Annotated in this window: 54 protein-coding genes and 1 rRNA gene (1 of these 55 cut by a window edge); 23 read left to right on the top strand and 32 right to left on the bottom strand. The window is 63.1% G+C overall.

Features of this window, described 5'->3' with window-relative positions; all coding sequences use genetic code 11:
* The 4 genes from VE092_RS06190 to VE092_RS06175 form a co-directional block, all read right to left on the bottom strand.
* On the bottom strand, positions 1–79 hold the 5' end (the start) of the coding sequence (locus tag VE092_RS06190) for a DUF2339 domain-containing protein (protein WP_324874891.1). Its footprint begins 3,326 nt before the window's first position; 79 of the gene's 3,405 nt are visible here — the first part of the coding sequence; it begins with the start codon at positions 77–79; its stop codon lies beyond the left edge, outside the window.
* Between the two features lie 413 nt (positions 80–492).
* A complete protein-coding gene (gene dxs, locus VE092_RS06185; RefSeq protein ID WP_324874888.1) occupies positions 493–2,358 on the bottom strand; it encodes a 1-deoxy-D-xylulose-5-phosphate synthase in 1,866 nt (621 codons plus the stop codon).
* Between the two features lie 81 nt (positions 2,359–2,439).
* A complete protein-coding gene (locus VE092_RS06180) occupies positions 2,440–3,387 on the bottom strand; it encodes a farnesyl diphosphate synthase (RefSeq protein ID WP_324874886.1) in 948 nt (315 codons plus the stop codon).
* Positions 3,387–3,659 (bottom strand): exodeoxyribonuclease VII small subunit, encoded by a 273-nt coding sequence (locus VE092_RS06175; protein ID WP_324874884.1) that lies wholly within the window; start codon positions 3,657–3,659, stop codon positions 3,387–3,389. Before VE092_RS06175 ends, VE092_RS06180 begins: the two co-directional genes overlap by 1 nt.
* Before the next feature lie 267 nt (positions 3,660–3,926).
* Between VE092_RS06175 and VE092_RS06170 the strand changes: the two genes are divergently transcribed.
* From VE092_RS06170 to VE092_RS06160, 3 genes are all read left to right on the top strand, one after another.
* On the top strand, positions 3,927–5,048 hold the full coding sequence (locus VE092_RS06170) for an aromatic ring-hydroxylating dioxygenase subunit alpha (RefSeq protein WP_324874882.1): 1,122 nt from the start codon (positions 3,927–3,929) through the stop codon (positions 5,046–5,048).
* A 248-nt stretch (positions 5,049–5,296) separates the two neighbouring features.
* Positions 5,297–6,214, top strand: a complete 918-nt coding sequence (locus VE092_RS06165) for a DMT family transporter (protein ID WP_324874880.1) — start codon at positions 5,297–5,299, stop codon at positions 6,212–6,214.
* Positions 6,215–6,257: 43 nt separating this feature from the next.
* Complete coding sequence (locus tag VE092_RS06160) at positions 6,258–7,115, top strand: sulfurtransferase (RefSeq protein ID WP_324874878.1); 858 nt, start codon at positions 6,258–6,260, stop codon at positions 7,113–7,115.
* Between the two features lie 13 nt (positions 7,116–7,128).
* On the opposite strand, the gene VE092_RS06155 is transcribed toward VE092_RS06160, so the two are convergent.
* From VE092_RS06155 to VE092_RS06130, 6 genes are all read right to left on the bottom strand, one after another.
* Complete coding sequence (locus tag VE092_RS06155; RefSeq protein WP_324874876.1) at positions 7,129–8,052, bottom strand: LysR family transcriptional regulator; 924 nt, start codon at positions 8,050–8,052, stop codon at positions 7,129–7,131.
* Positions 8,053–8,318: 266 nt separating this feature from the next.
* The gene (locus VE092_RS06150) at positions 8,319–9,077 is read right to left on the bottom strand and encodes a ZIP family metal transporter (protein WP_324874940.1); all 759 of its coding nucleotides are present in this window, start codon (positions 9,075–9,077) and stop codon (positions 8,319–8,321) included.
* Positions 9,078–9,153: 76 nt separating this feature from the next.
* Positions 9,154–11,370, bottom strand: a complete 2,217-nt coding sequence (locus tag VE092_RS06145) for a chemotaxis protein CheA (RefSeq protein WP_324874874.1) — start codon at positions 11,368–11,370, stop codon at positions 9,154–9,156.
* A gap of 18 nt (positions 11,371–11,388) precedes the next feature.
* On the bottom strand, positions 11,389–13,596 hold the full coding sequence (locus VE092_RS06140) for a methyl-accepting chemotaxis protein (RefSeq protein WP_324874872.1): 2,208 nt from the start codon (positions 13,594–13,596) through the stop codon (positions 11,389–11,391).
* 102 nt (positions 13,597–13,698) lie between these two features.
* Complete coding sequence (locus VE092_RS06135) at positions 13,699–14,277, bottom strand: chemotaxis protein CheW (RefSeq protein ID WP_324874870.1); 579 nt, start codon at positions 14,275–14,277, stop codon at positions 13,699–13,701.
* 461 nt (positions 14,278–14,738) lie between these two features.
* Positions 14,739–14,891, bottom strand: a complete 153-nt coding sequence (locus tag VE092_RS06130; protein ID WP_324874938.1) for a rubredoxin — start codon at positions 14,889–14,891, stop codon at positions 14,739–14,741.
* 98 nt (positions 14,892–14,989) lie between these two features.
* On the opposite strand from VE092_RS06130, the gene VE092_RS06125 reads away from it, so the two are divergent.
* Positions 14,990–15,829: a hydroxymethylpyrimidine/phosphomethylpyrimidine kinase gene (locus VE092_RS06125; protein WP_324874868.1), complete on the top strand. Its 840-nt coding sequence runs from the start codon at positions 14,990–14,992 to the stop codon at positions 15,827–15,829.
* 31 nt (positions 15,830–15,860) lie between these two features.
* Positions 15,861–17,144, top strand: a complete 1,284-nt coding sequence (hemL, locus tag VE092_RS06120) for a glutamate-1-semialdehyde 2,1-aminomutase (RefSeq protein ID WP_324874866.1) — start codon at positions 15,861–15,863, stop codon at positions 17,142–17,144.
* A gap of 133 nt (positions 17,145–17,277) precedes the next feature.
* On the opposite strand, the gene erpA is transcribed toward hemL, so the two are convergent.
* From erpA to rplM, 6 genes are all read right to left on the bottom strand, one after another.
* A complete protein-coding gene (erpA, locus tag VE092_RS06115) occupies positions 17,278–17,643 on the bottom strand; it encodes an iron-sulfur cluster insertion protein ErpA (RefSeq protein WP_077234788.1) in 366 nt (121 codons plus the stop codon).
* Between the two features lie 73 nt (positions 17,644–17,716).
* The gene (locus VE092_RS06110) at positions 17,717–18,112 is read right to left on the bottom strand and encodes a polymer-forming cytoskeletal protein (protein WP_324874863.1); all 396 of its coding nucleotides are present in this window, start codon (positions 18,110–18,112) and stop codon (positions 17,717–17,719) included.
* A 9-nt stretch (positions 18,113–18,121) separates the two neighbouring features.
* A complete protein-coding gene (locus VE092_RS06105) occupies positions 18,122–18,826 on the bottom strand; it encodes a DUF6776 family protein (protein WP_324874861.1) in 705 nt (234 codons plus the stop codon).
* A 23-nt stretch (positions 18,827–18,849) separates the two neighbouring features.
* Positions 18,850–19,887 (bottom strand): N-acetyl-gamma-glutamyl-phosphate reductase, encoded by a 1,038-nt coding sequence (gene argC / locus VE092_RS06100; RefSeq protein ID WP_324874859.1) that lies wholly within the window; start codon positions 19,885–19,887, stop codon positions 18,850–18,852.
* 271 nt (positions 19,888–20,158) lie between these two features.
* Complete coding sequence (gene rpsI / locus VE092_RS06095) at positions 20,159–20,551, bottom strand: 30S ribosomal protein S9 (protein WP_006461968.1); 393 nt, start codon at positions 20,549–20,551, stop codon at positions 20,159–20,161.
* A 9-nt stretch (positions 20,552–20,560) separates the two neighbouring features.
* On the bottom strand, positions 20,561–20,989 hold the full coding sequence (gene rplM, locus VE092_RS06090; protein WP_006461967.1) for a 50S ribosomal protein L13: 429 nt from the start codon (positions 20,987–20,989) through the stop codon (positions 20,561–20,563).
* A 629-nt stretch (positions 20,990–21,618) separates the two neighbouring features.
* Between rplM and VE092_RS06085 the strand changes: the two genes are divergently transcribed.
* Complete coding sequence (locus tag VE092_RS06085) at positions 21,619–22,077, top strand: OsmC family protein (RefSeq protein ID WP_324874855.1); 459 nt, start codon at positions 21,619–21,621, stop codon at positions 22,075–22,077.
* A gap of 66 nt (positions 22,078–22,143) precedes the next feature.
* Here the strand turns inward: VE092_RS06085 and coq7 are convergent, their stop codons facing one another.
* The 9 genes from coq7 to VE092_RS06040 all read right to left on the bottom strand — a co-directional run bounded on the left by coq7 (position 22,144) and on the right by VE092_RS06040 (position 32,986).
* Positions 22,144–22,770, bottom strand: a complete 627-nt coding sequence (gene coq7, locus VE092_RS06080; RefSeq protein ID WP_324874853.1) for a 2-polyprenyl-3-methyl-6-methoxy-1,4-benzoquinone monooxygenase — start codon at positions 22,768–22,770, stop codon at positions 22,144–22,146.
* Between the two features lie 105 nt (positions 22,771–22,875).
* The gene (gene pyrC / locus VE092_RS06075; protein WP_102662135.1) at positions 22,876–23,910 is read right to left on the bottom strand and encodes a dihydroorotase; all 1,035 of its coding nucleotides are present in this window, start codon (positions 23,908–23,910) and stop codon (positions 22,876–22,878) included.
* Between the two features lie 214 nt (positions 23,911–24,124).
* The gene (locus VE092_RS06070) at positions 24,125–24,853 is read right to left on the bottom strand and encodes an amino acid ABC transporter ATP-binding protein (RefSeq protein ID WP_006461963.1); all 729 of its coding nucleotides are present in this window, start codon (positions 24,851–24,853) and stop codon (positions 24,125–24,127) included.
* 66 nt (positions 24,854–24,919) lie between these two features.
* Positions 24,920–25,615, bottom strand: a complete 696-nt coding sequence (locus VE092_RS06065; RefSeq protein ID WP_006461962.1) for an amino acid ABC transporter permease — start codon at positions 25,613–25,615, stop codon at positions 24,920–24,922.
* 3 nt (positions 25,616–25,618) lie between these two features.
* Positions 25,619–26,368, bottom strand: a complete 750-nt coding sequence (locus VE092_RS06060; protein WP_324874848.1) for an amino acid ABC transporter permease — start codon at positions 26,366–26,368, stop codon at positions 25,619–25,621.
* A 206-nt stretch (positions 26,369–26,574) separates the two neighbouring features.
* Complete coding sequence (locus VE092_RS06055) at positions 26,575–27,522, bottom strand: amino acid ABC transporter substrate-binding protein (RefSeq protein WP_324874846.1); 948 nt, start codon at positions 27,520–27,522, stop codon at positions 26,575–26,577.
* A gap of 866 nt (positions 27,523–28,388) precedes the next feature.
* Positions 28,389–29,681, bottom strand: coding sequence for a Glu/Leu/Phe/Val dehydrogenase (locus tag VE092_RS06050; RefSeq protein ID WP_324874844.1), 1,293 nt, complete (start codon positions 29,679–29,681; stop codon positions 28,389–28,391).
* 341 nt (positions 29,682–30,022) lie between these two features.
* Positions 30,023–31,003 carry a LysR family transcriptional regulator gene (locus VE092_RS06045; RefSeq protein WP_324874842.1) on the bottom strand — a complete coding sequence of 327 codons (981 nt, stop codon included), beginning with the start codon at positions 31,001–31,003 and terminating at the stop codon, positions 30,023–30,025.
* Between the two features lie 78 nt (positions 31,004–31,081).
* Positions 31,082–32,986: an ABC transporter ATP-binding protein/permease gene (locus VE092_RS06040; RefSeq protein WP_324874840.1), complete on the bottom strand. Its 1,905-nt coding sequence runs from the start codon at positions 32,984–32,986 to the stop codon at positions 31,082–31,084.
* Between the two features lie 174 nt (positions 32,987–33,160).
* On the opposite strand from VE092_RS06040, the gene VE092_RS06035 reads away from it, so the two are divergent.
* The gene (locus VE092_RS06035; RefSeq protein WP_006461956.1) at positions 33,161–33,595 is read left to right on the top strand and encodes an acyl-CoA thioesterase; all 435 of its coding nucleotides are present in this window, start codon (positions 33,161–33,163) and stop codon (positions 33,593–33,595) included.
* 95 nt (positions 33,596–33,690) lie between these two features.
* Positions 33,691–34,641 carry a 2-hydroxyacid dehydrogenase gene (locus VE092_RS06030; protein WP_324874837.1) on the top strand — a complete coding sequence of 317 codons (951 nt, stop codon included), beginning with the start codon at positions 33,691–33,693 and terminating at the stop codon, positions 34,639–34,641.
* Between the two features lie 79 nt (positions 34,642–34,720).
* Here the strand turns inward: VE092_RS06030 and VE092_RS06025 are convergent, their stop codons facing one another.
* The 3 genes from VE092_RS06025 to VE092_RS06015 form a co-directional block, all read right to left on the bottom strand.
* On the bottom strand, positions 34,721–36,421 hold the full coding sequence (locus VE092_RS06025) for a long-chain-fatty-acid--CoA ligase (protein ID WP_324874835.1): 1,701 nt from the start codon (positions 36,419–36,421) through the stop codon (positions 34,721–34,723).
* A 243-nt stretch (positions 36,422–36,664) separates the two neighbouring features.
* Complete coding sequence (locus VE092_RS06020) at positions 36,665–37,798, bottom strand: aminopeptidase (protein ID WP_324874833.1); 1,134 nt, start codon at positions 37,796–37,798, stop codon at positions 36,665–36,667.
* Positions 37,799–37,809: 11 nt separating this feature from the next.
* Complete coding sequence (locus VE092_RS06015; RefSeq protein WP_324874831.1) at positions 37,810–39,912, bottom strand: molybdopterin oxidoreductase family protein; 2,103 nt, start codon at positions 39,910–39,912, stop codon at positions 37,810–37,812.
* A gap of 167 nt (positions 39,913–40,079) precedes the next feature.
* Between VE092_RS06015 and VE092_RS06010 the strand changes: the two genes are divergently transcribed.
* Entirely contained in the window at positions 40,080–40,919 is an 840-nt protein-coding gene (locus tag VE092_RS06010) for an AraC family transcriptional regulator (protein WP_324874829.1), read from the top strand.
* Positions 40,920–40,924: 5 nt separating this feature from the next.
* Here VE092_RS06010 and VE092_RS06005 read toward each other — a convergent pair whose 3' ends face one another.
* Positions 40,925–41,557, bottom strand: a complete 633-nt coding sequence (locus VE092_RS06005; protein ID WP_324874827.1) for a LysE family translocator — start codon at positions 41,555–41,557, stop codon at positions 40,925–40,927.
* Positions 41,558–41,724: 167 nt separating this feature from the next.
* On the opposite strand from VE092_RS06005, the gene VE092_RS06000 reads away from it, so the two are divergent.
* The 4 genes from VE092_RS06000 (at position 41,725) to VE092_RS05985 (ending at position 44,805) form a co-directional block, all read left to right on the top strand.
* A complete protein-coding gene (locus tag VE092_RS06000) occupies positions 41,725–42,918 on the top strand; it encodes a M20 aminoacylase family protein (RefSeq protein WP_102662124.1) in 1,194 nt (397 codons plus the stop codon).
* 101 nt (positions 42,919–43,019) lie between these two features.
* Positions 43,020–43,370, top strand: coding sequence for a DUF1304 domain-containing protein (locus VE092_RS05995; protein ID WP_006461944.1), 351 nt, complete (start codon positions 43,020–43,022; stop codon positions 43,368–43,370).
* Positions 43,370–43,906 (top strand): DUF695 domain-containing protein, encoded by a 537-nt coding sequence (locus VE092_RS05990; RefSeq protein ID WP_324874823.1) that lies wholly within the window; start codon positions 43,370–43,372, stop codon positions 43,904–43,906. Before VE092_RS05995 ends, VE092_RS05990 begins: the two co-directional genes overlap by 1 nt.
* A gap of 179 nt (positions 43,907–44,085) precedes the next feature.
* Positions 44,086–44,805 (top strand): DUF4088 family protein, encoded by a 720-nt coding sequence (locus VE092_RS05985; RefSeq protein ID WP_324874821.1) that lies wholly within the window; start codon positions 44,086–44,088, stop codon positions 44,803–44,805.
* A 32-nt stretch (positions 44,806–44,837) separates the two neighbouring features.
* On the opposite strand, the gene VE092_RS05980 is transcribed toward VE092_RS05985, so the two are convergent.
* On the bottom strand, positions 44,838–45,617 hold the full coding sequence (locus tag VE092_RS05980) for a DUF3047 domain-containing protein (RefSeq protein WP_324874936.1): 780 nt from the start codon (positions 45,615–45,617) through the stop codon (positions 44,838–44,840).
* A 246-nt stretch (positions 45,618–45,863) separates the two neighbouring features.
* On the bottom strand, positions 45,864–46,838 hold the full coding sequence (locus VE092_RS05975) for a LysR family transcriptional regulator (protein WP_006461940.1): 975 nt from the start codon (positions 46,836–46,838) through the stop codon (positions 45,864–45,866).
* Positions 46,839–47,054: 216 nt separating this feature from the next.
* Here VE092_RS05975 and araD1 point away from each other — a divergent pair, with 216 nt between their 5' ends.
* The 10 genes from araD1 (at position 47,055) to VE092_RS05925 (ending at position 56,815) form a co-directional block, all read left to right on the top strand.
* A complete protein-coding gene (araD1, locus tag VE092_RS05970) occupies positions 47,055–48,050 on the top strand; it encodes an AraD1 family protein (protein ID WP_324874818.1) in 996 nt (331 codons plus the stop codon).
* A gap of 174 nt (positions 48,051–48,224) precedes the next feature.
* A complete protein-coding gene (locus VE092_RS05965; protein ID WP_324874816.1) occupies positions 48,225–48,908 on the top strand; it encodes an amino acid ABC transporter permease in 684 nt (227 codons plus the stop codon).
* A 9-nt stretch (positions 48,909–48,917) separates the two neighbouring features.
* Entirely contained in the window at positions 48,918–49,568 is a 651-nt protein-coding gene (locus tag VE092_RS05960; protein ID WP_006461937.1) for an amino acid ABC transporter permease, read from the top strand.
* Positions 49,552–50,286 (top strand): amino acid ABC transporter ATP-binding protein, encoded by a 735-nt coding sequence (locus tag VE092_RS05955; RefSeq protein ID WP_324874814.1) that lies wholly within the window; start codon positions 49,552–49,554, stop codon positions 50,284–50,286. Before VE092_RS05960 ends, VE092_RS05955 begins: the two co-directional genes overlap by 17 nt.
* Before the next feature lie 65 nt (positions 50,287–50,351).
* Positions 50,352–51,158, top strand: a complete 807-nt coding sequence (locus VE092_RS05950) for a transporter substrate-binding domain-containing protein (protein ID WP_006461935.1) — start codon at positions 50,352–50,354, stop codon at positions 51,156–51,158.
* A 96-nt stretch (positions 51,159–51,254) separates the two neighbouring features.
* Positions 51,255–52,790, top strand: coding sequence for a UxaA family hydrolase (locus VE092_RS05945; RefSeq protein WP_039874401.1), 1,536 nt, complete (start codon positions 51,255–51,257; stop codon positions 52,788–52,790).
* A 225-nt stretch (positions 52,791–53,015) separates the two neighbouring features.
* Positions 53,016–54,191 (top strand): fumarylacetoacetate hydrolase family protein, encoded by a 1,176-nt coding sequence (locus tag VE092_RS05940; protein WP_324874810.1) that lies wholly within the window; start codon positions 53,016–53,018, stop codon positions 54,189–54,191.
* Between the two features lie 16 nt (positions 54,192–54,207).
* Positions 54,208–54,972, top strand: a complete 765-nt coding sequence (locus VE092_RS05935) for an SDR family oxidoreductase (protein ID WP_324874808.1) — start codon at positions 54,208–54,210, stop codon at positions 54,970–54,972.
* Between the two features lie 217 nt (positions 54,973–55,189).
* The gene (locus VE092_RS05930) at positions 55,190–56,104 is read left to right on the top strand and encodes an SMP-30/gluconolactonase/LRE family protein (protein ID WP_324874806.1); all 915 of its coding nucleotides are present in this window, start codon (positions 55,190–55,192) and stop codon (positions 56,102–56,104) included.
* 156 nt (positions 56,105–56,260) lie between these two features.
* Positions 56,261–56,815: an acyloxyacyl hydrolase gene (locus VE092_RS05925; RefSeq protein ID WP_324874804.1), complete on the top strand. Its 555-nt coding sequence runs from the start codon at positions 56,261–56,263 to the stop codon at positions 56,813–56,815.
* Positions 56,816–57,308: 493 nt separating this feature from the next.
* On the opposite strand, the gene rrf is transcribed toward VE092_RS05925, so the two are convergent.
* A 5S ribosomal RNA gene (rrf, locus tag VE092_RS23185) occupies positions 57,309–57,397 on the bottom strand; the annotation flags it as partial.

The raw sequence follows: 57,397 nt of genomic DNA, 5'->3' as shown, positions 1-57,397 counted from the left end.
AGGGGCCCAGCGACCAATTACTGAAAAAGGCCAGCACGACACCCAATACACCACCGCATATCCCGATTACCCACGTCATCGGCGTCTCCTCATCTCGATTCCTCTGGGAAGGTCTCAGGAACGCCGGGACATCCCCGGCCAACCGGCCCCTCCATTTTCAAAAAGGAAAAGATCCTAGTAGATGCGCTGTTCGTCCGGCAATGAAGGACGCGATCTTTGCACGCAATTATCGTCAAGGAGCAAGGGCCGATACTTCTCCAGACGTGCAAAGTTTGCATCGAGCGCGATCAGAGTGAACGGTCGACGTCCTGGCGTTTGTCGTGGATATGCGGCTGAAGTCCTCAGCGCAGGGTGCGCGCGGACATGCCGCCCATCACATCAGTGACAGGCGTATGCCGACGCAAAGGATTGGGAAATGCCGGGCGCGAACGCAATGACTACGTCCGGGTCCACGCCATCGGCGCATCCCGGTGACAAGAAAGGCTCTTGAGGTCAGCCGTTATTGACCACCAACTTAGGCTGGTCCTTGCCGAAACGTTGCACGATGGACTGGGCGATGCCGTCCGCATCCAGCCCGCATTGCGCCAGCAATTGGCCCGCATCGCCGTGGTCGATGAAGCGGTCCGGCAGGCCCAGGTGCAGGATGGGCTTGCTGATGCCGGCTGCGGCCAGCGCTTCGGAGACGGCGGCACCGGCGCCGCCCATGATGCAGCCCTCTTCCACCGTGACCAGGGCGTCATGACTCTCGGCCAGCTGCTTGACCAGTTCCAAGTCCAGCGGCTTGATGAAGCGCATGTTGGCGACCGTGGCATTAAGCTTGTCGCCGGCACCGAGGGCCGGGGCCAGCAGGCTGCCGAAGGCGAGGATGGCGATGTCCTTGCCCTGGCGACGGATCTCACCCTTGCCCAGCGGCAGGGTCTCCAGCGTCTTCTGAACCGCAGCCCCCACGCCCGCACCACGCGGATAGCGCACTGCCGCCGGGCCAGGATACTGGTAGGCGGTGGAGAGCATCTTGCGACATTCATCCTCATCGGAGGCGGCCATCACCACCATGTTGGGAATACAGCGCAGGAAGGCCAGGTCGTAGTTGCCCGCGTGGGTCGCGCCGTCGGCACCGACCAGGCCGGCACGGTCCAGCGCGAAGGTGACGTCCAGGTTCTGCAGGGCGACGTCGTGGATCAACTGGTCATAGGCACGCTGCAGGAAGGTCGAGTAGATCGCCACCACCGGCTTCATCCCTTCGCAAGCCATGCCGGCGGCAAAGGTGACGGCGTGCTGCTCGGCGATGCCGACGTCGTAGTAGCGTTCCGGGAATTTCTTTTCGAAGGCGACCATGCCCGAGCCTTCACGCATGGCCGGGGTGATGCCGACCAGCTTGTCGTCGGCCGCGCCCATGTCGCACAGCCATTCGCCGAACACCTGGGTATAGGTCAGCTTGCCGCCGGCACTGGGCTTGATGCCTTCGCTGGGGTTGAACTTGCCGGGGCCGTGGTAGAGCACCGGGTCGGCCTCGGCCAGCTTGTAGCCCTGGCCCTTCCTGGTGACCACGTGCAGGAATTGCGGCCCCTTCAGGTGCTTCAGGTTCTGCAGGGTGGGGATCAGCGAATCGAGGTCGTGACCATCGATGGGGCCGATGTAGTTGAAACCGAATTCCTCGAACATGGTGGCCGGGACCACCATGCCCTTGGCATGCTCTTCCAGGCGCTTGGCCAGTTCCAGCACCGGGCCGGGCAGCATGGACTTGCCCACGTCGCGCGCCTTGGCGTAGAACTTGCCGGACATCAGGCGAGCCAGATAGCGGTTCAGGGCGCCCACCGGCGGCGAGATCGACATGTCGTTGTCGTTGAGGATCACCAGCAGGTTGATGTCCTCATGCACGCCCGCATTGTTGAGCGCTTCGAAGGCCATGCCGGCGGTCATGGCGCCGTCGCCGATGACGGCGATGGCGTGCCGGTCCGAGCCCTGGGTCTTGGCCGCCAGGGCCATGCCCAGTGCGGCTGAAATGGAGGTCGAGGAATGCGCGGTGCCGAAGGTGTCGTATTCGCTTTCGATGCGGCGCGGGAAGCCGGAGATGCCTTCCTGCTGGCGCAGGCTGCCCATGCGGTCGCGGCGGCCGGTGAGGATCTTGTGCGGATAGGTCTGGTGCCCGACGTCCCAGACGATGCGGTCCTGCGGGGTGTTGAAGACGTAGTGCAGCGCGATGGTCAGCTCGACCGTGCCCAGATTGGACGACAGGTGGCCACCGGTCTTGGACACCGAATCCAGCAGGAAGCCGCGCAGCTCTTCAGCCAGGGGCTTGAGCTGGTGGCGGGACAAGCGGCGCAGGTCGGCCGGATCGTTGATGGTAGTGAGGAGCATCTGTTGTTACCGTGTTGGGGTCTGAAGGCCGCGTCTGGCAGATTGCCGCACGGTCCGTCTTCATGCCTTGGATTACGTCGCTTAGGTCTTTCTCTGTACGATCAGGTCCGCCAGCTCGCGCAGGCGGCGCGCCTTCTCGCCGAACGCGGCGAGGGCGCGATGGGCATCGCCGCGCAACCGTTCGGCCAGCGCCTGCGACTCGGCCAGGCCCAGGATGGACACATAGGTCGGCTTGTTGTCGGCGGCATCCTTGCCGGCGGTCTTGCCCAGCGTGGCCGAATCGGCAGTCGCGTCGAGGATGTCGTCGACCACCTGGAAGGCCAGGCCGATGGCGCGCGCATACTCATCCAGCGCCGCGCTTTCTTCGCGGTCAAGCGCCTTGCCGCCCAGTGCGCCCAGCAATACCGCAGCGCGCAGCAGGGCGCCGGTCTTGAGGCGATGCATCTGCTCCAGTTCGGCCAGCGACAGGGTCATCCCCACGCTGGCCAGATCGATCGCCTGTCCACCGCACATGCCCACCGAACCCGCGGCCTGCGCCAGCAACTGGAGCATGCGCAACTGGCGCAGCGGCAAGCTGCTGTCGCCATGGCCGGGTTCGGCCTCCAGCGGCGCCGACAGGGTCTCGAAGGCCTGTGCCTGCAGGGCATCGCCGACCAGCAGCGCAGTGGCTTCGTCGTACTGCACATGCACGGTGGGCTTACCACGGCGCAGGGCATCGTCATCCATGCAAGGCATGTCGTCATGCACCAGCGAATAGACGTGGATCATCTCCACCGCCGCCGCAGCCCGTTCCAGCAGTGCGCGCGGCGTGTCGAACACCTCGCCGGCGGCAAACACCAGCAGCGGCCGTACGCGCTTGCCACCGTCCATGGCGGTGTAGCGCATGGCTTCATGCAGACGCGCAGGCACCACCGAGGTTGGGGCCAGGAAGCGGTCCAGCACGCCTTCCATGCCCGACTGGATCTGACCCATCCAGTCAGCAAAGGTCAGCGATGGCAGCGCGCCGGTGGCAGCAATGTGTGCATTCATCAATCGTCCCCGGCACCGGCATCGCTGGCCTGGAAGGGCTTGAGCATGTCGCCTTCGAGCAGCCGGACCTGGCTGTCCACCTTCTCCAGTTGGGCCGCGCAGAACTTGACCAGTTCCGAGCCGCGCTTATAGGCGGCCACCGACGCTTCCAGCGGCAATTCGCCGGCTTCCATCCGCGCCACCAGCTGCTCCAGCTCTTCCATGGCTTGTTCGAAGGAGGCCGGCAGGGCGGCGGTCGCGGCGGTGCCGGCGGCGGCAGAGGTTCTAGGCATATCGACCCATTCAAAAAACTAACCCGGTATTTTAGAACAAACCGGTGATTGCCAAGTCAATCGAGGGCGTGGAATTGTCGAAGCATTTTTAGCCGAGCACGTAAGTTCAGCCAAAATGCTGGCATTTTGGCCACAAAACCCGGCCCCTTATGGGGGTTTTGTGGCATAATCCACGGTTCTGTCCAAAATTTCCTCTTCATATTATTTGAACATAGGTTTTTGCGGATTTTCTTCCTTAGGTTGGTGCAAATTAATTTGGGGGCGGAAATGTCCGATCTTGCTACTTTTGCCAAATTGGCGCGTTCAAACGCGCAACTTCCAGTCCACGTCTACTTCGACGAACCGCTCCATCAGCGGGAACTGAAACAACTCTTCCAGCAGGGACCCCGTTACGTCGGCCATGAGCTGATGGTGCCCAATGCCGGTGACTATTCCACGCTGCCCTGGGAAAACGAAGGCCGCATGCTGGTGCGCAATGCGCAAGGGATCGAACTGGTCTCCAATGTCTGCCGCCATCGCCAGGCTAAGATGCTCGATGGCCGTGGTCATGCCAACAACATCGTCTGCCCGCTGCATCGCTGGACCTATGATCTGAAGGGTGAACTGATCGGCGCGCCGCATTTCGGCGAGACGCCGTGCATGAACCTGTCCAAGACGCCGCTGCAGAGCTGGAATGGCCTGCTGTTCGAGGCCAACGGCGTGGACATCGCCGACAAGCTGAAAAACCTGGGCGTGACCCGCGACCTGGATTTCTCCGGCTACCTGTACGACCACACCGAAGTCCACGAGTGCGATTACAACTGGAAGACCTTCATCGAGGTCTATCTGGAGGACTACCACGTCGAACCCTTCCATCCCGGCCTGGGCAACTTCGTGAGCTGCTCGGACCTGAAGTGGGAATTCGGCCGTGACTACAGCGTCCAGACCGTGGGCGTGAACCACGGCCTGATCAAGTCCGGCTCGCCGACCTACGCCAAGTGGCAGGAAAAGCTGCTGCAATTCTCCAACGGCAAGCCGCCCAAGTTCGGCGCCATCTGGCTCACGCTCTATCCCAACATCATGGTGGAGTGGTATCCGCACGTGCTGGTGGTATCCACGCTCTGGCCGACCGGCTCGCAGAAGACCACCAATGTGGTGGAGTTCTACTATCCGGAAGAGATCGCGCTGTTCGAGCGCGAGCTGGTGGAAGCCGAACGGGCCGCCTACATGGAGACCTGCGTCGAGGATGACGAGATCGCCCAGCGCATGGACGCCGGTCGTCGTATACTCATGGACCGCGGCACCAGCGAAGTTGGTCCGTACCAGTCGCCCATGGAAGATGGCATGCAGCACTTCCATGAGTGGTATCGGCAGCAGCTGGACGTCCCGCAAGGTACCAGCACACCATAACACCGGCCACAGGCCGCGCAGGGGGAAAGCAGATGCAAGGGAAGCGGCAAGCACACGATGGACGCAGTCTGCGTCGTCATTGTCGCCTGCCCTCCCGCATCTACGGCGTCCCCCTCCCCCGCATGACTGCGGTCATCGGCACCACGGCAGCCCCGGTTCATTCCGGGGCTGCCGTTTTCATTGCGGCCTGCGTGGCCGGACCGGCCATTCCCTCTCGTCCTTCTTCCTCTCACTGATCCGCCATCGCCATGCAATCGCTCTGGATGCTCGTCGCTTCATTCCTCTTTGCCATCATGGGCGTGTGCGTCAAGCTCGCCAGCAACTACTACTCGACCTCCGAGATCGTGCTCTGTCGCGGACTGATCGGGGTAATCTTCATCTTTGGCCTGATCCGTGTGCGTGGTGGCACCTTGCGCACGCCCTTCCCGCGCGACCACCTGATCCGTGGCGGAGTCGGCGTCATCTCGCTGTGGATGTGGTTCTATTCCTTCAGTCTGTTGCCGATTGCCACAGCCACCACGCTGAACTACATGTCCTCGATCTGGATCGCGGTGATGCTGTTCGTGGCCGGCTGGTGGCAGGGCAACAAGAAGTTCGAGTGGGGTCTGGCCGGCACGGTGGCACTGAGCTTCATCGGCGTGGCGCTGCTGATGCGTCCCTCCCTCAATGCCGAACAGTTGCTGGGCGGTGCCATCTCGCTGGCCTCTGGGGTGCTTTCGGCGCTGGTCTACCTGCAGGTGCGCAAGCTCGGACTGCTGGGGGAACCGGAATACCGCGTGGTGTTCTACTTCTCTGCCACGGGCGTGCTGGCCGGTCTGGTCGGCAGTGTCATCGCCGGCCGGGTGCCGCTGTGGCACAGCCATTCCGCGACCGGCATACTGCTGGTGGTCATGATAGGCTTGACAGCCACGCTGGCGCAGATCGCCATGACGCGCGCCTACCGGCTCGGCAATACGCTGGTGACGGCCAACCTGCAGTACACCGGCATCGTGTTTTCCAGCCTGTTCGGTGTGCTGATCTGGGACGATGCGCCGGGCTGGATGGGCTGGGTCGGCATGGTCATCATCCTGGCCAGCGGCATGCTGGCGACCTATCGCAACCAGCGCAAGAGCCAGAGCGCCGCCAAGAACGTGCCCAAGGTGGACCCGATCGCGACCGAGGTGTGAGCATCAGCGCCGCATCCGCCGCCCACGATTAAAGGAGAGAGCCATGACCTACCAAACCCTCATCAGCGCCAGCGACCTCAAGGCGCGTGTGCAATACCTGAACCTAGTGCTCATCGATTGCCGCCATGACCTGACCAATCCGGATTTCGGGCGCCAGGCCTACGCCGCCGGTCATCTGCCGGAGGCCCGCTTCGTCCATCTGGATGAACTGCTGTCCGGTCCCAAGACCGATGCCGCCGGCCGCTTCCATGGGCGCCATCCGCTGCCGGATCGCCAGCAGTTCGTGCAAGCCATGCGCGCGCTGGGCATCAACAACGATACGCAAGTGGTGGCCTATGACGCCCAGGGCGGCATGTATGCCGCACGCCTGTGGTGGCTGCTGCGCTGGATCGGTCACAGCGACGTGGCGGTACTCGACGGTGGCATGGCGGCCTGGCAGGCGCTGGGGGAAAGCCTCAGTACCGAGGCTCCACCGCCGGCTGCGGCTGGCAATATTCAGGACCTGTCCTCGCTGGTGCCGACCGTGGATGCACAGGCGCTGCTGGAGAACCTGCGCAACCCCGCGCTGCAGGTGGTCGATGCGCGCGCGCCGGATCGCTTCCGGGGCGAAAACGAGACGCTGGACGCAGTCGGTGGCCACATCCCCGGCGCCAGGAATCGCTTCTTCAGGGATAACCTGCAAGCCGATGGCCGCTTCAAGAACGCAGCACAGTTGCGCGAAGAATGGCTGGCGGTGATCGGCGACCCGCAGGCGGCCGTCATGCAGTGCGGCTCCGGCGTGACCGCCTGTCACAATCTGCTGGCACTGGAAGTGGCAGGCCTGTCCGGGGCCAGCCTGTATCCGGGTTCGTGGAGTGAGTGGAGTTCCGATCCGCAGCGCCCGGTGGCGACCGGTCACTGATACTGCCGGTCGCTCAGGCCGGGTCCGGTGCCGCCAGTCCCGCCTGCCGCAGGCGGGACATGAAGGTCTCCACGAACTGCTGCACCATGACCGGCGCATCGCGCCGGCGCAGCAAGGCCACTTCCGAGTGGAAGTCGGCATCCTTGAGGGCCGGAAAGCTGACCCCGGCCGAGAGAGAAATACTGGCCATGCTCTGCGGTACGACGGCAATGCCGAAGCCGGCATTGACCAGGCTGAGCAGGGAATTCTTGCGCGAGGTAGCGCGCGCCACGCGCGGATAGAAGCCATGCGCAATGCAGCGCTCGGCCACCAGATAGCTCAGTCCGCCGCGATCCCGATGCGGGACTGTGACGAAGAACTCCTCCCGCAACTCCGCAATCTCCACCTCGGCCCGCTGCGCCAGACGATGCCCTGCCGGTACCGCCGCCACCAGCCGCTCGCGGTACAGCACGGTACTTTCCAGCTCGGGATTGGCGCGCAGGATGGGTAGCCGCGCCAGTCCGATATCGGCGCTGCCCTCGACGATCTCGCGGGCCTGGTGTTCGGACGGGGCCTGGGAGATTTCCAGCGAGATGCCGCTGAAATCCTTGAGCACATCATTGAGCGTCGGCCCTAGCGGTGCGTTCAACGGCACCGAACTGGAATGCAGCAGACGCAGCGCGCCATGCTCGCCCTTGCCGATGGTGCGGGCCTGGGCCACGGCGCGGTCCAGGTCCAACAGTATCCTGCGGCTACGCGCATAGAAGTCCTGGCCGGCCTGGGTCAGTTCGAAGGCCTTGGCTTCGCGCCTGAGCAAGACCACGTCGAGGTCGGCTTCCAGTTCCTTGATCTGCCGGCTCAGCGCCGACTGCGCGATGAACAGGCGCTCCGAGGCCCGGGTATAACCTCTGGCCTCGACGATTTCGACGAAGTAGCGCAACTGCCGGATGGAAATCATCTCCGCTCTCCTCCCTGCCCGGTCGACCATATCAAATTGAGATGGCGCGCCGGCTGATTTGATATTGGCGCTGAGTGCGCCGTCCACCTACATTGAAGCCATCTGCCAGCTTCCTGGCCCCGCCCGGATTTACGCGAAAGGATGGATCGTGCTCCAAGACCTGCTGTTGTTCATCGGCCTGCTCGGAATGGTCTGCAGCGTCGGCCTGCACTGGATGCTGCGCGGTCGCCGCAGCCGTCGCCAGGACCGCCAGACGACGGAGCAGCTCAATGACCGTGCGCGTGTCGGGTCAGGGCCAGCACGATCAACACGCCAGCGGCAATCAGGATCACCTGCGGAATGGTCTCGCGCAACGTCGCGCGGCGCTGCATCTGCGGCATCAGGTCGGAAACGGCGATGTAGATGAAGCCCGAGGAGGCGAACACCAATACGAAGGGGATCCATTCCATGCCACGTTCCAGCATGAAGTAGCCCAGCGTACCACCGGCAACCGCCATCAGACTGCAGATGAGGTTGTAGACATAGGCGCGGGTGCGCGAAAAACCGGCATTGAGCAGCACGATGAAGTCACCGATCTCCTGCGGGATTTCGTGGGCGATGATGGCCAGGCCGGTCACCAGCCCCAGGTGCGGGTCGGCCAGGAAGGCGGCGGCGATGAGAATACCGTCGGTGAAATTGTGCAGGCCATCACCCACCAGGATCATCCAGCCGGCCTTGCCGGCTTCCTTCCTGTCATGGCCGTGGTGGTGGCCGTGGCCGTCATCTTCGTGGTGGTGCGAATGGCGCAGGATGGCGGTTTTTTCCAGCAGGAAGAAGGCCAGCAGCCCGCCCAGCAGCACCGCGAACAGGGTGTGCGGCTCGGCCTGGGATTCGAAAGCCTCAGGCAGCGCGTGCAGCAGCGAGGTCGAGAGCATGATGCCCACCGACAGGCTGACCAGCCGCTCCACCATCTTCGACAGCAGGGCGAACGAGAACACCGCCGCAGCGGTGATGCTGACCACGCCGGCCAAGGTAGTGGCCAGCAGGATGGAAACGAGTGTGGAGTCGATGACGGGCCTCGGGGGAAGTGCAGGGGCGCCGGCAGGCCGCGCCCAAAGCCCGCTATTGTACGCCCGGTGCTACCACGCTGCCATCGGCGCGGCGCGAACCGGCCAGCAGCAGCGGGTTGATGATCAGCACGATCTGACCGTCGCCCAGCACGGTGGCGCCCACTACCCCGGCCAGCGTCGCCAGCTGCGGACCGACAGGTTTGACTACCACCTCGCGATTACCGCTCACATGGTCGACCAGGATCGCCATCAATTCATCGCCGCTCTTGATCAGCAGGGCGAAGGCCGAATCCGGGGCGGCCAGCCCGGGCGTATCCGAGGCATGCGGTTCACCCAGCAGGCTATGCAGGGGAAACAGGGCCAGGCGCCGGCCATCGAATTCCAGCGCACGCTGCGCCAGGGCCTGGCGCGCCTGCTCGCTGCGCAGTTGCAGCACGCTGTCGATCAGGGTCGAAGGAATCGCGTACTGCTGCCCGCCGTGCTGCAGCAGACAAACCTGCTGCACCGCCAGCGAGAGCGGCAGGTAGAGCGTCAACAACACCCCTTGCCCGGGTTGCGAATGCACCGTCATCCGCCCGCCCAGGGCGGCTACTTCGGCGCGCACCACATCCATGCCGATACCGCGCCCGGCCAGGGCCGATACCTGGGCCGACGTGCTGAAGCCGGGCTCGAAGATCAGCTCGGCCAGCCCCGTCTCGCTGGCCAGCAGGGCAGCCGGCAAGCCGCGCTGGCGGGCCTTGCTGCGAATGGCCACCAGATCCAGGCCGCGGCCGTCGTCTGCCACGCGGATGACCGCCTCGTTGCCCTCATGACCGGCCTGCACGCGCAACTGCCCGTCGGCCGGCTTGCCGGCAGCACGCCGGGTCGCGGCGTCTTCGATGCCATGCACGGCGGCATTGCGCAGCAGATGTTCCAGCGGGCCCATCAGGCGCTCCAGGATGGCGCGGTCGATCTGCAGACGGCAGTCGGACAGATCCAGCGCCAGCGGCTTGCCGGTCTCCGCGGCGACCTGGCGCACCAGATGCTGCAGGCGCGACTGCAGGCTGTTGAACCTGATCATGCGCGCATGCATCAGGTCTTGCTGCAGCTCGCGTGTGTAGCGTCCCTGCTGACGCAGGCCTTCGCAGGTACGCCCCACGCCCTCGTGCAGCCGCTTCTGCTGCCGGCTGGCCTGCGCGAGGATCGTCTCCATCTCGGTGGCGAGCGCCTGGACGCCGCAAGGCTCGGCACTGACGGCCTGTCGCTGCAGTTGCCGCAACTGCTCGGCCAGGCTGCGCAGCTGATCGCCGATCACGCGGACCTCGTCCCGCAAGGCAGCAGCCTCAGTGTCCAGCCGGGCGCGCATGATCGAGACCTCGCCTACCTGGTTGAGCAGCCGGTCCAGTACGGTGGTACGGATACGCAGCACCGGCGCGGACTGGGCGTCACGTCCCGGCAGGGCGGTGGCCGCGCTGCCTGCGGTGGGCAGGGGTTGCGAGACCGCCGCCTGTTCCAGCGCGCTGAAGTGCTCCATGGTCTGGTCATATAGCGCCAGCAGCGCGGCCGGCCCATCTCCCGACTGCGGCTGCACGGCCGACGACAGGCGCTGCAGTACGCTCTCCATCTCATGCAGGCAATGGCTCAGGCGCATCGCGCCGACCATGCGGGCACTGCCCTTGAGGGTATGCAGCGGCCGCGCCAGGTCGGCCAGCAGACCTGCCCCGGGGGCCGCGCAGGAGGGGCCGGCAGGCCAGGCCAGCAAGGTCTCGCCGATACCGGCCAGCAGCTCCTGCGCTTCCTCCAGGAACACCGGCAGCAAATCAGGATCGATCGCCTCCAGCGGTAGCGCCGCATCGCCGACAGCGGGTGCAGCGGGCTTGTCCTCCGGCGCCAGTGCGACTGACTGTGCCGGGGCTTCCAGCAGCCGGGCCAGTTCCTCCACGCCTTGCGCCACGAGGGCCGGAACAGAGGCCGAAACAGAGGCCGGCGCAGGCGGGCCGCTGTGGGCGGCCGGCTGCTCCAGCAGCGTGACGATACGGGCGGCGATCCCGGCCGCCCGCGGTGCACCGGCACTCTGCGCACAATCATGCAAGGCCAGCAGTGCACGCCGGTACAGCGGCGGTACGGGCACCGCTGTCATGCCGTCAAGGCCGGCGCGCCAGGCGCTGTCCTGCTGGCGCACGATGGCCAGCAACGGCAGCAGGGTCTGGCGCAGCGAGGCATCGAGCGCGTGGCCGGCGGTACCCTGCGGAGCGGTCGGAGTGGCGGCGGAGGCGAAAGCGGAATGCATGACGTGGCCGCGCAGCGTTCAGGCCACCGTCACGCGGAAACGCGAGACCGAGTTTTCCAGCTTGCGGGCGGCATCCCACAATTCCTCGTAGAGCGCGGACACCTGTTCGCGGCTCTGTTCGATGATATCGTTCTCGCTCAGGATGCCCTGGATCTGCTGCGCCACGCCATTGGCCGAAACCGCCTGCTCGCGGGTGGCGGCCGCCATCCCCTGGATCAGGTCGGCCAGTTTCTTGGAGACGCTGCGGATGTCGGCCAGGGCGCTGCCAGCGGCATCGGACAGCACGGCCCCTTCGGTGACACCGCTGGTGGACCTTTCCATGGCCACCACCACCTCCCGGGTATCGGCCTGGATCATGCGCACCAGGGCGCCGATCTCGCGGGTGGCGGCGCTGGAGCGTTCGGCCAGGTGCTGCACCTCCTCGGCCACCACCGAGAAGCCGCGCCCGGCCTCGCCGGCCGAGGCGGCCTGGATGGCCGCATTCAGGGCCAGCACGTTGGTCCTTTCGGTGATGTCGGAAATCAGTTCGGTGATCTCTCCGATCATCTGCGAGGACGCTCCAAGACGCGTGATGCGGTCGGAAGTCTCGCTGATCTGCTCGCGGATGCCGTCCATGGCCTTGACCGCATCCTCCACAGCGCGCGCGCCGCGTTCGGCAACCACCACCGCATGCCGGGCGACGTCGGCCGATTCGTCGGCCGACAGCGAAATGCCGGTGATCTGGCCGGACATCTCCAGCATCGCATGGGCGATGCGCTGGATGCGACGCGCCTGCACCCGCGCCGCCTCGCCCAGCTCGGTGGTGGTGCCGCGCACCTGTTCGGAACTGAGCGCCACCCTGCTGGCCATCTGGGTGACCTGTTCGACCAGGCCGCGCAGCGCCTCCACGGTGTAGTTGACGGAGTCGGCGATGGCGCCGGTGACATCGTCGGAGACCGTGGTATGCACCGTGAGGTCGCCGTCGGCCACCTTTTGCAGCTCGGTCATGAGGCGCAGGACGGCGGCCTGGGTCAGGTGGTTGGCGCGCATGGCCTTCTCTTCCTCCTGCTGGGCCAACTGGCGCTGCAGCTCGGCCTCCTGGCGCCGCAGCTCGGCGGCGGCGGCGTTGTTGCGGCTGCTCTGCAGCTGGACCAGGGCGATGCCGACGGCGCTGAGCAGGGCCGCGACCATCGCCGCCAGGATCGCCCAGAAGGTCCAGGAGCGCGCCTTGAGCGCGATGCGGTAGGCATCCTGCAGTTCGGTGAGATGGCGCTTCAGGGTTTCGTTCTCGACGAACACCAGTTGCTCGGAACGCTTGGCGGCGATGAAATTCTGCAGGTTGCCGAGAATGCCGGCGATCTCCGGCTGGTAATCGCCGAACACCCGGGTAAGTTCCTGCAGCTTCTCGCGCAGGTCGGGATCGCCGGCCGGGCGCAGGCGCAGCATTTCGTTGCCTTCCAGCAGGCTCTTGAGGAGGTCGCCGAAAGCGGTGATGTCCTTGCCCAGCATGAAGGCGGTTTCCGGATTGACGCCGTCGGAGGTGAGGAATTCATTGGAACTGCGCCCCAGGCGCAGGGTGAGCATCACCAGCTGGCTGGCGGCATTCATCTCGCGGGTGGTCGGCCGGCCCTGGGATTGCAGCATGGCGATCTGTTCGCTCAGTTCCAGCATCACGGGCAGCAACTGGTTCAGATGCTTGAGGGTGGTGCCGAATCCGGTCAGTTCCTTTTCCATGGCGAGGATGGTCTCGGCCGCCTGGTCGGTGCGGCGCCACATGCGCGCCACGTTTTCCAGGACCGGCTTCATGCGGGCGTCGGGCAGGCCGATGGTCTGGCCCTGGTAGCTGCCGCCGCTGCTCAGCAGCAGCAGGCCGCGATTGAATTCGCCGCGGCTCTGCGCCAGCTGGACGAAGGCCTGCGGATTGCCCTGGATGGCATTGGGCACGGCCTTGCCGATGCGCTGCGAGTGCATCACCAGATCGGAAGCGAGATTGGTCTGCAGGGTGGCCAGTACGTACAGCCGGGCACCCAGCCACATGAACAGGAACAACGCGGCCAGCGACAGGGCCAGGATGCCCAGCAAGATGCGGGTCTGGGTCCGCAGAGAATAACGATGCAGACAGGGCAGACGCAGTCCGGGCACGGGCGCCACCATGACGGCGGTGCTCAGGTCGGCACGGGTCCCGGGTTCGGGAGGGAGCGCGACCGGCGCGGTGTTGTTCGACAGATACGGCAAGGTCGGTTCCATGGCCGGTGTTCCTATCCCCTATTGTTGGTCTTGTAGTGCTGCTGTGCTGCGGCTCGGCGCCGCGCCCTGCGGGGCGACAGCTGCGACGGGCCGCATCGCGATTCAACGTCCCACCTGCAGGAAGCTGCTGTCCCGGCTCACTTGCGCCAGGTCCAGCTCATCCCACTGCTGGCCGCTGCCATCTTTATAACGTCGGTTGACACCGAGGATGCGAATTCCATCCTCGACATTTTTCGAGATTCTGACCATTTCTGATATGTCCCTCAGCCCCAGGACGGCCGACACCAGCAGGCCGCATTGCGGGGCCACGCCCGGGGCCAGCAGCAGGGCGTGGCTACCGGCGACGACCGGCTGCGCCGGCGCACCGGCCAGACCAATCAGGTCGGCCAGGCCGATCAGGTTGCCACGGATGTTGAGCAGGCCGCGAAACCAGGACCGGGTCGCCGGCACGGGGGTGATGGTGCGACCGGCCAGGGGCACGATTTCGCCGGCCTGGGACAGTGGTACCAGGCAGCGCCGGCTGCCCATGGCCACGGCCAGCCGGCGCGACTGCATGCTTTCGTGGGCGCTGGCGGCCATGCGCGCCAGCAACGAGGCCTGGAACTGCTCCAGCCCTTCACGGGGCCGTTCCGGGACGGGCGCGTGTTGTGCGTCAATGACGAAATCCTTCGTATGCGGCATACCAGCCTCTCGGAATGATGAAAGAAATGCACCGCATGTCGGCACAGGCGCAGCGGCACACCGACCTGTCGGCACATCGGCATCACGCCGACGCGCCGCATGGCCGGGTCGCCCGCCAGTTGCCTGGTGCGGCTCAGGGTGCAGACCGGTCTGGGGAAGTGCCCGATGCGTGCCGGAGGACGTGTGGGCGTCCTGGGAATCCGGTCAATCGGGCAGTGCTGGTACAGGGCTAGATTTTACCCAGAAAATCCTGAAGATTTTCCATGCGGCAAATTTATTCAGCCATGCACCACAAGAAACTGACGGGAAAACGCCACGAGCAGAGAATTTGATATGGATCAAATCCCGTAGCGCGAGAAAAAATGAGCTTGAAAGGCGGCGCGTCATCCCGGATGACTACGCCGCCGCGAGACTGGCGATCGGGGCCTGGGATCAGGTCCGACCGAGGTCGAGGGAGGCGATCAGATCGCCACCATCTCGAAATCTTCCTTGCGGGCGCCACATTCAGGGCAGGTCCAGTTCATGGGGACGTCGTCCCAGCGGGTGCCGGGGGCGATGCCCTCTTCCGGCAGGCCGGCCTCTTCGTCGTAGATCCAACCACAGATCAGGCACATCCAGGTTTTGAATTCGGTTTGGCTGCTATTCGTCACGGCTGACTATCCCTAAAATCAATCAAGTAAAATGCTAAGTCAGCTATCTTAATCTACTCGACGTGCAAAACCAAACTCCCCCCCTCATCCTGAGCTTCGGCGCCGCCGATCCGGTCGGCGCCACCGGCGTCCAGGCGGATCTCGCCACCTATGCCGCCATGGGTTGCCACGGTTTGTCCGTCGTGACGGCCCTGTTGATCGGCGACACCGCCCGCGTCGAAGACGTACAGGTGGTCGATGTCGACTGGGTCGCCGACCAGGCCCGCGTGATTCTGGAAGACATGGCGGTCTCGGCCTTCAAGGTCGCGGCCCTGGGCAGCATCGAGAATATCTCGGTGATCGCCGAAATCGTGTCCGACTACCCGGACGTCCCGCTGATCCTGGACCCCTTCATCAGCGCCATGGCCAACCAGGAGGACGAAGACGACCGCCTGATCGCCATCCGTGAGTTGCTGATCCCGCAGGCCACGGTGATGGTGGCCTCGGCCGGCGAACTGACACGCCTGGCGGAGACCTGGCGGGAGCCGGTGACGGGCGATGCGCTGATGCTGGATGCCATGCGCATCATCGAGATGGGCTGCGAATACCTGCTGGTCACCAATACCCAGACCGACCTGCAGGAAGTGGCCAATTCACTCTTCGACGAATCCGGCCTGGTGCGCCAGGATGCCTGGCCGCGCCTGCCCGGTTCCTTCGTAGGGGCCGGCACCACCCTGTCGGCAGCGCTCACGGCAATGCTGGCCAATGGCCTGGAAGTGCCGCTGGCCGCCTCCGAGGCTCAGGAGTTCACCCTGGCCGCGCTGGCCAATGCGCAGCGCATCGGCATGGGCAAACTGATGCCGGACCGCTATTTCTGGGCGCGCGAATCCGAAGACCCGGATGCGCCCCCTGCTCTGAACTGATCCGTTTCCCGATTTCTCATTTCGTACGCTCATGACCAAGACCAATGCCTCGCTCTTCGCCCGCGCCCAACAAAGCACGCCGGGCGGCGTCAATTCCCCGGTACGCGCCTTCCGTTCGGTAGGCGGCACCCCGCGCTTCATCGAACGGGCCGAAGGGCCGTGGTTCTGGGATGCCGAAGGCAAGCGCTACATCGACTACATCGGCTCCTGGGGGCCGGCCATCGTCGGCCACGCCCATCCGGAAGTGGTCAAGGCGGTACAGCAGGCGGCCGCACGTGGACTGTCCTTCGGTGCGCCCACCGAGGCCGAGATCGAGATGGCCGAGGAAATCATCAAGCTGGTCCCCTCCATCGAACAGATCCGTCTGGTGTCCTCCGGCACGGAAGCCACCATGAGCGCGCTGCGCCTGGCCCGCGGTGCCACCGGCCGCGACAAGATCATCAAGTTCGAAGGCTGTTACCACGGGCATGCCGATTCGCTGCTGGTGAAGGCTGGCAGCGGCCTGCTGACCTTCGGCAACCCGACTTCGGCCGGGGTGCCGGAAGATTTCGCCAAGCACACGCTGGTGCTGGACTACAACAACGCGGCCCAGTTGGAAGAAGCCTTCAAGGCGTCCGGCAACGACATCGCCTGCGTGATCGTGGAACCGGTGGCCGGCAACATGAACCTGGTGCGCGCCAGCGATGAATTCCTGCAGACCATGCGCCGCCTGTGCACCGAGTACGGTGCCATCCTGATCTTCGACGAGGTGATGTCGGGCTTCCGCGTGGCCCGTGGCGGGGCCCAGGAACTCAACGGCATCCAGCCCGACCTGACCGCGCTGGGCAAGGTGATCGGCGGTGGCCTGCCGGTGGCGGCCTTTGGCGGCCGTGCCGAGGTGATGAAGCACCTCGCGCCGCTGGGCGGGGTCTACCAGGCCGGCACCCTGTCGGGCAATCCGGTGACGGTGGCAGCCGGGATGGCGACGCTGAAGATCATCCAGCAGCCGGACTTCTACGAACACCTCTCGCGCCAGACCCGCAAGTTGGCCGATGGCCTGTCGGCGGCGGCCCGCAAAGCAGGGGTCAACTTCGTGGCGGATGCGGTGGGTGGCATGTTCGGCCTGTATTTCGACAGCAAGGTGCCGACCAGTTATGCCGAGGTGATGCAGGGGGACAAGGAGCGCTTCAACCGTTTCTTCCACAAGATGCTGGACGCCGGCGTCTACTTCGCTCCTTCGGCATTCGAGGCGGGCTTCGTCTCGGCCCAGCACAGCGATGCCATCATCGAGGAAACCATTGCAGCGGCAGCTACGGCCTTCGCAACGCTGGGTTGAAGCTTGAGAGTTGGCTCAAGGAGTGCCGGATCGCTCCTGCGGTCCGCCCCAGAGGGAATGAAAAAAGGACGCTGTAGCGTCCTTTTTTTCTGCCTCCGACATGAATCAGGAGGTCAGGGCAAACTGGCTGCGCTTACACCGAGAACGAGGAACCGCAACCGCAAGTGGTCGTGGCATTCGGGTTCTTGATGACAAATTGCGCGCCTTCCAGGTCGTCCTTATAGTCGATCTCGGCGCCTACCAGGTACTGGTAGCTCATCGAGTCGATCAACAACTGGACGCCGTTCTTGCTCATCGTGGTGTCGTCTTCGTTGACGATTTCATCGAAGGTGAAACCATACTGGAAGCCAGAGCAACCACCACCTTGCACGAACACGCGCAGTTTCAGGTCGGGATTGCCTTCCTCTTCGATCAGCTGGGCCACCTTGGCGGCGGCGCTGTCGCTGAAGTTGATCGGGGCGGGGATGTCGGTTTGTTGCAGTTCGGCTACGGCATTCATTTCGGGCTCCTGCTGGGCTTGAGGCGGATCAATACACTAGATCGATAAAGCCATTATAAGCGCTTGCGGATTTTCATGCTTCCGACGATGCAGCCAGCTTCAGCACCGGCGTATCCACGGCCTGGTCATGGCTGAGCTTGCCGGAAACCAGCGCGCCGCCATGCATCTCCAGCGCCTTGTAAAAGACATTACCGGTAATGCGAGCCTTGGGCTGCAGCTCCAGCAGCTCGGTGGAATGGACGTCGCCGACGATCTCGCCATTGACGATCAGATGCGCCGCGCGCACCTCGCCGACCACCTTGGCGTGCTCGGAGATCACCAGCACACTGGGCTCACCGCTCTCGGCATTGATATTGCCGTTGATGTTGCCGTCGATGCGCAGGCCACCCTTGAAGCCGACGTCGCCCTTGATGGTGGTGGTCATGCCGATCAGGCTGTCGATGGTGCTTTTGGTCTTGCGTGTAAACATGGAATCACCTCACAGATCTACCGACTGCTGGGCACGAACCTGGCCGCGGTCGAGAACACGGACGGCCACCGACTTGACGGTCGCCCCCTCGGGGATGTTCAGCAGGCCTTCGACCCGCTGGTAATACTTGAATGCGAGCCGATAGCGCGCCTGGTCGGCGGCATTGCCTTCAGGAAAATTGAGTGTAGCACTTTTGCCGCCCTGCACAATATTGACACTAAGCTGTAGGTTTCCTGCAAACTGTTGCGTTCCCCCACCACCCTGCATCACCAGCACCCGGTAACGCAGTTGGGTCGGCGCGGCCTGCTCGGCCTTGAAGCGTTGGATTGTAATGCCGGGGGCGCCCAGATTGGTCGGCAGCAGACTGTCGAAGAACGCCAGGTCTTCCTTCTGGCGGTTGTTTTCCGCTTCCAGGTTCTTCACCTGGCTGGCCAGCGTGGCCTGGGCGGTCTGAGCGATCTTCAGTTCATTCTGCGACGCATTGGAGGCCGATTGCAAGCGCTCGTTCTCAGCGGTCAGCTTCCTGACCTGTTCGCTCAGCTGCTCGATCTGTTCACCGGCATCGCCCTGCAGGCCGGGCAGGTTGTTGCGGCCGAGCTGGTAGGTCCAGACCGCCGCCAGCGAGCCGACCGCCACCACCGCCGCCCACAGCAAGACCATCAAGGGCCAGGGCAGATGCCGCTTGATGGTCATCTTCGGCGCAGAAATCGTCATGCGCCGACGCCACAGGCGGTACTTCACGGCAGGACCGGGACCTGCTGCAGGCCGGTGGTCTCATCCAGCCCGAACATCAGGTTCATGCACTGCACCGCCTGGCCGGAAGCCCCCTTGACCAGATTGTCCTGCACCACCAGCACCACCACGGTGTCGCCACCGTCAGGACGGTGCACCGCCAGACGCAGCATGTTGGAAGCGCGCGTGGTGCGGGTTTCCGGATGCGAACCGAAGGGCAGCACGTCGACGAAGGGCTCGTCCTTGTAGGCAGCCTCGAACAGCGCCTGCAGGGCGGCGTTGTCGATGTCCTTGGTCAGGCGCGCATACAGGGTGGAATGCATGCCACGGATCATCGGTACCAGATGCGGCGTGAACAGCAGGCCGACCTTGTCGCTGGTCAGGTGCGACAGGCGCTCGATGGTTTCCGGGGAGTGACGGTGACCGGACACGCCGTAGGCCTTGAAGTTGTCGGAGGCTTCCGAGAACAGCAGGCTCAGCTCGGCCTTGCGACCGGCGCCGGAGACGCCCGACTTGCAGTCGGCGATCAGGTGCGAGGCATCGATCACTCCGGCCTTGAGCAACGGCGCGAAGCCCAGTTGCATGGTGGTCGGGTAGCAGCCCGGATTGCCCACCACACGCGCCTTGCGGATGGCGTCGCGATTCAGTTCGGGCAGGCCGTAGGCGGCTTCCTTCAGCAGGTCGGTGCAGGTATGTGGCAGCTTGTACCATTTCTCGAAGGCAGCCACGTCCTGCATGCGGAAATCAGCGGCCAGGTCGATCACCTTGACACCAGCGGCCACCAGTTCAGGCGCCTGGGCCATCGCCACGCCGTGCGGGGTGGCGAAGAAGACCACGTCGCACTCGGTCAGCAGGGCCTTGTCCGGCGAAGAAAACGCCACATCCACCCGACCTCGCAAGGACGGATACATCTCGGCCACGGGCATCCCGTCTTCCTTGCGCGAGGTCACGGCCTGCACCTTGGCCTGCGGGTGGGTGGCGAAAATACGCAGCAATTCGACGCCGGTGTAACCGGTTCCGCCAACGATACCTACCTTGATCATGTCTGGTCCTTGCGAAAAGAGGCGCAGCAAATGCGCCATGGCGAGCGAGCGCCGGACGCGCGTGCACACACGCGATGGAAAGCTTTTCATTCTAGCAGGAGAATATTTCCCGCTGATTTCCCGTCAGGAAGTTATTTCGTAAAACGATAGCTTTTCGTGCCGCCCGCAGCCGGTGAAACCGCCCCCAGGAGCGGCTCTGCAATCGACGACAGAAAAAAAGCAAAAAGCCGCCGGCACGCATGCCGACGGCTTTCTGTGATGCAAGAAACGATTAACGCTTCGAGAATTGCTTTGCGCGACGTGCCTTGCGCAGACCAACCTTCTTACGTTCGACTTCACGCGCGTCACGGGTGACGAAGCCTGCGTTCGACAGAGCCGACTTCAGGCCGGCGTCGTAGTCGATCAGGGCGCGGGTGATGCCGTGGCGCACAGCGCCGGCCTGGCCGGATTCGCCGCCACCGTGGACGTTCACCTTGATGTCGAAACGTTCGACGTTGCCGGTCAGTTCCAGCGGCTGACGGATCACCATCAGGCCGGTTTCACGGGAGAAGTACTCGGCTGCGGGCTTGCCGTTGACGATGATGTTGCCCGAACCTGCCTTGATGAAAACACGCGCCACTGCACTCTTGCGACGGCCGGTTCCGTAATTGTAGTTACCGATCATGTCTGTTCCTTAGAGGGCGAGGGGTTTCGGTTGCTGCGCGGAGTGCGGATGGTTGCCATCTGCATACACCTTCAGCTTCTTGATCATGGCGTAGCCCAGCGGACCCTTGGGCAGCATGCCCTTGACGGCCTTCTCCAGCGCACGGCCGGGGAAACGCTGTTGCATCTTCAGGAAGTTGGTTTCGTAGATGCCGCCCGGATAACCGCTGTGGCGGAAATAGGTCTTTTCAGTGGCCTTGGTGCCGGTCACGCGCAGCTTGCCTGCGTTGACGACGACGATGAAGTCACCGGTATCGACGTGCGGAGTGAATTCGGGTTTGTGCTTGCCGCGCAGTCGGAGTGCCACTTCGCTGGCAACACGTCCGAGGACCAAGTCCGTCGCGTCAATCACGAACCACTCGCGCTGAACCTCATGGGCTTTAGCGGAAAAGGTCTTCATGTTTGACTTTCTCTATCAATGTATAAACGCTCAAAGTGGCGGTTCCGGTCATGCGGGTCAGCCAATGATGCCGGCTGTCCTTGGTGTTTCGCTTCGCGGACTCATCCTTTTATCTTCCCGAGCGCATGGGAAAGCCGGCAAGTATAGCCTTTTCAAGGACTTAGCGTCAAAAGGTTTCGGGAATTTGTGGCGTGAAGATCAGGCGGCGGCGCGATCCAGCAGGATTTAATTGCCCACAAGACAACTTTTGCCGCAACCCGCAGAAAAAAGGACAAAAAAAACCCGGACACTGTGGTTCCGGGTTTAATCCACACCAATGAGGAGGGTGGAGGAGACATCGTTACGTGCTGCAAAACTTCTGTTGAACTCAATATAGCAAAGCGGTTTGTGCATTGCAATAATGACCGCGAAATTTATTTGTAACCGTCTGAAACCAGCATCACTGCTGACTCCAAGGATCATCCACAACCACCTGCTGGATGATAACTGAATAATATTTCAACAATTTTCTGCATCGCAATAATCATAAACCTTCACCGCAGCAAGCTCTGCTCCACCCGCCCTGGCTGCGGCCGGGGCCAGCAAAAGCTACAATAGCCAGCCTCACACAACCGATTTGGACGATACAGATGGAATGCACAGTGCGCTGGACCGGCTTGTCCGGCATGACCTTTACGGCCGAGACGGGCTCGGGCCACCTGTTGACGATGGACGGCGCACCCGACGGCGGCGGCCGCAACCTGGCGCCGCGTCCGATGGAAGTGGTGCTGGCCGGCACCGGTGGCTGCACCGCCTATGATGTGGTGGTGATCCTGCGCAAGAGCGGCCAGGATGTGCGCGGCTGTGACGTGACCCTGAAGTCCGAGCGCGCTGAGAGCGATCCCAAGGTCTTCACCAAGATCCATTTCCACTTCACCGTGCGCGGCCGCAATCTGAAGACAAATGTTGTCGAACGCGCCATCAAGCTGTCCCACGACAAGTATTGCTCTGCCTCGATCATGCTGGAGAAGACCGCAGAGATGACGCACTCCTTCGAGATCATCGACGACTTGACCGATGTCTCCACGGCGGCTGCCCAGCAGCAGTAATTCGGGCAACATCAACGAAAAAAGCGGCCAAGGCCGCTTTTTTCTTTCCTGCTCGTTCGGGATCGATCAGATCCGGTAGGCCACCGTGGTCATCACCTTGGCCATGGCCTTCATCAAGCCCCTGACCGGCGCCGGCATTTCGGCCGCCCCCAGGTCGCGCGCCGCCTGACCGTGTTCGATCTCATCGATGCGCATCTGGTCGACGATGGCGCGGGAACGGTTGTCCTGCAACGGCAGTTTTTCCAGGTGGCCCATCAGGTGGTGCTCCACCTGGCGCTCGGTCTCGGAGACGAAGCCCAGGTTGCGGGCGTCCCCCAGCCGGGCGGCGATGCTGCCCAGCACATAGGCGCCGCCGTACCACAAGGGATTGAGCAGGCTGGTGTGCGAGCCCAGTTCGCGCAGGCGCTCGGCGGTCCAGGCCAGGTGATCCTCTTCCTCGATGCCGGCGCGGACGAAGGCATTCTTGATCTCTGGCTTCTGAGCAAAGCGGCCCTGGGCATCGTACAGCGCCTGGGCGCACACCTCACCCACATTGTTGACCCGCATCAGGCCGGCCGCGTGACGCTTCTCGGCCTCGTTCATGACCCCGTCCGGCAGGCCGCGCCCCGGGTTGGGACGGCTCTCGAACACCACGCCATTGATCACGCGCAGCGCCTTGTCGAAATCGGTAATCAGTTCATCGACGAATTGCATACAGCTCGCCTTTCTCTCGTTGTTGAGGACATCCCGGCGATGGCCTCGATCATCTGACGCGACCATGGCCGGGGACGAAGGAACAGGGCTGCCTCCCTGTGGGGGTCAGACCATTTTCCAGTTGATCTGTTCGCCGGCCGACAGCGGCACTACCGTGGCCTCGCCCATCGGCAGCTCGGCCGGGATGGACCAGCTTTCGCGCTTGAGCGTGACGGTGCCGGTATTGCGCGGCAGATTGTAGAAGTCCGGGCCGTTGAAGCTGGCGAAGGCCTCGAACTTGTCCAGCGCACCGGCGGCATCGAAGGCTTGCGCATACAGTTCCAGCGCATGCAGCGCGGTGTAGCAGCCGGCACAGCCGCAGGCATGTTCCTTGGCGCCCTTGGCATGCGGAGCCGAGTCGGTACCGAGGAAGAACTTGTCATTGCCGGAGGTGGCGGCGGCCACCAGGGCCTGGCGATGGGTCTCGCGCTTCAATACCGGCAGGCAGTAGTAATGCGGACGAATGCCGCCCTTGAACATCTCGTTGCGGTTGAACAGCAGGTGGTGCGCGGTGATGGTGGCGGCGGTCGGGCCTTCGCCGGCCAGTACGTAGTCCGCCGCATCCTTGGTGGTGATGTGTTCGAAGACCACCTTCAGCTCCGGCATGGCCTGGCGCAGCGGCTTCATGATGCGGTCGATGAACACTGCTTCGCGGTCGAACAGGTCGATCTCGGGATTGGTCACCTCACCGTGGACCAGGAAGGGCATGCCCACTTCCTGCAGCACTTCCAGGGTCTTGTAGCACTTGGAAAGATCGGTCACGCCGGCATCCGAATTGGTGGTGGCACCGGCCGGATAGAGCTTGACGGCCTTGACGAAACCACTCTCCTTGGCGCGGCGGATTTCCTCCGGCGGGGTATTGTCGGTCAGGTACAGGACCATCAACGGCTCGAAGGCCATGCCTTGCGGCAGCGCCGCCAGGATGCGGTCACGATAGGCGCCAGCCTGGGCGGTGGTGGTCACCGGCGGCTTCAGGTTGGGCATGACGATGGCGCGCGCGAACTGGCGCGCGGTGTGCGGCAGCACGTCGCGCATGGTGGCGCCGTCGCGCAGGTGCAAGTGCCAGTCGTCTGGGCGGGTGATGGTCAGTACGTTGCTCATGGCAATGATCTTTCGGTCTGGAGTGGGAGTAAGGCGAGGCATCCCGGCCATGCGGGCTGTGGAGAGCCAGCCGCGATGTCTTCAAGGGCGACATTCTACCGTAGCCGTCAAGCGCTCCGGGCGCCCTGCCGCCACCCGCTTTTGATGTAGCCCAAACGACAAGGGCCGCCCCGTTGCCGGAGCGGCCCTTGACCTGATGCTGAGGGGCTGACGATCAGTGCGTGATGATCTTGGCCAGGAAGTCACGCGCGCGCTCGGAACGCGGTTGCGCGAAGAACTCGTCCTTGGCGCAATCTTCCACGACCAGGCCCTTGTCCATGAAGACCACTCGGTTGGCGACCTTGCGGGCGAAGCCCATTTCGTGGGTCACGACCATCATGGTCATGCCTTCCTGGGCCAGGCCGACCATGACGTCCAGCACTTCATTGATCATTTCCGGATCCAGCGCCGAGGTCGGTTCGTCGAACAGCATGGCGATCGGGTCCATCGACAGCGCGCGGGCAATCGCCACGCGCTGCTGCTGGCCACCGGAAAGCTGTCCGGGGAACTTGTCCTTGTGCGCCAGCAGGCCCACGCGGTCCAGGTACTTCAGGCCCTTCTCGGTCGCCTCTTCCTTGGAACGACCCAGCACCTTGATCTGGCCGATGGTCAGGTTCTCACGGATCGAGAGATGCGGGAACAGTTCGAAGTTCTGGAACACCATGCCGATGCGCGCACGCAGCTTGGACAGGTTGGTCTTGGGGTCACCCACTGAAACGCCATCGACGGTGATGGTGCCTTTCTGGAACGGCTCCAGGCCGTTGACTGTCTTGATCAGCGTGGACTTGCCGGAACCGGACGGGCCGCACACCACCACCACGTCGCCCTTCTTGACGGAAGTCGAGCAGTCGGTCAGGACCTGGAAGCTGCCATACCACTTGCTGACATTGTTGAGTTCGATCATTTGATTCTCCTGGATTTCTGAATTCACAGGGCCGCCAGCCTCCCTGGGCGGCGGCCGTCATAGGCTTTAGCGGATGATGGCGATCTTCTTCTGGAAGCGCTTGACCAGGGTCGACAGACCGAAGCTGAGCACGAAGTAGACCACGGCCACGAACAGGTACATTTCCACCAGACGACCGTCACGCTGGGCGATCTTGGAAGCGCTGGTGACGAAGTCCGGCACCGAACCCAGCACGTACACCAGCGACACGTCCTGGAACAACACGATGGTCTGCGTCAGGAGGATCGGGGTCATGTTGCGGAAGGCCTGCGGCAGCACCACGTTGCCCATCATCTGCCAGTAGTTCATGCCGATGGCATACCCGGCGAACACCTGACCACGCGGAATGGACTGGATGCCCGAACGCATGATCTCGCAGTAGTAGGCCGCTTCGAACAGGATGAAGGTGATCAGGGCCGACTGGAACGCACCGACCTGGATAGGCTCGGAGGCACCAATGATCCAGGCACCGATGAAGGGCACCAGGAAGTAGAACCAGAAGATCACCAGCACCAGCGGAATGGAGCGGATCAGGTTGACGTAGGTGGTCGCGATGAACGACAGCGGCTTGTTGGACGACAGGCGCATCATCGCCAGCAGCGTACCCAGGATGATGCCGCCCAGCATGGCCGAGAAGGTCAGGATCAGGGTGAACTTCAGGCCGGTCGTGAAGAGATAGACCCAGGAGCGCTGGATGACGTCGAAATCGAAATTGCTGAACATGGATCAATGCCCTCCTGCGCTGGTGCTGCCGCCGGTGATGTAGCCCGGGACGGCGGTGACCTTTTCCAGCAGACGCGCAAGGAACAGTGCGATGACGGAGATGATCACGTAGATGATGGTGGCGCCGGTGAGGGCCTCGAAGGTCTGGAAGGTGAACTCACGCATGGAGTAGGTCGCTGCAGTCAGCTCCACCAGGCCGATGGTCAACGCTACCGAACTGTTCTTGATGATGGCGGCGAATTCGTTGGTCAGCGCCGGGATGATGATGCGGAAGGCCATCGGCAGCAGCACGTAGCGATAGGTCTGCACCGGGGTCAGGCCCAGTGCGGCACCGGCCATGCGCTGGCCGCGCGGCAAGGCCTGGATGCCGGTGGTGACCTGCACCGCCACGCGGGAGGACGTGAAGAAGCCCAGGGCCAGGGTCGCGGTCACGAAGGACGCATCCGGCAGGCTCTTGATCCAGTCACCGATGGCGCCCGGCAGCAGCTCGGGCATCACGAAGTACCACAGGAACATCTGCACCAGCAGCGGAATGTTGCGGAACAGTTCCACGTAGCCGTTGGCGATGCGCACGACCCAGGGTTTGGTGGTGGTACGCAGGGTACCGAAGATGGTGCCCAGGACCAGTGCCATGATCCAGGCGCAGGCGGCGGTGGCCAGGGTCCATTTCAGGCCTGCCAGCAGCGTATCGATGTAGGGGATGCCATCGGGAGACATCTCCCAGAAGATTCCCCAATTCCAGTTGTAGTGCATAAATGGCCTCGTCTGTGGTTCGAGTCTGTGTCGAGTCGTCTATCTATCGGGCGCGTTCACCAGGCAAATGCCGCGCCGCTTCTTGTACGGTCAGGTCCGGTGACGTGGAAAAAAGTCTCTTGCCCGAAGGCAAGCGCTTTGACACCGGCTAAACAAAACGGGGGACAGGCCCCCGTTTCGTCAAATTGCACCAGGCAACAGGCCGATTACTTCTTCTTGCCCATGTTCTTCTGGGCTTCCGGCACGACAGCGTAGGCAGCCGGGTCGTAGGAGTCGGTCGGCTTGGCCATCACGGCCTGCAGTTGCGGGCTCATCGGCACGTTCAGGTTGACACCCTTGGGCGGGATCGGCGACTGGAACCACTTCGCATAGATCTTCTTGATGTCGTCGCCCTTGTAGACCACGGTCAGTGCGTCGTCGACAACCTTCTTGAACTCGGTGTCACCCTTCGGCAGGATCAGGCCATACGGCTCGACCGACAGGGCTTCCGAAGAAACCTGGTAGTCGGCGGGGGACTTGGAGTTGGCAGCCAGCGAGGACAGCAGGATGTCGTCCATCACGAAGGCGGCGGCACGGCCGGTTTCCACCATCAGGAAGGCTTCGGCGTGGTCCTTGGCAGCCAGGATGTTCATGCCCAGGTTGCGTTCGGCGTTCAGCGCGGTGATCTGCTTCAGGTTGGAGGTACCGGAGGTCGAGACCACGGTCTTGCCCTTCAGATCATCCAGGGTCTTCAGATTGGCCGACTTCTTGGACAGGAACTTGTTGGCGGTCACGAACTCGGTCACCGAGAAGGCCACCTGGTTCCAGCGTTCCTGGTTGTTGGTCGCGGAGTCGCAGGAGATGTCGGTGGTGCCGTTGGCGATCAGCGGAATACGGGTGGCCGAAGTCACCGGTACCATCTTGATGTTCAACGAGGTCAGGCCCAGCTTCTTCTGGATCGCGGTCGCGGCCTTCAGGCACAGGTCGATCGAGTAGCCTTGATAGGACTGCTTGTCATCCAGATACGAGAAAGGAATCGACGAATCGCGCACGCCCAGCGTCAGCGTGCCGGAGTCCTTGATCTTCTTCAGACGGCCAGTGAATTCCTCGGCATGCACCGAGCTCATCAGCACGCTTGCCCCAACCAAAACCCCTGCTAGCTTCAATAACTTCATTGTGTGACCTCCTGGAAAAATTTTTTACGTAGTGTATCAAAAGCCCCATTCCGGAACCGCTTGCGCGGCGCCCGGAACCGGGCTGGCCGGCCGTATTGACGAGCCTGTTATTGTTCTCTGCCGTGCTGCCTATTCTGTGTGCTAACGGCCTTCTTTGCCAGCATTGTTTGATCCACGCTCGGCGACTTCTCGCGAAGACCACCCCCACGGTGGATCTGCTGCAGATGAATTACCCTTGCGCAACAGGCGGCGGGCGCATTGTACGACATATGCCACCCGGTCAGGCAATACGCAACAACCCTGATGGACTGACCCAGCCCCCCGCCCCGTCCCGCAGACACCCCGACGAAGCCGGAAGCGACGATGCGAAGCGGTTCGCCGCACGGCAGCAACGGCGTTCCTGTCAGCAATATCCATGCCAGAAACGGGTGTGCTCGACGCCTCTGCACGGTGCGCCACGGCGATGGCCGCGCGGCTGCAACGCCGGGCGCCAGGGACTGACGCGAGCGACATCACGCCAGTGGCGAAGTGGCTTGCGGTGAGACGAAGGAAAGCAGGGAGGAAAGACGGGAGGGAAAACGGAGCAGCGGGAGGAAGAGGCAATGCAAACGGACGCTGCGACAGCGGCACCGGCAAGGTCGCTGTCGCAGCGCAGGCCGACCGCTGGAGCGCGCATGCGGCAGCGCCCGGCATGCAAATGCCGGGTTGCTCAATGATGATCCTGCGCCGCAAGGCTGGCTGGCCTGCGGTGCGCGTACGCACTGCCACCACGTCTCCTCCTAGAGCTGAGCTCATGCAGCCGACGATCTTGTGTGCAGTCGTCTTGGGCCGCCCAGGTCCGGTTGCCCGGACTGTTCTTTATCGCATTACGGGTACAGGCCGCGCATTTCACGCGCCTGCAGAACGCGAGTACATGCCACGATGAAGGCCGCAGTGCGCAGCGACACCTTCTTTTCATCGGCCAGTTGCCAGACCGCGGCAAAGGCTTCGCGCATGATGCGGGTCAGGCGCAGGTTGATCTCGTCTTCGGTCCAGAAGAAGCTGGAGAAGTCCTGCACCCACTCGAAGTAACTCACCGTCACGCCACCGGCGTTGGCAATCACGTCCGGCACGATCAGCACGCCCTTGTCGCGCAGGATGTCGTCAGCGGCCGGGGTGGTCGGGCCATTGGCGCCTTCCAGGATGATCTTGGCCTTGATGTGATTGGCGTTGGCTTCGGTGATCTGCTGTTCCAGTGCGGCAGGCACCAGAATGTCGCAATCGACCGACCAGAATTGGGCGCGGTCGGTGATCTCGTCGGCGCCGGTGAAGCCCTTCACGCTGCCGTTCTGGGCCACATAGGCCTGCAGCGCCGGCACATCCAGGCCACCGGCATTGAATACCGTGGTCACGTGATCCTGCACTGCCACCACCTTGGAGCCGGCCTCGGCGAACAGACGTGCAGCGATGCCGCCGACGTTACCGAAACCTTGCACCGCGACCTTGGCATCCTTGATGTCCATGCCGCGCTTGGCAGCCGCTTCGCAACCCACCACGAACACACCGCGACCGGTCGCTTCATGGCGACCCAGGCTGCCGCCCAGCGAGATCGGCTTGCCGGTGACCACGCCCGAGGAGGTGCTGCCCTGGTTCATGGAATAGGTATCCATCATCCAGGCCATGATCTGCGAATCGGTGTTGACGTCCGGCGCCGGAATGTCCTTGTTGGGGCCGATGATGATGCCGATCTCGCTGGTGTAGCGACGCGTGACGCGCTGCAGTTCACCACGGGAAAGGGTCTTGGGATCGACGCGGATACCGCCCTTGGCACCGCCATAGGGCACGTTCACGGCGGCGTTCTTGATGGTCATCCAGGCCGACAGCGCCATCACTTCGGAGAGCGTCACGTCCTGGTGGAAGCGCACGCCACCCTTGCCGGGGCCGCGCGAGGTGTTGTGCTGCACGCGATAACCTTCGAAGTGGGCGATGGTGCCGTCGTCACGCTCGATGGGCACATCCACCACCAGGATGCGCTTGGGGCGCTTCAGGGTTTCCACCCAGCGTGCCAGCGAGCCCAGGTAGGGCGTGACGCGGTCGATCTGCTCGAGGTAGACACCCCACGGACCGATGCCGTGCGGGACGAGATAGGAAGGCACTTCGTGATTAGGTACGTTCGACATGATGCAATCGCTCCTTTGGGTTCCGTGCGGGTCAGGACAAAAGGCTTCCGAATTCCGAAGTTCGCCAGGGCATGTTACTCCGTCGGCGCCGGCCTGCAAGCAGCGCCACGCGGGCTTCTGCAGCAGCCGGGACAAAGCGCCCTGCCAGCGCGACGCCTTTTGCGCCTGCTGGAAATCCGTGCCGGTCCGATTCAGCGCCGCCATCGTAGCCAGCCGGCCAAAACAAGGCTAATGCTTTGTGAGCATGCAATTATGCAAGACATGCATAACCTTCCAAAACCCTTTACGCACCTGGATTTGCGTCCGGTGAGGCGGGCTTTTTCGGGTGATCGCGCCCCGGTTCAGGGACGCCGCGGGGTGGACCGGGGACGCTCCTGGCGCTCGGCCTTTTCGCGGCGCTGCGCATCCAGTTCGACCAGGTATTCCCACAGACGCGCCACCAGCGCCTTGCCGGTGCGCTGCGGAGTCGGGCGTTCGCGATAGAGACGGATTTCCATTTCCACCTCCCAATCGCCGGTCGGCCCATCGGTGCGAGCCAGCTGGCGATTGCGCACTTCCCTCACCACCGAGGATTCCGGCAGGAAGGCCACCCCATGGCCTTCCAGTGCCATCATCTTGAGGCTTTCCGACATGTCCGTCTCGTAATGCTTGGCCAGGTGCAAGGGCCGCTTGGTATCGGCCATCATCAGTTCCACCATGCGTCCCAGATAGGCGTTGCTGGTGTAGGACAGGAAAGGCAGGGGTGCCTTGGCGCTGCCGGGGAACACGTAATCGGGCTTGCCCTGCCGGTCGCAACGCGAGTAGGGTCGCATGGTTTCGGTACCCATGGTCAGCATGTCGTAGCGGCTGGCATCGAGCTGCACCGGCTGGCGCGGATGGTGATAGCAGAGCAGCAGGTCACAGCCGCCTTCGACGATGGTCATCACGGCATCGTGCACGTTCAGCGCGATCAACCGGGTATTGATGGAGCCGAAGCCCGATTCCAGGGAGCTGAGCCACTTGGGCATGTAGGTCAGCGACAGGGTATGGGGCACCGCGAAGTCGATGGTGGTCTGCGCGGTCGGACGCTTGCCGCGCAGCAGGGCGCGAGTATTGTTGATCTGGCCCAGCATGGCCACGGCCTGCTCGTAGAACACCTCGCCGGCGGCGGTAAGGCGGGTGGGATAGGAGGTGCGGTCGATCAGGTCGGTACCCAGCCAGGCTTCCAGCGACTGGATACGCCGCGAAAAGGCCGGCTGCGTGACGTGCCGCAACTCGGCGGAACGACTGAAACTGCGTGTTTCCGCCAGGGAGACGAAATCCTCAAGCCATTTGCTTTCCATTGCCGCCTACTTCCTGTTCTAGGTCGAATGGCGAATTGTGCCGCTGCGCCGGAGCCGGCGCAAGCGGCCCCGGCGCGCCTAGCGGCGTTCGGCCGGCATCAGCACACTGGGTTCGCCGCCGGGCTCTGGCAACACGGTCCCGCCCTGCGCGGACAACGCGGCCGAGGCGCTCTCATCATCGGCCCCGGCCTGCTGGCGCAGCCACATCTGGGCATAGAGACCATCGGCCATCAGCAAGCCGGCGTGGGTGCCGCGTTCGACGATACGGCCATGGTCCATTACCAGGATCTGCTGCGCATTGACGATGGTGGACAGACGATGCGCGATGACCAACGTAGTACGTTCGCGCGCGATCTCTTCCAGCTGTTGCTGGATCGCCTGTTCGGCGCGCGAGTCCAGGGCCGAGGTGGCTTCGTCGAAGATCAGGATGGCCGGGTCCTTGAGCAGGGTGCGGGCAATGGCCACGCGCTGCTTTTCGCCACCGGACAACTTCAGTCCGCGCTCACCCACCATGCTGGCGTAACCCTCGGGCAGCGACTCGATGAAGTCGTGGATATAGGCCGCCTTGGCAGCGGCCACGATCTGCTCGCGGGTGGCGCCGGGCTTGCCGTAGGCGATGTTGTACTCAATGGTGTCGTTGAACAGCACCGTGTCCTGCGGCACGATGCCGATAGCCTGGCGCAGCGAGGCCTGGGTGACGTTGCGCAAGTCCTGGCCATCGATGCGAATGGCACCGCTGTCGACGTCATAGAACCGGTACAGCAGGCGCGACAGGGTGGACTTGCCGGAGCCGCTGTGACCGACCACGGCAGTGGTGGTGCCGGCCTTGACCTTGAAATCGACATCGAACAGGATCTGCCGATTGCGCTCATAGCTGAAATCGACGTGCTCGAAATGCAGCTCCGCGCCCTGCGTATTGAGCGCCTGCGCACCAGGCCGGTCGGCCACTTCGCGATTTTCTTCCAGCAGCGAGAACAGGCGCTCCATGTCGGCCATGCTCTGCTTGATCTCGCGATAGAGCACGCCCAGGAAGTTCAGCGGGATGTAGAGCTGGATCATGAAGGCATTGACCAGCACCATGTCGCCCAGGGTCATGCTGCCATCGATCACGCCGGCAGTGGCGCGCCACAGGATCAGCGTGACCGCGATGGCGATGATGGCCGACTGTCCGGTATTGAGCAGCGAGAGCGAACTCTGCGATTTCACGGCGGCCCGCTCGTAGCGCTGCAGGCCTTCGTCGTAGCGACGCGCCTCGAATTCCTCGTTGCCGAAATACTTGACCGTCTCGTAGTTGAGCAGCGAATCGATGGCACGCGTATTGGCGTTCGAATCGAGTTCGTTCATGGTGCGGCGGAAGTGCGTGCGCCACTCGGTCACGGTGATGGTGAAGAGGATGTAGAGCACCAGCGCGCCGGCCGTGATGAGCGAGAACCAGATGTCGTAGTGCGTGACCAGGTAGGCCAGCACCAGCACGATCTCGATGATGGTGGGCAGGATGGAAAATAGCGTATACGAGACCAGGGTGGAGACGCCACGGGTACCGCGCTCGATGTCACGCGTCATGCCGCCCGTCTGGCGATTGAGGTGGAAGCGCAGCGACAGCGCGTGCAGGTGGCGGAACACCTGCAGCGCGATGGTGCGTACCGCACGTTGCGTGACGCGGGCGAACATCAGTTCGCGCAATTCGGTAAAGAGTGCCGTGGCCAGCCGCAGCGCCCCGTAGGCCACCAGCAGCCCCAGCGGCAGGACCAGCATGGCCTGGGGATGGGCCGGGGTGATGGTCATGGCATCGACCAGCTTCTTGAGCACCAGCGGCACACCGACGTTGGCCAGCTTGGCACCGACCAGGAAGGCCAGCGCCAGCATCACCCGCCACTTGTAGGTCCACAGGTAGGGCAGCAGGGTCTTGACCACATCCCAGTCGCCGCGCTGGCGATTGATGGGTGCTTGGGGTGAGGCGGACGAATTCGGGTAACGACGCATGGGGCAAGCCTGGAGAAAGGGAAGCGGGCGGCGGCGGAGAACAGGCCTCGACTGCAGCGCAACAAAAGGGCGACATCCGATAAACTAGGGGACTTGCCGCCCTTTACGCAAACCCAGATTATAAGATCCATCCGGCCAGTGCGTCGGGCCTTCCCCATCTCCAAGGAGTCATGCATGTCCCATACCGTCCCCCAACTTCCGCCCGGCAAGGCGCCGCAACTGCGGGTCATGCCCATGCCGTCCGACGCCAACGTCTACGGCGACGTCTTCGGTGGCTGGATCATGGCCCAGGTGGACATCGCCGGATCGCTGCCGGCCACCCGCCGTGCCAATGGCCGGGTGGCGACCATCGCGGTCAATTCCTTCCTGTTCAAGAATCCGGTTTTCGTGGGAGACCTGCTGTCCTTCTATGCCGACATCGTCAAGGTCGGTAATACCTCCATCACGGTCAATGTCGAAGTCTATGCCGAGCGCAACCGGCTGCAGACCGAGATCGTCAAGGTCACTGAGGCCACGCTGACCTATGTAGCCACCGACGAAAGCCGCAAGCCGCGTCCCTTGCCACCGTTGGACCCGGCCGGCCAGGGCAGTCTCAGCCCGGCGCTGTAGCCGCAGATTCCGCTGCGGGCTTGAAAAGATTTCAGCCCGTGGCGTATCAATAGTCCGTATCGTAACGACTTCATCATTGCTTCCTCCCAGTGACCATGACTTCCAACGAACGCCCTACCATCCTGATCGTCGCCCGCCTGCCGCAGCATCTGCTGGATCTGCTGCAGAACAATTTCACCTGCCACAACCTCGTGCTGGACCAGCTCAGCGACGACCAGCTTGCGGCCATCGCCCCGCAGGTGCGTGGCATCGCCGCCAATGGTGAGGCGAAGGTCGGGCGGGAATTCATGGCGCGCTTTCCGGCGCTGGAAATCGTCTCGGTGTTCGGCGTCGGCTACGACGGCGTGGATGTGCCGGCGGCCCGCGAGCGCGGCATCCACGTCACCCATACGCCCGACGTGCTGACCGATGATGTGGCCGACATGGCCATCGCACTGATGCTGGCCGTGGCACGCAATGTGGTGCGCGCCGACCGTTTCGCCCGCAGTGGCGAATGGAAGAATGGTCCCTTCCCCTTCACCACCAAGGTCAGTGGCGCGCGCCTGGGCATCGTCGGTCTGGGACGCATCGGCGAAGCCATCGCCCGCCGCGCCGCCGGCTTCGACATGGAGATCGCGTATCACAATCGCTCGCGCAAGGACGTCCCCTACACCTACTTCGGCGACATCAGGTCGCTGGCGGCGGCGGTCGATTTCCTGGTGATGATCACCCCCGGCGGCGCCGGTACCCGTGCGCTGGTCAATGCCGACGTGCTGGAAGCGCTCGGCCCCAAGGGTTTCCTGATCAACGTGGCACGCGGCTCGGTGGTGGATGAAACCGCCCTGATCGCCGCGCTCAAGGCCGGCACCATCGCCGGCGCCGGTCTGGATGTGTTCGAGAACGAGCCCAATATCCCCGCCGAACTGGCCGCCCAGGAGAATGTGGTGCTGACACCCCACATGGCCAGCGGCACACTGGTCACGCGCACCGCCATGGCCGATCTGGCCTTCAACAACCTGCAGGCGCATTTCAGTGGCAAGCCGGTGATCACGCCCGTGCCGGACTGATCTTTCCCGCCCGAAAAAAAATCGCTGCCGGCGTGATCCGGCAGCGATTTTTCATTGGAGCACTACGATTTACATGCGGTCAGGCAGCCCGTTTCTGCTGTGCCTTGGCCGGTTCATCGCGCAACTCGCGACGCAGTATCTTGCCGACGTTGGTCTTGGGCAGCTCATCACGGAACTCGATGTACTTGGGCTTCTTGTAGCCGGTGAACTGCTCCTTGCAGTAGGCCATCAATTGCTCGCTGGTGAGCGACTTGTCCTTGCGCACCACGAAGAGCTTGACCGCCTCGCCGGTATGTTCGTCCGGCACGCCCACGCAGGCGCATTCCAGTACGCCCGGATGCTGCGCCACCACGCCTTCGATCTCGTTGGGATAGACGTTGAAGCCGGAGACCAGGATCATGTCCTTCTTGCGGTCGACGATACGGGTGTAGCCCAGGGCATCCATGATGCCGATATCGCCGGTCTTGAAGAAACCGTCCGGCGTCATGACCTTGGCCGTCTCATCGGGGCGCTGCCAGTAACCCGGCATCACCTGCGGACCGCGGATGGCGATCTCGCCCGGCTGGCCGAGCGGCACCGGATTCCCATCGTCGTCGAGGATGGCGATCTCGGTAGAGGGCAACGGCAGACCGATGGTGCCGGTGTATTCTTCGATGGTGCAGGGGTTGGCGCTGGCGATCGGCGAGGTCTCCGACAGGCCATAGCCTTCGATGATGGGGCAGCCGGTCAGCTTCTTCCACTTGTCGGCCACGCTTTGCTGCACGGCCATGCCGCCGCCTACGCAGCAGCGGTAACCGGAAAAGTCCAGCTTGGCGAAATCGGCATTGTTGAGCAGTGCGTTGTAGAGCGTATTGACGGCCGGGAAGGTATTGACCTTGTACTTGGCCAGCTCCTTGACGAAGCCGGGGATATCACGCGGGTTGGGAATCAGCAGGTTGAGCGCGCCTTCGCGTGTGCCAAGCATGTTGCAGACGGTCAGGGCGAAGATGTGATACAGCGGCAAGGCACAGACAAACACCAGCTGGTCGATGGGCTTGCCGGCCTTGAGCGCCGGGGTCAGCCATTCCTCGGCCTGCAGCACATTGGCCACCAGGTTGCGGTGGGTCAGTACGGCGCCCTTGGCCACGCCGGTGGTGCCGCCGGTGTATTGCAGGAAGGCGATGTCGTCAGGCGTCAGGCTGACCGGCCGCAACTGCTTGCCCTGCGCCTGCGACAAGGCACGGCTGAAGCTGATGGCGTTGGGCAGCGACCAGGCCGGCACCAGCTTCTTCACGTGACGCACCACCAGGTTGACGATGGCACCCTTGAGCCTGCCCAGCAGCTCGCCCATGCTGGCCACCACGATATGCTTGATGCTGGTATTGGCGACCACCTTCTGCAGCGTGCAGGCAAAGTTTTCCAGCACGAAGATGGCTTCGGCGCCCGAATCCTTCAACTGATGTTCCAGCTCGCGCGCGGTATAGAGCGGATTGACATTGACCACGGTATAACCGGCCCGCAGGATCGCCGCGATGGCGATCGGATACTGCAGCACATTGGGCATCATGATCGCCACCCGGGCGCCCTTCTGCAGCCCCAGTCCCTGCAGCCAGCCGCCCAGTGCGCGCGACATGGCATCCAGTTCGCTGTAACGCAGGTACTTGCCCATGCAGACGTAGGCATTGCGGTCGGCGTGCCTGGTGAAGGCTTCATCGATCATCTGTACCAACGAGCCGTAACGGCCTGGGTCGATGTCCGCGGGAACGCCTGCAGGATAGGATGCAAGCCAGAATCTTTCCATAATGTGTCCTCTGTCTCCGGTCATAACGTGCGCTGGGGCTGGGCGGTGTCATGTTGCGACCACGTGGCGCGCACAGCAAAAAAAGCACGAGTGTTTTTTTATTTAACGCAGATGCTATCCAGCATTCGACCGCGGGGCAAGCACTTTGCGCCCGAATTAGGTGAATTTTTGTGAAATGCCCTCCGTTCGGGGGTACTTCGCGCCGGGTAATGATGAAGGCCGCGTCTGGACAGAGCGGCCAAATCACCCGGGATGATACCCGCCCGCATCCCGTTTGGGCTGCCCAATGGTGTCGGTGGGAAATGTTTCTGGCGCCGCCTTGCCCGTGGTCAAGGGTGCATCGCCCAGCGCGGCGTGCCGGGCGGGCTTGTCCATGCGCGCCAGTCGCCGGACCTTGTCATAGAAATCAGGAAAACCTCGACTGTTTTCGAACAGCCGCCGGAAAGCCGGCACCATGTCGTGATAAGCACCGACCAGGGCCAGATGCGCATTCGACAATGGCATGGCGAACCAGCGGTCGTAGCCGGCATAGCCATTCCAGCGTGTGCTCTTGATCGTCGCGTATTCGGTGCGCAGGGCGGCGAAGATGGCGGCCTTGCGCTCGCGCTTCAGGGCGTCGCTGGCATCGCTGTCGTAGTTGTCCTTCAGCTGGGCGCGGTACTTGTCCAGCAGCGCCAGGAATTCCCGCTTGCGCTGCGCATAGCGCTGATACGCCGCAGTCAGGGCAGAATCGTGGCGCGCCGCCAGCCAGCGCTCCAGCCCCAGTTCCTCGACCGCTACCGCGAAACCTTCATTGAAGGGCGTATCGTCGCGGGCGTAGACAGTCTGGTGCGCCAGTTCATGGAAGATCAGCCGCGCCAGTTCACCGTCGGGATACTGGATGAAGGTGGAGATGACCGGATCATCGAACCAGCCCAGCGTGGAATAGGCCGGCACCCCTGCCACCTGGACGTCATAGCCTTCCCGCTGCAGCGCGGCGGCATAGTCCTGGGCCGCCTGCTGGCTGTAATAGCCGCGATAGTCCACGCAACCGGCAATGGGAAAGCACCACTGCCTGGCCTTGAGCGAGAGTTCCGGCGCGGCCACCACGTTCCATAACACGAAAGGCCGGTCCAGCTGGGCGTAGGTGCGGTAACTGCCGTTATCAGGCAAGCCCAGCTCGACCACCGCAAAGCGGCGAATCTCTTGCACCGTCTGCAGCTTGGTCTTGAGCGCCGGCTGGGTGGCGGGATCGGCGAGCCAGTCATCCAGCGGCCGGGCCTGCGCCAGCAGGGAGAACTGGCCATGCGCGGCCTGGGCGTAATAGGACACCGATGAACACGCGCCCAAGCCCAGCAATCCGCCCAGCGCCAGCACCAGCATGCCCCTGCGCAGCATGATGCAGGGACTCAGTGCGCCACAACCGGCTGCTGCAGTTTTTCCACCTGCACCAGCACGTCGTAGAAGGTGGGCGCGTTACCCATGTCGGTCAGGCGCTGGCTGGTGACCTCGTTGGCGTTCTTGCCGTCGGCGGCGAACTTCTTCCACCAGATCGACAGCCCCACCACCAGGCCCGGCCTTGCCTTGTCCGTCACGCGCACCCGCGCCTGCATGCTGCCGCGATCATTGAAGACGCGCACCGTATCACCCTGCTCGATGCCACGCGCTGCGGCGTCCTGCGGATGCATGTCCAGGTGCGGCTCGCCCTCGGTATCGCGCAGGCTCTGCACGTTGACGAAGGACGAATTGAGGAAATTGCGCGCTGGCGGGGAAATCATCGCCAGCGGATAGCGGGCAGCCAGTTCCGGGTTGCTGGCCACCGACTCGTAGGGCGCGATATAGGCCGGCAGCGGATCGAGACCGGCCGCCTTCATCTGCGCCGAATAGAATTCGCACTTGCCCGAGGGCGTGGCAAACCCGCCTTCGGCAAACGGCGCGACCGGCATGTCCAGACGCTGCCAGCCCTTTTCCTTGAGCACCTGCCAGTCGTAGCCGCCACTGCGCGGGTCATCGCGCCGGAAGGCCACCGCCGCCAACTGGTCATCGCTGTCACGGAAGCAGTCCTCGGTGAAGCCCATGGCCGCAGCGAGCAGGCGGAAGATCTCGGTATTGGGCTTGGCCTCGCCCATGGGCGCAATGGCCGCATTGTTGGCCAGCATGTAGACGTGACCGTAGGAGGCATGGACGTCGATGTGTTCCAGCTGGGTGGTGGCCGGCAAGAGGATATCGGCGTAGTCAGCGGTATCGGTCTGGAAGTGCTCCAGCACCACGGTGAACAGGTCTTCGCGGGCGAAGCCCTGCGCCACCTTGGCCGACTCCGGTGCCACCGCCACCGGATTGGAGTTGTAGACGATCACCGCCTCCACCTGGGGCCCGAACTCGGGCGAGGCCGGCTTCAGGAGATCGTCGCCGATGGTACTCATGTTGATGACGCGGGCCGGGGCGCCATGACGCGCGGCCAGGTCGGGCCGGCTCAGCGCCGCCGCATCCTTGGGGAAGCTGTCCGACACCGACAGCTGGATGCCGCCGGCGGCGTGACGCCAGGCCCCCACCAGGGCTGGCAGGCAGGCCACGTTGCGCGCCGCCATGCCGCCGCCGCGTACGCGCTGCAAGCCATAGTTGGCGCGGATGAAAACGCCTTCGCCGGCCAGCGCCACGCGGCCGTACTCACGCCCCAGCGCCAGCACTTCTTCGGCCTTGATGCCGCAGACCTCGGCGGTACGGGCCGGCGTCCATTCCGCCACGCGCTCTTTCAACTGATCGAAGCCCAGCGTGTGACGGGCGATGTAGTCGCGGTCCAACAGGTCCTCGGCAATCAGCACATGCATCATGCCCAGCGCCAGGGCCGCATCAGTACCTGGCAGCAGGGCAATATGCTGGTGGCACTTTTCGGCTGTGAGCGAGCGATAAGGATCGATGGCGATCAGGCGTGCACCATTGCGCTTGGCGGCTTGCACCCGGGTCCAGAAATGCAGGTTGGAGGCGATCGGATTGCCACCCCAGATCAGGATCAGCCTGGCATTGTCGACCTGCTCCAGATCGGTACCGATGCGCGCTCCGATGGTGTAGCGATAACCGGCGCCGCCGGCCGAGGCGCAAATGGTGCGCTCCAGTTGCGACGCACCCAGCCGATGGAAGAAACGCCCGGCCATTGATTCGCCCTGCACCTGGCCCATGGTGCCGGCATAGCTGTAGGGCAGGATGGCCTGGGGATCGCGCAAGGCAATCTGCCCCAGGCGTTGGGCGATGGTCGCAATCGCCTCGTCCCAGCTGATGCGCTCGAACCGGCCCTCGCCCTTCTTGCCCACCCTGCGCATGGGATAAAGCAGGCGGTCGGGGTGATAGGTGCGCTCGGTATAGCGTGAAACCTTGGTGCAGAGCACGCCGGAGGTGGGCGGGTGATCCGGGTCGCCACGCACCTCGGTGGCGACGCCGTCCTTGACGGTCACCAGCAAGGCACAGGTATCGGGGCAATCATGAGGGCAGGCGGCGCGGACGATCGAGGTGGTCATGGCAAGCGGAGCTAGGAAACAGGGATGAAAACCGGAAAAACGGGATGGAGGACGTACCATGCGCCGCACACCGGCAAGACAGCAGCAAAGGCGCGGGAAAACGGGCAGGACGGCGAAGCGGATACTTTATCTTAAAATGGCCCATCGCGACTCTCGCCAACCCTGTCATGACGCCTCTCCAACACTTCTGGCACACGCCCGAACTGCCCTTCCTCGAAGGCCGGCGTGCCACCGGTAGCCTGTCCTGCTATGCCCCGCATACGCATGACAGCTTTTCCATTGGCATCGTCGATGGCGGCCAAAGCGTCTTTTCCGTGGCGGGCCGGAGCACGGCCATCGTCCCCGGCGATGTGGTACTGGTCAGGGCCGGTGATGTGCATAGCTGCAATCCGGCCGAGCTGCAGCGCTGGAGCTATCGCATGTTCCACCTCGACGTGCACTGGCTGGCCACGCTGCTCGATGAAACCCCGAGCACCCGCGGGCTGCTCCAGAGGATGAATTCCCAGGTGCTGCGCTCTGCCTCGGCGGTCCAATTGCTCAACCGCATGACGGCGGCCCTGGACGCCCACCAAGGCGACCTGCGCGCCGACCTGCAGGCCGACATCATCACCTGCCTGCACGAACTCATGCAGCTATGCGCAGAAGCCTGCGCCGCCCCTCTCACGATGGCCACCATGATCACGATGGCCCCGCAAGGCAGCGACGGCCTGCAGGCCGCGCATGATTTCCTGCAGGCCCATTGCCGCGAACGCATCACGCTCGACACCCTGGCCGCCATCGCCGGCACCAGCCGATACCAATTGATCCGCCAGTTCAACCGCCGCTTCGGCATGACGCCCCATGCGCTGCAACTGGACATGAAGATCCGCCAGGCGCGCGTACTGCTGCGTCAGGGGGCGAGTGCGGCCGATGCCGCCTACGACACCGGCTTTGCCGACCAGAGCCATTTCCATCGCGTCTTCAAATCCCGTGTGGCCGTCACGCCCCTGCAATACGCGAGGCCCTGAGGACATCAGCGCAGGCGCCCGGCCGCCAGGGCCACGGCGGCCACCAGCAGCAGCAGGCCAGCGCTGCGCTCGATCACCGGCATCGCCCGGCCCAGCGCGACCACTACCTTTTCCCGCGCGATCACGCAGACCAGCGCTGCATCCCAGGCCAGCACCGCACACCCCAGCCACACCCCATAGAACAGCTTGCGGCCCAGCCCGGTGTGCGCCTCCACGATCACGGTGAAGAGGCCGAAGTAGAACAGGCCATTCTTGGGATTCAATAGCGCCGACAGGAAGCCCGCACCGATGCCGAGCAGGGGTGATACGCGCTGCGCATGCGCAATCGCCACCTTGCCCGGCCAGTCGGCGGGCGCCCGGCTGGCGCGTATGAACATCCATCCCAGCCAGGCCAGGTAACCGCTGGCCAGCCACTGCAACGCGACCAGCAGCGCCGGACTGTCCTGCAGCACGCTCCAGCCGCCGATGGCCAGCGCGATATAGAGCCCATTGGCCAGTGCGATGCCCAGGCTCACGGCCAGCCCATACGTCCGACCGTGACGCAGACTGCTACGCGCCAGCAACAGGAAATCCGGACCGGGACTGGCCAGCGCCAGCAGATGTGCGCCGGCCAGCAACAGGAATTCAGACCAGAACATGAGCATGCCTCCTCGCCGCGTCGGGCTATATCGAAAGAGGCGCATGCTAGGCAGGACGACGATCCCTGTATTGAACAAAATTGCGTGAACGGTGGCACGGCACAAGGCACGGTAAGATAGGCGGCTTCAGCACCACCTCCACACACTGTCCCAGACCAAGCCAGACCATGAAACTCATCGACCCCATCGTCCAGTTCCAGGCCGAACTGCAGAAGATCCGCCGCGACATCCACGCCCACCCCGAACTCGCCTATGAAGAGGTCCGCACCGCCGATGTGGTCGCGCAGAAGCTCACTGAATGGGGCATCCCGGTAGTACGAGGCCTGGGCGTAACCGGCGTGGTCGGCATCATCAAGAACGGTGACAGCCCGCGCGCCATCGGTTTGCGCGCCGACATGGACGCCCTGCCCATGCCCGAGATCAATACCTTCGCCCACGCCTCCCGCCACGAGGGCAAGATGCACGCCTGCGGCCACGACGGCCATACCGCCATGCTGCTGGGCGCGGCCTACTACCTCTCGCAGCATCGCAATTTCGATGGCACGGTGTATGTCATCTTCCAGCCTGCCGAAGAAGGCGGACGTGGCGCCGAGCGCATGATCCAGGATGGCCTGTTCGAGAAATACCCGATGGACGCCGTCTTCGGCATGCACAACTGGCCCGGCATCCCGGCAGGGCATTTCGGTGTGACGCCGGGTGCGCAGATGGCCTCCAGCAACGAGTTCCACGTCACCGTCAAGGGCAAGGGCTCGCATGCGGCGCAACCGCACAAGGCGGTCGATCCGGTGATGACGGCGGTGCAGATCGCCCAGGCCTGGCAGACCATCGTGGCGCGCAACATCAACCCCAATGATCCGGCAGTGGTCTCCATCACCCAGATCCATACCGGCAGCGCCACCAACGTCATCCCCGACGAGGCGATGATGGTCGGCACCGTGCGTACCTTCAGCCTGCCCGTACTGGACCTGATCGAACGCCGCATGCAGGAAATCGCCGAGCACACCGCTGCGGCCTTCGATGCCACCGTCGATTTCCGCTTCAACCGCAACTATCCACCGCTGATCAACCACGCCGCCGAAACCGCATTCGCCGTCGAGGTGCTGACCGAACAGTTCGGGGCCGATCATGTCGATGCCCACACCGAACCCACCATGGGGGCCGAGGATTTCGCCTTCATGCTGCAGCACAAGCCGGGCTGCTATGTGTTCCTGGGCAATGGCGACGGCGGTCACCGCGATCATGGTCATGGCCTGGGCCCGTGCAACCTGCACAACCCCAGCTATGACTTCAACGATGACCTGCTGCCCATCGGCGCCACCTACTGGGTGAGGCTGGCCGAGAAATTCCTGCAGGCGAAGTAAGAGGCAGGCCGGACGGCATTGGCGGGCGGCACGGTTTGAGGCATGATCCTCGGCACGCATCCTGAATCCTGATTTGTGATAACGATAACAAGGGAGAAACCTTGCACACCCTCGCCACTGCCCTCCTGCTGCTGGTCGCCATCGAGCATGTCTGGATCCTGATCCTGGAGATGTTCCTGTGGACCAAGCCGCTGGGACTGAAGACCTTCCGCCAATCGAAGCAGGCCGCCGAGGCGACCCGCGTGCTGGCGGCCAACCAGGGCTTGTATAACGGCTTCCTCGCGGCCGGACTGTTCTGGAGCCTGGCGACCGGCGAGCGGCCGGTGCAGTTCTTCTTCGTGATCTGCGTGCTGGTGGCCGGCATCTACGGCGGCCTGACCGCCAAGCGCTCTATCCTCTACATCCAGGGCCTGCCCGCCTTGCTGGCGCTGCTGGCCCTGCTGGCGAGCTGATGTTGCCGCTGCGACGCCTCTTCGCCTTGCTGGTCCCGGGTCTGCTCGCGCTGCTTGCAGGACAAGCCACGGCGCAGGAGCAGGACGCCGAATGGTGGACCTACCAGACCCAGCGCGCCGGGCTGGCCTACACGGTCAAGCTGGACATGGGCCTGCGCCGGGCGTTTCCGCTCTCCGGTTTTCCCTATGTGCTGGTGACCCGCGTGAACTATGCCCCGGCGACGGCTGATGGCCTGCCGGCCATGGCCGACCAGGACCGGCTGGAATCCCTGTCCGATGACATCGCCGCTGCCATCGCCAGGAAAACCCGCAGCCTCTACGCCGGCACCACGTTCAGCCAGGGGCAGCAGCAATCGTATTTCTATGTGATCGATCCGAACGGACTGGAGAGCATTGCCACCAGCCTGCAGGCCCGGTTATGCCAGGCTTGCAAGAGCAGCGCGGCGATCCAGGCAGACCCGGCGTGGGCGCTCTATCGCGAGCAATTGCTACCGGATGCGGAAACCCGGCAGCGCTACGGCCTGCGCAGTTACTAGGGGCGGCGGAAGAAGTCCTCATACATAAAGCAGGCACGGTAAAGTTTCAGCGCGGATGAGCCGATAACAGTTTTCCTGGCAGCATCATTGTTGGCACTTGCCATCACTCTCACTCCGGCAGCGATCGCACTCCATTTTGCCGGAACAACAACATCGGACCCGGTCCGAGGGGAAGCCGCATGAAACAGATCAAACTCATCCTCAAGGACGAGATCTACGACTCGCTGGAGCGGGATTATCACAACTTCGTGCGGCTCTCGACCAAGATCGATTCGGGCTTCGTCAAGCCGTCCTTCGATAGTTATCTGTTGGCCAAGGTTTCGGAGAACACCAATTTCCTGACCGAAGAAGCGGTGCAGCACCTGATGCTGTCCGGTCAGTACGCCTGGGCAAGACGGGCGATGGACAAGGAATTTCCGGATGTGGTGCAGATCCTGATCGAGCAGGCTGCGAATTACGGCTTCTGGATCGCGGTGCGCCACGACTGGACCACCGATGACCTGGTCAATGCCTCGCGCGCCTGGGCCAGTGCCATCATCAAGCAGGCCAAGGGCGACGAAACCCAGATCGATGTGCTGGCCGCGCAGATCAAGGCCTCGGCCACCAGCATCTCGGTGGTACAAGAGCGCCTGCGCACGCCGGCGGCGCTGCTGGCGGCGGCCATGGTGCAGGAATTGCGAGAGACCCACATCGCCATCGAACACGCCTCCGGCATGGTGGCGCGCGAAAAGCTAGGCGCCTTGCGTACCCTGCTCAAGCTGGGGCGGGCCTTCGGCAATGTCTCCGAGAAGGCCGAGCAAGACATGATGGACAAATTGAAACGCGAGAAACCCTGGCTCTTCGAAGACGGCCCCAAGGGATTCTGGGGACACGTCGCGGCCTGGTGGCGCGGCGTCTAGGCCGCCCCGGCTGGTTTCAGGCCATCCTCCTTTCAGGGCAGCGTTTCCGCCTCGCGCATGAGGCGGATATCGCCGTACCACGCTTCCATCTTCTGGCCGGTATTGTCGGTATCGGTCAACACGCCGACGCCGATCAGGCGTCCCGGCTTTTCACCGAAGATGCGTTCATAGTCCTCGGCGACATTGCGCTGGTACTTGCGCCACTGGCCCACGTGCTCCGGGCCGCTCTCGGCGACCAGCATCTGGATGCGGCCGGTACGACCATTGGCGATCACCTGGCCCACCTGCGCATTGCTATCCCAGACATACATCAGCGTGGCATAGGGCAGCTCATGCCCGGTCAGCAGTTTGGCGGTATCGAAGAGGATGGTATCCATCAGCGAAAGCTTGTCATGGTCACCATCGAAGGCCAGCACGATGCGCACCGGTGAATCATCGGTCTCGCGGTGCGTGAGATCGGCCGTGGGGATCAGGCCAGTGGCCTTCCAGCTCCAGGCCAGCCAGGGCTTCTTGTTGATGTCGATATCGACCGGATGACGCAGGCCGGACGAGGCACGGTCGGCAAAGGCATGCAGCACGCTGCGCCCATTGTCATCGACCAGACGGTATTCGGTGGGAATCTTCTTGCGGGTGAAGACCAGCGGTTCCCAGCCAGCAGGAAGGCCCTTGGGTGGATTGGCGGAGAACAGCGCCAGCGCCTGGTCCAGCCTGGCCTGCTTGGCGGCGGCGTCAGGGGCCGCGGGCGCAGCCGTCTGCGGGCCTGCGCACCCCGCCAGCAGCCAGGCGGCGCCAAGGCAGAGTGACGCCAGCACGCTGCGCGCGGCAGTAGCCTGGAAGGAAGCGGGAAGTTGTGCAGCAAGTCGCGTGCGCGCACGCGTGAGACGCAAATTCATGAAGGCCGACCGGAGAAGAAGGGAATGCGGTCACCCCGACCGCAGACGAAGGCTAACAGGAAAACGCGACTGCACGACATCCGGAAAACCCTTAGCAGGTAAAAAAACCTCAACGGCGTGGACGGCCTGCAAGCGCTATCTCCGGCCCTGATCGGCAGACGACATTCAGTTTTGCTGGCGCAGGATCTGGATGAACATCTTGGCCAGCGACGACAGGGTGGTGTTCTTGCGGGTGACGATGCCGTAGTGCTCGATGCGCGTCTTCAGGTTCACCGGCAGGATGCCCAGCATCTGCCGCGCCGCGAAGAAGTGGGCGATATCCAATGGCATCACTGCCACCATGTTCGATTGCGCCAGCAGCGTGATGGTCACGAAGGGCGAGGCGGTCTCGATCACGTTGCCCGGCACCTTCAGCCCCTCCAGCTTGAACTCGTGCTCGATCCAGATGCGCATGGGCATGTTGCTGGAATACAGGATCCAGGAGGCGCCGGCCAGCTCCTGCAGGCGCACCTTCTGTGCGGTGGCCAGGGGATGGTCGATACCGCAGACGATGCACATGGGCTCGCCGCGCAGCATTTCATAGTTGTACAGATTGGGTTGCGAACTGACCGAGGAGCGGCCGATCATCAGATCGATGCGCCCCTGGTCGAGCAACAGCAACTGGCGCGCGCTGGTGTCTTCGCTGATCTCGATGGAGACTTCCGGCTGGATTTCGCGCAGGCGCGAGAGCGCACGCGTGACGAAGGGTGCGGCCCCCATGATGGTGCCGATGGACAGGCGGCCTCCGCGACCGCTGATCATGTTCTGCAATTCCTCGCGCAGATTGGCCACGTCGCTCTGGATCAGGCGCGCATAGCGGATCACGCAACGGCCCAGCTCGGTGGCCTCGATGCCGCGTGGCGAGCGGTCGAACAGGGTTACGCCCAGGGCATCCTCCATTTCATGCAGGGCCTTGGTGGCGGCTGGCTGGGTCATGTGCATCACCTCCGCCGCCTTGTGCAGCGAGCCCTGCTCGTCGAGTGCCGTCAGCAGCGCGACCTGGCGAAAGCGCAGGCGGCTGACGATGGAACCCACCGAAGGCAGCGCGCCGGCGCCATCTCCGAGTTGGTTATCACCCGATGAATTAAGCTCATTGGACATCGTTGTACTCGCCTCTTATAGTCGGTCCGGAAAAAACCACAATGCTAGCGCATCTATCGGCCTGCCAAGGCGATGCGTGAAAAAAGCTCAGGAGACGTTGGCAGGATCGATCCATCGTAGGCGCGACATTCCTGCCGCCTGCGAATGCCTGATCGTCCTCGCCGTTTCGTCGCCTGGCTGACCAGAACCGACATTGCGGACAGACAAGGAGACCCGGTGAGGCTGATTCAATACCGCGACCGCAAGGGCGAGCGCCGCGTCGGCATCGTCAACGGCAGCCACATCCAGGCGCTGGACCAGGTGGCGACCATGCGCGAACTGGCCCTGCTGGCGCTGCAGCGCAGCACCGGGCTGGAGCGTCAGGCCCAGTTGCTCAACACCGACCAGTCCGAAGACTACGCCGCCATCCTGGCCGAGGCCCGCATCCTGGCACCGCTGGATCATCCCGATCCGGCGCATTGCCGCGTGTCCGGCGCCGGCACCACCCATCTGGGCAGCGCCACCACCCGCGACAAGATGCATCGCCGCCTGGAAGGTGATGAACTCGACAAGACCGATACCCAGCTGATGATCGAATGGGGCATCGCCGGTGGCCGCCCCGCCCCGGGCCAAGTGGGCGTGCAGCCGGAGTGGTTCTACAAGGGCGACGGCAGCAGCGTCGTCGCGCCCGGTCAGCCGCTGCCGCGCCCGGACTTCGCTCTCGACGGCGGCGAGGAACCGGAGATCGTCGGCCTGTACCTGATCGATGACCAGGGCTGCCCGCGCCGGCTGGGCTTTGCCATCGGCAACGAGTTTTCGGACCACGTCATGGAGCGTCGCAATTACCTCTACCAGGGGCATTCCAAGCTGCGTCACTGCAGCTTCGGACCGGAGCTGCTGGTGGGACTGCCGCCGGCCCATCTGGTGGGGATGACCCGCATCCGTCGCAAGGGCCGTGTGATCTGGGAACAGGAATTCCTGACCGGCCAGGACAACATGTGCCACAGCATCGAGAACCTGGAATACCACTACTTCAAGTATTCGCATCTGCTGCACGCGGGTGACGTGCACGTGCACTTCATGGGCGCGGCCAACCTGTCCTTCGCCTACAGCCTGCGCACCGAAGATGGCGACAGCATCGAGATCAGCATTCCCGACTTCGGCGCACCGCTGGTCAACGGTATTGCACACGTGACATCCGCATTTCGCGCGGGAGGCGTCAAGCCGCTCTAGCGGCCATGTCCAGATCGCATAACCCAGGCGCGCCGCAAGGCGCATGACAACCCCGGCAATCGTGCCAAGGCCCGCGGCAGCAGTCGCACAACAAGAGGCCGCCCCCAGGAAAACTGCAAAGGAGACCACCCTCATGCCCATGTCCATCCCCCGCCCAGGAACATCGGAGCGTCAATGAACTACACCTTCGATTTCATGAGCGTCTTCGCCAACTGGGACCGCCTGCTCATGGGCGCCTGGTTGACGATACAGCTCTCGGCGCTGTCCATCGCGCTGGGATTCGTAGTCGGCACACTGTGCGCGATCGCTGGCAAGAGCCGTCTGGCGCTGGTACGCGGCCTGGTCCGTGCCTATGTCGAGATCATCCGCAACACCCCGCTGCTGGTGCAGGTGTTCCTGGTGTTCTTCGGCCTGGCCAGCATCGGCTGGAAGCTCTCGGCCGAGACCGCTGCCGTGATCGCCCTCACCGTCAACGTGGGGGCCTACACCACCGAGATCATGCGCGCCGGCATCAACTCCATCCACCCCGGCCAGATCGAGGCGGCCGAATGCCTGGGCATGTCGCGTCTGCATGTGTACTGGCATGTGGTGTTGCTACCGGCGGTGGAGCGCGTCTATCCATCGCTGACCAGCCAGTTCATCCTGCTGATGCTGGCCTCCAGCATCACCTCGCAGATTTCGGCGGAAGAGCTGACGGCGACCGCCAACCTGGTGCAGTCGGAGACCTTCCGAAGCTTCGAGGTCTATGCGGTCATCGCGGTGGCCTACCTGGCGCTGTCCTTCCTGTTCCGTGGCGCGTTCTGGCTGATCAGCCAGCTGGCCTTCGTGCGCAAGCGCAAGCTTGGCACCAACCTGTGAGGAGCGGCGATGAATTCCTTTAGTTTCCTGCACGTCGAATACCTGCTGCAGGCGGCCGTCTGGACCGTGGTGCTGTCGTTGGTGGCGTTTGCCTTCGGCGGTGTGGCCGGGTTCGTGATCGCGCTGTGGCGGGTCTCGCCCAACCGTCTGCTGCGCAACATCGCCAGCGGCTATATCCAGGTGGTGCAAGGCATTCCACTGCTGGTGATCCTGTTCGTGGCCTATTTCGGACTGGCCATCGCCGGCTTCAAGCTGACCCCGCTGGTGGCGGCCGGGATTTCCTTTGCGATCTACTGCGCGGCCTTCCTGGGCGAAATCTGGCGCGGCTGCATCCAGGCGGTGCCCAAGACCCAATGGGAGGCCTCGGAATGCCTGGGCTTCAACCGCTACGAGCAACTGACCAAGGTGATCCTGCCGCAGGCCATCAAGATCGCCACGCCGCCCACGGTGGGATTCATGGTGCAGATCGTGAAGAACACCTCGCTGGCCTCGGTGATCGGCTTCGTCGATCTGTCCCGTGCCGGCCAGATCATCAACAACTCGACCTTCCAGCCGTTCACCGTCTTCGGCTGCGTCGCGCTCATCTATTTTTGCCTGTGCTTCCCGCTGTCGGCGCTGTCCAAGCACTTTGAAAGGAAATTGAATGTCAGCAATCGTTAAGATCAAGGATCTGCACAAGAGCTTCGGTACCAACAAGGTGTTGAACGGCGTTTCGCTGGATGTGCAAAAGGGACAGATGGTGGCCATCATCGGCAAGAGCGGATCGGGCAAGAGTACCCTGCTGCGCTGCCTGAACGGACTGGAAAAGGTGGATGCCGGCGACATCAATGTCTGTGGCCATGACATCCATCATCCCGACCGACTCAACCTGCGCGAACTGCGCAAGCAGGTCGGTATCGTCTTCCAGAGCTACAACCTGTTCCCGCATCTGACGGTGGAGCGCAACATCACGCTGGCGCTGACCACCATCAAGAAGATGTCGACCGAGGAAGCCAGGAAGATCGCCCACAAGGTGCTGCAACTGGTGGGACTGGAAAACAAGAAGGAAGCCTATCCCGAACAGCTCTCCGGTGGCCAGGCACAGCGCGTGGCGATTGCTCGCTCGCTGGCGATGGCGCCAGAACTGATGCTGTTCGACGAAGTGACCTCGGCGCTGGACCCGGAGCTGACGGCCGAAGTGCTGAAGGTGATGGAAGACCTGGCCCGTGGCGGCATGACCATGGTGTTGGTCACGCACGAGATGGCCTTTGCCCGCAAGCTGGCCGACGTGCTGGTCTTCATGCACCAGGGTCAGGTGTGGGAAGTCGGCCCGCCGGATGAGCTATTCAGCAATCCCAAGACCGCCGAACTGCGGAAGTTCGTGTCCAGCGATCTCTGATTTTTCGGAGCGCACAGACTTTGTTTTTCTCAGGCAGTATCAAATAAACCACTCAGGAGACCGCAATGAAGAATCTGCTCAATTTCACCAAGAAGGCTGCCGCCGTCGTGCTGGGCCTGGCCTGCTTCGCGCAGGCCGCCCACGCCGACGCGCTGGCCGATATCAAGGCACGCAAGAAGGTGCTGATCGCCATCGACCTGGGCGCACCGCCCTTCGGGATGACCAATGCCAAGCTGGAGCCGCAGGGCTCGGACGTGGAAACCGCGCGCCTGCTGGCCAAGGACATGGGCGTGGAGCTGGAGATCGTGCAGGTCACCGGCCCCAACCGCATCCCCTTCCTGATGACCGGCAAGGCCGACATGGTGATCTCGTCCTTCTCGATCACGCCGGAACGCCAGAAGGTGGTGGCCTTCACCCAGCCGTACGGCGCTTCGCAGTTCGTGGTGGCCGCGCCCAAGGGCGAGAACATCAAGAGCCTCAATGACCTGGTCGGCAAGCGCGTGGCCGTGGTCCGCGGCAACATGCAGGATTCGCTGCTGACCCCGCTCGCCCCCAAGGGAACCAACATCGTGCGCTTTGACGACGATGCCACCGTGACCGCGGCCATCATCTCCGGTCAGGTCGATGCCCTGTGCACGCCGAACTCGCTGGCCTCGGCCATCGCCAAGCAGAACCCGTCCAAGAACCTGGAAACCAAGTTCGCCATCAAGGACATCCCCTATGCCATCGGCCTGCGCAAGGGCGAACCGGCACTGGAAAAGTGGCTCAACGAATGGATCACCGCCAATCTGAAGAACGGCAAGCTGCCCGCCATCTATCAGCAATGGGTCGGCAGCCCCATGCCTGACCTGGCACAGTTCGCGCCCAAGTAAGTCCGCATTTCCGGCATGCCCTGCTCCCTTGAGCAGGGCATGCGCCCGCCGCCTCCGCGGCCAGCCCGCAGCATCCACGTTCTCACCGAGATCAACATGAAAGCTACCTCTCCCGTCATCCGACTCAATCCTGTCGATGATGTCGTCATTGCCCGCCAGCAGCTCATCTCCGGCACCGTGTTGCAGGAAGAAGGCGGCCTCAAGGTCCAGGGTCTGATTCCCGCCGGTCACAAGATGGCCACCCGCGCCATTGCCGTGGGCGAGCCGGTCAAGCGCTACGGCCAGATCATCGGCACGGCCAGCCAGGCCATCGCGCCGGGCCAGCACGTGCACACGCATAACCTGGCCATGGCCGAGTTCTCGCGTGAACACCATTTCGGCGCGGACGTGAAGCCGGTCGATTTCGTGGCGCAGCCGGCCACCTTCATGGGCATCGTGCGCCCGGACGGCCGTGTGGCCACGCGCAACTACATCGGCGTGCTGACCTCGGTGAACTGCTCGGCCACGGCCGCGCGTGCCATTGCCGACTACTTCCGTCGCGACATCCACCCGGAAGTGCTGGCCGACTATCCCAATATCGACGGCGTGGTCGCCCTGACGCACGGTCTGGGCTGCGCGGTGGATTCGCAAGGGGAACCGCTGCAGATCCTGCGCCGTACCCTGGCGGGCTACGCCACCCATCCCAACTTCGCCGCCGTGCTGGTGGTGGGGCTGGGGTGCGAGACCAACCAGATTTCCGGCCTGATGGACAGCCACAACCTGAAGGAAGGGGAATACTTCCATACCTTCACCATCCAGAGCACCGGCGGCACCGCCAAGACGGTGGCGCTGGGCATCGAGAAGATCAAGAAGATGCTGCCCAAGGCCAATGACATCAAGCGCGAGCCGGTGCCGGCCAAGCACCTGACGCTGGGCCTGCAGTGCGGTGGTTCGGATGGCTACTCGGGCATCACCGCCAATCCCGCGCTGGGCGCGGCGGTTGACCTGCTGGTCAAGCACGGCGGCACGGCGATTCTGTCCGAAACACCTGAAATCTATGGCGCAGAGCACCTGCTCACGCGTCGCGCAGTGTCCTCCGAGGTGGGCGAGAAGCTGCTGGCGCGCATCGCCTGGTGGGAAGAATATTGTGCCAAGAACGATGCCGAGATGAACAACAACCCCTCGGCCGGCAACAAGGCTGGCGGCTTGACCACCATTCTGGAAAAGTCGCTGGGCGCGGTGGCCAAGGGTGGCACCACCAATCTGGTGGATGTCTACAAGTACGCCGAGACCGTCACCGCCAAGGGCTTCGTCTTCATGGATACCCCGGGCTACGACCCGATCTCGGCCACTGGCCAGGTCGCCGGTGGCGCCAACATGATCTGCTTCACCACCGGCCGTGGTTCGGCCTATGGCTGCGCACCCTCGCCGTCGCTGAAGCTGGCGACCAACACGGCGCTGTGGCAACGCCAGGAAGAAGACATGGACATCAACTGCGGCGAGATCGCCGACGGCAACGTGACGCCACAGGAGATCGGGGAGCGCTTCTTCCAGATGATCCTCGATACCGCGTCCGGCAAGAAGACCAAGAGCGAGCTGCATGGCTATGGTCAGGACGAGTTCGTGCCCTGGCACATCGGCGTCTATACCTGATGCAGATCATCCCGGCCTGGCGCTGGCCGGGCTAATGTCATCCGCATCATCCCCGGCAGAAGGGGATGATGCGGACTGCAGGCCAAGCATCCTTGCCCCTCCCCGGCATATTCCATGGCGAGGATACTTCGCCCGCAGTCAGTCTCCCCCTGCAACACATGACATCGTGGCAGTGCCCGCTTCCCGTGTAGTCCGGGCCGGCCTCCAACATAAGGAAACAAGAACATGGCACACACTTTCTCGCTCCAGGCCCACCTGCCTGAAGACCACGCCCAGGCCACGCTGGTGGGCCGCATCTGGCAACCGGGCATAGGCCCGGTGCTGGTGAAGATCGACGCCGAAGGCGCCTATGACCTGACCCTGATTGCGGCTACCTCCAGCGAACTGCTGGAGCTGGACAATCCCGCTGCGGCCGTGCGCGCAGCCAGCAACATGACCCGCATCGCCACTCTGCAGGAGCTGCTCGACAACGCCGATGCCGCGCATCGCGACACGTCCCGCCCCTGGCTGCTGGCGCCCATCGACCTGCAGGCCGTCAAGGCCAGCGGCGTGACCTTCGTGGCCAGCATGCTGGAGCGCGTGATCGAAGAACAGGCCCGCGGCGATGCCGGCAAGGCGGAATCGGTGCGCAAGGCCATCACGGCGGTGATCGGCGACAATCTCTCCAGCGTGGTGCCGGGCTCGCCCGAAGCGGCACGCCTGAAGGAAGTGCTGCTGGAGCAAGGCGTGTGGTCACAATACCTGGAAGTGGGCATCGGCCCGGATGCGGAGATCTTTACCAAGGCGCAGCCGATGTCGTCGGTGGGGCTGGGCGATGAGGTCGGTATCCACCCGAAATCGGCCTGGAACAATCCGGAACCGGAAATCGTGCTGGCCATCAACAGCCGTGGCAAGGTGGTCGGTGCGACCCTGGGCAACGATGTCAACCTGCGCGATTTCGAAGGCCGCAGCGCCCTGCTGCTGGGCAAGGCCAAGGACAACAATGCGTCCTGCGCGGTGGGGCCATTCATTCGTCTGTTCGACGCAAACTTTTCAATTGACGATGTGCGACGCGCTGAACTTACAATGCGTGTCGATGGTACCGAAGGCTTCACGCTCAAGGGCAGCAGTTCGATGTCCATGATCAGCCGTGATCCGCTGCAGCTGGTGGAACATGCGATCTGCCCCAATCACCAGTATCCGGATGGCCTGGTGCTGTTCCTGGGGACCATGTTCGCGCCGACCCAGGATCGCTTCGGTCCCGGTCAGGGCTTTACCCACCAGGTCGCCGACATCGTGACGATCTCGACCCCTACGTTGGGCGCGTTGGTGAACACGGTCAACTTCAGCGACCAGACCGCACCGTGGACCTTCGGCCTGACGGCGCTGTTCAAGAACCTCGCCCATCGCAAACTCATTTAATCGCAAAGGAACAAGCATGTCCGCATCCACTGGCCGCCTCGCCGGCAAGACCGTCCTCATCACCGCCGCTGCGCAAGGCATCGGCCGCGCTTCCACCGAGCTGTTCGCCCGCGAGGGAGCACGCGTGATCGCCACCGACATCAGCAAGCAGCACCTCGACGCACTGAGCGGTATCGCCGGCGTGGAGACGCGCATCCTGGACGTTACCGATGATGCCGCCATCAAGGCCCTGGTGGCCGAAGTCGGCACCATCGACGTACTGTTCAACTGCGCTGGCTATGTGGCGGCGGGCAATATCCTGGAATGCGACGACAAGGCCTGGGATTTTTCCTTCAATCTCAATGCCAAGGCCATGTTCCACACCATCCGTGCGGTGCTGCCGGGAATGCTGGCCAAGAAGGCCGGCTCCATCGTCAACATCGCCTCGGCGGCGTCGAGCGTGAAGGGGGTGGCCAACCGCTTCGCCTATGGTGCGTCCAAGGCGGCGGTGGTGGGTCTGACGAAATCGGTCGCGGCGGACTTCGTCGCACAGGGCGTGCGCTGCAATGCGATCTGCCCGGGCACCATCGAGTCGCCCTCCCTGAACCAGCGTATCAGCACGCAGGCCAAGGAGACCGGCAAGAGCGAGGACGAGGTACGCGCAGCCTTCGTGGCACGTCAGCCCATGGGACGTATCGGCAAGGCCGAGGAAGTGGCGGCGCTGGCCTTGTACCTGGCCTCGGATGAGTCCAATTTCACCACCGGCTCGATCCACATGATCGATGGTGGCTGGTCCAACTGATTCACTCGCGATAAATGTGACAGGGGCCTGAAGTACCTGTTCTTTAGGCCCTCGGTACCATTGCAGGGCAACGGACGGCGAACGGATAGCGGCATGCGTAAAGCATGCCGTTCTGCTTTCCAGGGCGAGTGACAGAGGAGGTTTGCTGATCAGGTTTATCAAACTGCAGCACAGGGGCATAATGAGGCCTCCCTTTTTCCTGTGGACCAGTACGCCCATGCATCCAGTGCCCTTCAATTTCTCTGCCGACAGCATTACCGCGATTTCACCCGAGCCCATGTTGCTGGGAGAATCGCCCTTGTGGCATGCGGAGGAAGGTGCGCTGTACTGGATCGATATCCCAGGCAAGGCGGTTCACCGACTGGTGCTCGATACCCAGCAACACCAGCGCTGGGACATGCCGGAAGAACCAGGGAGCATCGTCAAGCACGCCCAGGGCGGCCTGGTGGTGGCTCTGCGTACTGGGATGTTCCATCTCAATACCGGCAATGGCGCCTTGTCGGCCATGCTGGCTGCGCCGTATGACACCGGTCGGATTCGCTTCAACGACGGCCGCTGCGATGCCGCCGGTCGTTTCTGGTGTGGCACCATTTACGAGCCCCGCGATCGCGAGGCCGGCACGCTCTACTGTTTCGAACGCAACACCCTGCGCGATGCGCATCATGCCGTAACGACGTCCAATGGCGTGGCCTTCAGTCCGGACCAGCGCCTGATGTATCACTCCAATACCCCGGCGCATCGGATCAATGTCTACGACTACGACCTGGCCACCGGACAAACCAGTAACTGTCGCCTGCTGCGCCAGTTCGACAGCGACAAGAGTGCTCCCGACTACGGTGGCCGTCCGGACGGTGCAGCCGTCGATAGCGAAGGGGCGTACTGGTGCGCGATGTTCGAAGGGGGACGGGTACTGAGGCTGTCGCCACAAGGCGAGCTGCTGCAGGAGATTCGCCTGCCGGCACGTTGCCCGACCATGGTGGCGCTGGGGGGGCCGGATCTGCGTACCCTCTTCATCACCACCGGCCGCAACGGGCGCAGCGAGGCGGAGCTGGCGCAGTACCCGCTGTCCGGGCAGGTCCTGGCGATCCGGGTGGAGGTGCCTGGCAGGCTGGAATACAGCTATCGCCCCTGAAGAGGCTGCGCTGTGGCGCGCAGGCGCCAAAAACAGACACACGAGTATGCTTTTGTGATGATTATGAGAGAATAGCGCGTTATCGCGGACTGCAAGGTCTGCGCTGCATCCTCGCAAAAGATCCTTCAAAACTATTGACGCGCTGAAAGACTATCCATGACTAAACTGAAGAGCCTGGTCGCCAAGATCGCATTTGCTGGCGTCGCCGCCATCGCCATCCAGTCCCCGAGCTACGCCATCGACGGCGTATCGCTCGAATACGGTACCGGCAACAACACCCAACTGATGCGCCTGGGCGCGCAGTTCAACTGGGGTCCGAACTGGAATTTCTGGCAATCGAACGGCACCCATATCGGTGGCTACTGGGATCTGTCGCTGGCCAACTGGCGCATGAACCACTACAACAACACCAACGACAGCGGCAACCTGGTGGATCTGGGCCTGACCCCGGTTCTGCGCTTCCAGCGTGACGATGGCAAGGGTTTCTACGGCGAAGCCGGTATCGGTGTGCACCTGTTCTCCAAGCTCTATCGCAACAACGACAAGGTGCTGTCGACCGCCTTCCAGTTCGGCGACCATGTCGGCGCTGGCTACGTGTTCAGCAATGGCCTGGACCTGGGCATCCGCCTGCAGCACTTCTCCAACGGCGGCATCAAGCAGCCCAACGGGGGCGTGAACTTCGCTGTGGCACGTGTCGCATACAAGTTCTGATCAAGCGAGCAGTACCGCTTCGTTAAAAAAGCCGGCTTAGCCGGCTTTTTTTATTGTTTGATGCCGGGGCTTTAGATTTTACCGGTACGCACATTGTCAGCGACAAGACTGGGGTTTTCAGGCTGTACATGAAATAACTATGCCGACTCGGCGGCGACAGCCTGTGTATAAAACTAAGTCTTGGTGATCGCCACCCCTTGATTAGCGCGGTCTTACGGCCATTTGCAGATCTAAAAACTAAGTTTGATGCGGGAGTCGCCGCCACGGCGATACCCCGTTAGGAATGCCGCCGTTCAGAAGGCAGCCGGCGAAGTGACCACCTTACTATCGCGGCACTTGCGTTGAATCGGGGCTAGGCCTCGTTGGCGCAACGTCAGCGGATTGAAGCAGGCCTGATGAGACACATGCACACGGATGGGAGTGGAGCGTATTTTTGTTCCCGCAAAGCAAAAACCCTCGCTACTTTCGTAACGAGGGTTCTTGGGGATAACAAGCCTGACGATGACCTACTTTCACACTGGTTGCAGCACTATCATCGGCGCGAAGTCGTTTCACGGTCCTGTTCGGGATGGGAAGGGGTGG

This window comes from Herbaspirillum sp. (assembly GCF_035644555.1).
GTDB lineage: Bacteria > Pseudomonadota > Gammaproteobacteria > Burkholderiales > Burkholderiaceae_D > Herbaspirillum.
This window is presented reverse-complemented; position numbering and strand designations above follow the sequence as displayed.

Coding starts and splice junctions, on each gene's coding strand:
- VE092_RS05935 (WP_324874808.1), top strand. CDS start 54,208: ATGTCCGCATCCACTGGCCGCCTCGCCGGCAAGACCGTCCTCATCACC.
- VE092_RS06110 (WP_324874863.1), bottom strand. CDS start 18,112: ATGTTTACACGCAAGACCAAAAGCACCATCGACAGCCTGATCGGCATG.
- VE092_RS06155 (WP_324874876.1), bottom strand. CDS start 8,052: ATGATTTCCATCCGGCAGTTGCGCTACTTCGTCGAAATCGTCGAGGCC.
- VE092_RS06165 (WP_324874880.1), top strand. CDS start 5,297: ATGCAATCGCTCTGGATGCTCGTCGCTTCATTCCTCTTTGCCATCATG.
- VE092_RS06055 (WP_324874846.1), bottom strand. CDS start 27,522: ATGAAGTTATTGAAGCTAGCAGGGGTTTTGGTTGGGGCAAGCGTGCTG.
- coq7 (WP_324874853.1), bottom strand. CDS start 22,770: ATGCAATTCGTCGATGAACTGATTACCGATTTCGACAAGGCGCTGCGC.
- VE092_RS06045 (WP_324874842.1), bottom strand. CDS start 31,003: ATGGAAAGCAAATGGCTTGAGGATTTCGTCTCCCTGGCGGAAACACGC.
- VE092_RS06005 (WP_324874827.1), bottom strand. CDS start 41,557: ATGTTCTGGTCTGAATTCCTGTTGCTGGCCGGCGCACATCTGCTGGCG.
- VE092_RS05925 (WP_324874804.1), top strand. CDS start 56,261: ATGACTAAACTGAAGAGCCTGGTCGCCAAGATCGCATTTGCTGGCGTC.
- VE092_RS06040 (WP_324874840.1), bottom strand. CDS start 32,986: ATGCGTCGTTACCCGAATTCGTCCGCCTCACCCCAAGCACCCATCAAT.
- VE092_RS06020 (WP_324874833.1), bottom strand. CDS start 37,798: ATGCTGCGCAGGGGCATGCTGGTGCTGGCGCTGGGCGGATTGCTGGGC.
- VE092_RS06030 (WP_324874837.1), top strand. CDS start 33,691: ATGACTTCCAACGAACGCCCTACCATCCTGATCGTCGCCCGCCTGCCG.
- VE092_RS06170 (WP_324874882.1), top strand. CDS start 3,927: ATGTCCGATCTTGCTACTTTTGCCAAATTGGCGCGTTCAAACGCGCAA.
- VE092_RS05990 (WP_324874823.1), top strand. CDS start 43,370: ATGTTGCCGCTGCGACGCCTCTTCGCCTTGCTGGTCCCGGGTCTGCTC.
- VE092_RS06035 (WP_006461956.1), top strand. CDS start 33,161: ATGTCCCATACCGTCCCCCAACTTCCGCCCGGCAAGGCGCCGCAACTG.
- VE092_RS06105 (WP_324874861.1), bottom strand. CDS start 18,826: ATGACGATTTCTGCGCCGAAGATGACCATCAAGCGGCATCTGCCCTGG.
- VE092_RS06050 (WP_324874844.1), bottom strand. CDS start 29,681: ATGTCGAACGTACCTAATCACGAAGTGCCTTCCTATCTCGTCCCGCAC.
- VE092_RS06065 (WP_006461962.1), bottom strand. CDS start 25,615: ATGTTCAGCAATTTCGATTTCGACGTCATCCAGCGCTCCTGGGTCTAT.
- VE092_RS06160 (WP_324874878.1), top strand. CDS start 6,258: ATGACCTACCAAACCCTCATCAGCGCCAGCGACCTCAAGGCGCGTGTG.
- VE092_RS06130 (WP_324874938.1), bottom strand. CDS start 14,891: ATGTGCCTGATCTGTGGTTGGATCTACGACGAAGAGGCCGGCCTGCCG.
- VE092_RS06025 (WP_324874835.1), bottom strand. CDS start 36,421: ATGGAAAGATTCTGGCTTGCATCCTATCCTGCAGGCGTTCCCGCGGAC.
- VE092_RS05950 (WP_006461935.1), top strand. CDS start 50,352: ATGAAGAATCTGCTCAATTTCACCAAGAAGGCTGCCGCCGTCGTGCTG.
- pyrC (WP_102662135.1), bottom strand. CDS start 23,910: ATGAGCAACGTACTGACCATCACCCGCCCAGACGACTGGCACTTGCAC.
- VE092_RS05945 (WP_039874401.1), top strand. CDS start 51,255: ATGAAAGCTACCTCTCCCGTCATCCGACTCAATCCTGTCGATGATGTC.
- erpA (WP_077234788.1), bottom strand. CDS start 17,643: ATGAATGCCGTAGCCGAACTGCAACAAACCGACATCCCCGCCCCGATC.
- VE092_RS05955 (WP_324874814.1), top strand. CDS start 49,552: ATGTCAGCAATCGTTAAGATCAAGGATCTGCACAAGAGCTTCGGTACC.
- VE092_RS06000 (WP_102662124.1), top strand. CDS start 41,725: ATGAAACTCATCGACCCCATCGTCCAGTTCCAGGCCGAACTGCAGAAG.
- VE092_RS06135 (WP_324874870.1), bottom strand. CDS start 14,277: ATGCCGCATACGAAGGATTTCGTCATTGACGCACAACACGCGCCCGTC.
- dxs (WP_324874888.1), bottom strand. CDS start 2,358: ATGCTCCTCACTACCATCAACGATCCGGCCGACCTGCGCCGCTTGTCC.
- VE092_RS06180 (WP_324874886.1), bottom strand. CDS start 3,387: ATGAATGCACACATTGCTGCCACCGGCGCGCTGCCATCGCTGACCTTT.
- VE092_RS06145 (WP_324874874.1), bottom strand. CDS start 11,370: ATGCATTCCGCTTTCGCCTCCGCCGCCACTCCGACCGCTCCGCAGGGT.
- VE092_RS05965 (WP_324874816.1), top strand. CDS start 48,225: ATGAACTACACCTTCGATTTCATGAGCGTCTTCGCCAACTGGGACCGC.
- VE092_RS06015 (WP_324874831.1), bottom strand. CDS start 39,912: ATGACCACCTCGATCGTCCGCGCCGCCTGCCCTCATGATTGCCCCGAT.
- VE092_RS05975 (WP_006461940.1), bottom strand. CDS start 46,838: ATGTCCAATGAGCTTAATTCATCGGGTGATAACCAACTCGGAGATGGC.
- rplM (WP_006461967.1), bottom strand. CDS start 20,989: ATGAAGACCTTTTCCGCTAAAGCCCATGAGGTTCAGCGCGAGTGGTTC.
- VE092_RS05985 (WP_324874821.1), top strand. CDS start 44,086: ATGAAACAGATCAAACTCATCCTCAAGGACGAGATCTACGACTCGCTG.
- VE092_RS06175 (WP_324874884.1), bottom strand. CDS start 3,659: ATGCCTAGAACCTCTGCCGCCGCCGGCACCGCCGCGACCGCCGCCCTG.
- VE092_RS05930 (WP_324874806.1), top strand. CDS start 55,190: ATGCATCCAGTGCCCTTCAATTTCTCTGCCGACAGCATTACCGCGATT.
- VE092_RS05960 (WP_006461937.1), top strand. CDS start 48,918: ATGAATTCCTTTAGTTTCCTGCACGTCGAATACCTGCTGCAGGCGGCC.
- VE092_RS06010 (WP_324874829.1), top strand. CDS start 40,080: ATGACGCCTCTCCAACACTTCTGGCACACGCCCGAACTGCCCTTCCTC.
- argC (WP_324874859.1), bottom strand. CDS start 19,887: ATGATCAAGGTAGGTATCGTTGGCGGAACCGGTTACACCGGCGTCGAA.
- VE092_RS06060 (WP_324874848.1), bottom strand. CDS start 26,368: ATGCACTACAACTGGAATTGGGGAATCTTCTGGGAGATGTCTCCCGAT.
- hemL (WP_324874866.1), top strand. CDS start 15,861: ATGACCAAGACCAATGCCTCGCTCTTCGCCCGCGCCCAACAAAGCACG.
- VE092_RS06140 (WP_324874872.1), bottom strand. CDS start 13,596: ATGGAACCGACCTTGCCGTATCTGTCGAACAACACCGCGCCGGTCGCG.
- VE092_RS06085 (WP_324874855.1), top strand. CDS start 21,619: ATGGAATGCACAGTGCGCTGGACCGGCTTGTCCGGCATGACCTTTACG.
- VE092_RS06070 (WP_006461963.1), bottom strand. CDS start 24,853: ATGATCGAACTCAACAATGTCAGCAAGTGGTATGGCAGCTTCCAGGTC.
- VE092_RS05940 (WP_324874810.1), top strand. CDS start 53,016: ATGGCACACACTTTCTCGCTCCAGGCCCACCTGCCTGAAGACCACGCC.
- rpsI (WP_006461968.1), bottom strand. CDS start 20,551: ATGATCGGTAACTACAATTACGGAACCGGCCGTCGCAAGAGTGCAGTG.